Annotated in this window: 56 protein-coding genes (2 of these 56 running past the window's edge); 29 read left to right on the top strand and 27 right to left on the bottom strand. The window is 59.5% G+C overall.

Going from position 1 to position 56,688, the window contains the following annotated elements:
- The 9 genes from nuoH to AAGF34_RS23700 all read left to right on the top strand — a co-directional run.
- Nucleotides 1–144, top strand: the end of a protein-coding gene (nuoH, locus tag AAGF34_RS23740) for an NADH-quinone oxidoreductase subunit NuoH (protein ID WP_342618175.1). It extends 933 nt beyond the left edge of the window; 144 of the gene's 1,077 nt are visible here — the last part of the coding sequence; its start codon lies off the left edge, out of view; its stop codon occupies nt 142–144.
- 11 nt (nt 145–155) lie between these two features.
- Entirely contained in the window at nt 156–677 is a 522-nt protein-coding gene (gene nuoI / locus AAGF34_RS23735; protein ID WP_342618173.1) for an NADH-quinone oxidoreductase subunit NuoI, read from the top strand.
- A 26-nt stretch (nt 678–703) separates the two neighbouring features.
- Complete coding sequence (locus tag AAGF34_RS23730; protein ID WP_342618172.1) at nt 704–1,342, top strand: NADH-quinone oxidoreductase subunit J; 639 nt, start codon at nt 704–706, stop codon at nt 1,340–1,342.
- Nucleotides 1,339–1,647: an NADH-quinone oxidoreductase subunit NuoK gene (gene nuoK / locus AAGF34_RS23725; protein ID WP_342618171.1), complete on the top strand. Its 309-nt coding sequence runs from the start codon at nt 1,339–1,341 to the stop codon at nt 1,645–1,647. Before AAGF34_RS23730 ends, nuoK begins: the two co-directional genes overlap by 4 nt.
- 4 nt (nt 1,648–1,651) lie before the next feature.
- Entirely contained in the window at nt 1,652–3,670 is a 2,019-nt protein-coding gene (nuoL, locus tag AAGF34_RS23720) for an NADH-quinone oxidoreductase subunit L (RefSeq protein WP_342618170.1), read from the top strand.
- A 12-nt stretch (nt 3,671–3,682) separates the two neighbouring features.
- Nucleotides 3,683–5,167 (top strand): NADH-quinone oxidoreductase subunit M, encoded by a 1,485-nt coding sequence (locus AAGF34_RS23715; RefSeq protein ID WP_342618169.1) that lies wholly within the window; start codon nt 3,683–3,685, stop codon nt 5,165–5,167.
- 24 nt (nt 5,168–5,191) lie between these two features.
- Nucleotides 5,192–6,679, top strand: a complete 1,488-nt coding sequence (gene nuoN, locus AAGF34_RS23710; RefSeq protein ID WP_342618168.1) for an NADH-quinone oxidoreductase subunit NuoN — start codon at nt 5,192–5,194, stop codon at nt 6,677–6,679.
- A 76-nt stretch (nt 6,680–6,755) separates the two neighbouring features.
- A complete protein-coding gene (locus tag AAGF34_RS23705) occupies nt 6,756–7,355 on the top strand; it encodes an NUDIX hydrolase (RefSeq protein ID WP_342618167.1) in 600 nt (199 codons plus the stop codon).
- A gap of 22 nt (nt 7,356–7,377) precedes the next feature.
- The gene (locus AAGF34_RS23700) at nt 7,378–7,827 is read left to right on the top strand and encodes a DUF1178 family protein (protein WP_342618166.1); all 450 of its coding nucleotides are present in this window, start codon (nt 7,378–7,380) and stop codon (nt 7,825–7,827) included.
- Between the two features lie 41 nt (nt 7,828–7,868).
- Here AAGF34_RS23700 and AAGF34_RS23695 read toward each other — a convergent pair whose 3' ends face one another.
- The 13 genes from AAGF34_RS23695 to AAGF34_RS23635 form a co-directional block, all read right to left on the bottom strand.
- Nucleotides 7,869–9,197 carry a Glu/Leu/Phe/Val dehydrogenase gene (locus AAGF34_RS23695; RefSeq protein ID WP_342618165.1) on the bottom strand — a complete coding sequence of 443 codons (1,329 nt, stop codon included), beginning with the start codon at nt 9,195–9,197 and terminating at the stop codon, nt 7,869–7,871.
- 126 nt (nt 9,198–9,323) lie between these two features.
- The gene (locus AAGF34_RS23690; protein WP_342618164.1) at nt 9,324–9,728 is read right to left on the bottom strand and encodes a hypothetical protein; all 405 of its coding nucleotides are present in this window, start codon (nt 9,726–9,728) and stop codon (nt 9,324–9,326) included.
- A 29-nt stretch (nt 9,729–9,757) separates the two neighbouring features.
- The gene (locus AAGF34_RS23685) at nt 9,758–9,955 is read right to left on the bottom strand and encodes a hypothetical protein (protein WP_342618163.1); all 198 of its coding nucleotides are present in this window, start codon (nt 9,953–9,955) and stop codon (nt 9,758–9,760) included.
- A 98-nt stretch (nt 9,956–10,053) separates the two neighbouring features.
- Nucleotides 10,054–11,829, bottom strand: a complete 1,776-nt coding sequence (locus tag AAGF34_RS23680; RefSeq protein ID WP_342618162.1) for an ABC transporter transmembrane domain-containing protein — start codon at nt 11,827–11,829, stop codon at nt 10,054–10,056.
- A 66-nt stretch (nt 11,830–11,895) separates the two neighbouring features.
- On the bottom strand, nt 11,896–13,032 hold the full coding sequence (locus AAGF34_RS23675; protein WP_342618161.1) for a carotenoid 1,2-hydratase: 1,137 nt from the start codon (nt 13,030–13,032) through the stop codon (nt 11,896–11,898).
- A gap of 10 nt (nt 13,033–13,042) precedes the next feature.
- Nucleotides 13,043–14,023, bottom strand: coding sequence for a M48 family metalloprotease (locus AAGF34_RS23670; protein ID WP_342618160.1), 981 nt, complete (start codon nt 14,021–14,023; stop codon nt 13,043–13,045).
- A complete protein-coding gene (locus AAGF34_RS23665; RefSeq protein ID WP_342618159.1) occupies nt 14,023–14,604 on the bottom strand; it encodes an SH3 domain-containing protein in 582 nt (193 codons plus the stop codon). Before AAGF34_RS23665 ends, AAGF34_RS23670 begins: the two co-directional genes overlap by 1 nt.
- Nucleotides 14,605–14,726: 122 nt before the next feature.
- Nucleotides 14,727–17,339, bottom strand: a complete 2,613-nt coding sequence (locus AAGF34_RS23660) for an FtsX-like permease family protein (protein WP_342618158.1) — start codon at nt 17,337–17,339, stop codon at nt 14,727–14,729.
- A gap of 49 nt (nt 17,340–17,388) precedes the next feature.
- Nucleotides 17,389–17,730 carry a hypothetical protein gene (locus AAGF34_RS23655; protein WP_342618157.1) on the bottom strand — a complete coding sequence of 114 codons (342 nt, stop codon included), beginning with the start codon at nt 17,728–17,730 and terminating at the stop codon, nt 17,389–17,391.
- Between the two features lie 119 nt (nt 17,731–17,849).
- The gene (locus AAGF34_RS23650; protein WP_342618156.1) at nt 17,850–18,506 is read right to left on the bottom strand and encodes an ABC transporter ATP-binding protein; all 657 of its coding nucleotides are present in this window, start codon (nt 18,504–18,506) and stop codon (nt 17,850–17,852) included.
- Nucleotides 18,503–19,474 (bottom strand): tRNA (adenosine(37)-N6)-dimethylallyltransferase MiaA, encoded by a 972-nt coding sequence (gene miaA / locus AAGF34_RS23645; RefSeq protein WP_342618155.1) that lies wholly within the window; start codon nt 19,472–19,474, stop codon nt 18,503–18,505. The genes AAGF34_RS23650 and miaA overlap by 4 nt, the downstream gene beginning before the upstream one ends.
- The gene (locus AAGF34_RS23640) at nt 19,461–20,684 is read right to left on the bottom strand and encodes a multidrug effflux MFS transporter (protein ID WP_342618154.1); all 1,224 of its coding nucleotides are present in this window, start codon (nt 20,682–20,684) and stop codon (nt 19,461–19,463) included. The genes miaA and AAGF34_RS23640 overlap by 14 nt, the downstream gene beginning before the upstream one ends.
- A gap of 3 nt (nt 20,685–20,687) precedes the next feature.
- A complete protein-coding gene (locus AAGF34_RS23635; protein WP_342618153.1) occupies nt 20,688–22,106 on the bottom strand; it encodes an MATE family efflux transporter in 1,419 nt (472 codons plus the stop codon).
- Nucleotides 22,107–22,152: 46 nt separating this feature from the next.
- On the opposite strand from AAGF34_RS23635, the gene AAGF34_RS23630 reads away from it, so the two are divergent.
- From AAGF34_RS23630 to AAGF34_RS23600, 7 genes are all read left to right on the top strand, one after another.
- Nucleotides 22,153–22,482: an SMR family transporter gene (locus tag AAGF34_RS23630; RefSeq protein ID WP_342618152.1), complete on the top strand. Its 330-nt coding sequence runs from the start codon at nt 22,153–22,155 to the stop codon at nt 22,480–22,482.
- 327 nt (nt 22,483–22,809) lie between these two features.
- Nucleotides 22,810–23,988, top strand: coding sequence for an ABC transporter substrate-binding protein (locus AAGF34_RS23625; RefSeq protein WP_342621169.1), 1,179 nt, complete (start codon nt 22,810–22,812; stop codon nt 23,986–23,988).
- Nucleotides 23,989–24,101: 113 nt separating this feature from the next.
- A complete protein-coding gene (locus AAGF34_RS23620) occupies nt 24,102–24,977 on the top strand; it encodes a branched-chain amino acid ABC transporter permease (RefSeq protein ID WP_342618151.1) in 876 nt (291 codons plus the stop codon).
- Nucleotides 24,978–24,979: 2 nt separating this feature from the next.
- Nucleotides 24,980–26,908, top strand: a complete 1,929-nt coding sequence (locus AAGF34_RS23615; RefSeq protein WP_342618150.1) for a branched-chain amino acid ABC transporter ATP-binding protein/permease — start codon at nt 24,980–24,982, stop codon at nt 26,906–26,908.
- 15 nt (nt 26,909–26,923) lie between these two features.
- Nucleotides 26,924–27,646 carry an ABC transporter ATP-binding protein gene (locus tag AAGF34_RS23610; protein WP_342618149.1) on the top strand — a complete coding sequence of 241 codons (723 nt, stop codon included), beginning with the start codon at nt 26,924–26,926 and terminating at the stop codon, nt 27,644–27,646.
- Nucleotides 27,647–27,812: 166 nt separating this feature from the next.
- Nucleotides 27,813–28,025: a hypothetical protein gene (locus AAGF34_RS23605; RefSeq protein WP_342618148.1), complete on the top strand. Its 213-nt coding sequence runs from the start codon at nt 27,813–27,815 to the stop codon at nt 28,023–28,025.
- A 9-nt stretch (nt 28,026–28,034) separates the two neighbouring features.
- Nucleotides 28,035–29,246 carry a 6-phosphofructokinase gene (locus AAGF34_RS23600; RefSeq protein WP_342618147.1) on the top strand — a complete coding sequence of 404 codons (1,212 nt, stop codon included), beginning with the start codon at nt 28,035–28,037 and terminating at the stop codon, nt 29,244–29,246.
- A 12-nt stretch (nt 29,247–29,258) separates the two neighbouring features.
- On the opposite strand, the gene mutL is transcribed toward AAGF34_RS23600, so the two are convergent.
- On the bottom strand, nt 29,259–31,250 hold the full coding sequence (gene mutL / locus AAGF34_RS23595) for a DNA mismatch repair endonuclease MutL (RefSeq protein ID WP_342618146.1): 1,992 nt from the start codon (nt 31,248–31,250) through the stop codon (nt 29,259–29,261).
- Between the two features lie 67 nt (nt 31,251–31,317).
- Between mutL and AAGF34_RS23590 the strand changes: the two genes are divergently transcribed.
- Together AAGF34_RS23590 and AAGF34_RS23585 are read left to right on the top strand one after the other, a co-directional pair.
- A complete protein-coding gene (locus AAGF34_RS23590) occupies nt 31,318–31,962 on the top strand; it encodes a VTT domain-containing protein (RefSeq protein ID WP_342618145.1) in 645 nt (214 codons plus the stop codon).
- Entirely contained in the window at nt 31,932–33,155 is a 1,224-nt protein-coding gene (locus tag AAGF34_RS23585) for an MFS transporter (RefSeq protein ID WP_342618144.1), read from the top strand. Before AAGF34_RS23590 ends, AAGF34_RS23585 begins: the two co-directional genes overlap by 31 nt.
- A 25-nt stretch (nt 33,156–33,180) precedes the next feature.
- On the opposite strand, the gene AAGF34_RS23580 is transcribed toward AAGF34_RS23585, so the two are convergent.
- A complete protein-coding gene (locus AAGF34_RS23580; RefSeq protein WP_342618143.1) occupies nt 33,181–33,672 on the bottom strand; it encodes a MarR family winged helix-turn-helix transcriptional regulator in 492 nt (163 codons plus the stop codon).
- A 52-nt stretch (nt 33,673–33,724) separates the two neighbouring features.
- Here AAGF34_RS23580 and AAGF34_RS23575 point away from each other — a divergent pair, with 52 nt between their 5' ends.
- A complete protein-coding gene (locus tag AAGF34_RS23575) occupies nt 33,725–34,999 on the top strand; it encodes an MFS transporter (protein ID WP_342618142.1) in 1,275 nt (424 codons plus the stop codon).
- An 18-nt stretch (nt 35,000–35,017) separates the two neighbouring features.
- Here the strand turns inward: AAGF34_RS23575 and AAGF34_RS23570 are convergent, their stop codons facing one another.
- Nucleotides 35,018–35,863, bottom strand: coding sequence for a D-hexose-6-phosphate mutarotase (locus AAGF34_RS23570; RefSeq protein ID WP_342618141.1), 846 nt, complete (start codon nt 35,861–35,863; stop codon nt 35,018–35,020).
- The gene (locus tag AAGF34_RS23565) at nt 35,860–36,471 is read right to left on the bottom strand and encodes a DJ-1/PfpI family protein (RefSeq protein WP_342618140.1); all 612 of its coding nucleotides are present in this window, start codon (nt 36,469–36,471) and stop codon (nt 35,860–35,862) included. Before AAGF34_RS23565 ends, AAGF34_RS23570 begins: the two co-directional genes overlap by 4 nt.
- A gap of 110 nt (nt 36,472–36,581) precedes the next feature.
- Between AAGF34_RS23565 and AAGF34_RS23560 the strand changes: the two genes are divergently transcribed.
- Nucleotides 36,582–36,947, top strand: coding sequence for a DUF4406 domain-containing protein (locus AAGF34_RS23560; protein WP_342618139.1), 366 nt, complete (start codon nt 36,582–36,584; stop codon nt 36,945–36,947).
- Here the strand turns inward: AAGF34_RS23560 and AAGF34_RS23555 are convergent.
- The 8 genes from AAGF34_RS23555 to AAGF34_RS23520 all read right to left on the bottom strand — a co-directional run bounded on the left by AAGF34_RS23555 (nt 36,944) and on the right by AAGF34_RS23520 (nt 47,690).
- Nucleotides 36,944–40,306: an EAL domain-containing protein gene (locus tag AAGF34_RS23555; protein WP_342618138.1), complete on the bottom strand. Its 3,363-nt coding sequence runs from the start codon at nt 40,304–40,306 to the stop codon at nt 36,944–36,946. The two genes, AAGF34_RS23560 and AAGF34_RS23555, sit on opposite strands and share 4 nt — an antisense overlap.
- A gap of 150 nt (nt 40,307–40,456) precedes the next feature.
- Nucleotides 40,457–41,089 (bottom strand): response regulator transcription factor, encoded by a 633-nt coding sequence (locus AAGF34_RS23550; protein ID WP_342618137.1) that lies wholly within the window; start codon nt 41,087–41,089, stop codon nt 40,457–40,459.
- Entirely contained in the window at nt 41,086–42,528 is a 1,443-nt protein-coding gene (locus tag AAGF34_RS23545) for a response regulator (protein WP_342618136.1), read from the bottom strand. Before AAGF34_RS23545 ends, AAGF34_RS23550 begins: the two co-directional genes overlap by 4 nt.
- A 66-nt stretch (nt 42,529–42,594) precedes the next feature.
- Nucleotides 42,595–43,065, bottom strand: a complete 471-nt coding sequence (locus tag AAGF34_RS23540) for a hydrogenase maturation protease (protein WP_342618135.1) — start codon at nt 43,063–43,065, stop codon at nt 42,595–42,597.
- Nucleotides 43,062–44,579 (bottom strand): Ni/Fe hydrogenase subunit alpha, encoded by a 1,518-nt coding sequence (locus tag AAGF34_RS23535; RefSeq protein ID WP_342618134.1) that lies wholly within the window; start codon nt 44,577–44,579, stop codon nt 43,062–43,064. The genes AAGF34_RS23540 and AAGF34_RS23535 overlap by 4 nt, the downstream gene beginning before the upstream one ends.
- A gap of 11 nt (nt 44,580–44,590) precedes the next feature.
- Nucleotides 44,591–45,178, bottom strand: a complete 588-nt coding sequence (locus tag AAGF34_RS23530) for an NADP oxidoreductase (RefSeq protein WP_342618133.1) — start codon at nt 45,176–45,178, stop codon at nt 44,591–44,593.
- Entirely contained in the window at nt 45,175–45,903 is a 729-nt protein-coding gene (locus tag AAGF34_RS23525; protein ID WP_342618132.1) for a 2Fe-2S iron-sulfur cluster-binding protein, read from the bottom strand. The genes AAGF34_RS23530 and AAGF34_RS23525 overlap by 4 nt, the downstream gene beginning before the upstream one ends.
- A complete protein-coding gene (locus AAGF34_RS23520) occupies nt 45,900–47,690 on the bottom strand; it encodes an NAD(P)H-dependent oxidoreductase subunit E (protein WP_342618131.1) in 1,791 nt (596 codons plus the stop codon). Before AAGF34_RS23520 ends, AAGF34_RS23525 begins: the two co-directional genes overlap by 4 nt.
- Nucleotides 47,691–47,715: 25 nt before the next feature.
- On the opposite strand from AAGF34_RS23520, the gene AAGF34_RS23515 reads away from it, so the two are divergent.
- From AAGF34_RS23515 to AAGF34_RS23495, 5 genes are all read left to right on the top strand, one after another.
- On the top strand, nt 47,716–47,916 hold the full coding sequence (locus tag AAGF34_RS23515) for a hypothetical protein (protein WP_342618130.1): 201 nt from the start codon (nt 47,716–47,718) through the stop codon (nt 47,914–47,916).
- Nucleotides 47,917–48,254: 338 nt separating this feature from the next.
- Entirely contained in the window at nt 48,255–48,884 is a 630-nt protein-coding gene (locus AAGF34_RS23510) for a hypothetical protein (RefSeq protein ID WP_342618129.1), read from the top strand.
- 110 nt (nt 48,885–48,994) lie between these two features.
- Entirely contained in the window at nt 48,995–50,467 is a 1,473-nt protein-coding gene (locus AAGF34_RS23505) for a hypothetical protein (protein ID WP_342618128.1), read from the top strand.
- A complete protein-coding gene (locus AAGF34_RS23500) occupies nt 50,458–51,135 on the top strand; it encodes a hypothetical protein (RefSeq protein WP_342618127.1) in 678 nt (225 codons plus the stop codon). The genes AAGF34_RS23505 and AAGF34_RS23500 overlap by 10 nt, the downstream gene beginning before the upstream one ends.
- Nucleotides 51,099–52,595 (top strand): response regulator, encoded by a 1,497-nt coding sequence (locus tag AAGF34_RS23495; protein WP_342618126.1) that lies wholly within the window; start codon nt 51,099–51,101, stop codon nt 52,593–52,595. The genes AAGF34_RS23500 and AAGF34_RS23495 overlap by 37 nt, the downstream gene beginning before the upstream one ends.
- Before the next feature lie 61 nt (nt 52,596–52,656).
- On the opposite strand, the gene AAGF34_RS23490 is transcribed toward AAGF34_RS23495, so the two are convergent.
- Entirely contained in the window at nt 52,657–52,875 is a 219-nt protein-coding gene (locus AAGF34_RS23490; protein ID WP_342618125.1) for a hypothetical protein, read from the bottom strand.
- Between the two features lie 12 nt (nt 52,876–52,887).
- A complete protein-coding gene (locus AAGF34_RS23485) occupies nt 52,888–53,037 on the bottom strand; it encodes a lmo0937 family membrane protein (RefSeq protein ID WP_342618124.1) in 150 nt (49 codons plus the stop codon).
- Nucleotides 53,038–53,294: 257 nt separating this feature from the next.
- Between AAGF34_RS23485 and AAGF34_RS23480 the strand changes: the two genes are divergently transcribed.
- The 4 genes from AAGF34_RS23480 to AAGF34_RS23465 all read left to right on the top strand — a co-directional run.
- Nucleotides 53,295–54,545: an ABC transporter substrate-binding protein gene (locus AAGF34_RS23480; RefSeq protein ID WP_342618123.1), complete on the top strand. Its 1,251-nt coding sequence runs from the start codon at nt 53,295–53,297 to the stop codon at nt 54,543–54,545.
- Nucleotides 54,546–54,621: 76 nt separating this feature from the next.
- The gene (locus AAGF34_RS23475) at nt 54,622–55,500 is read left to right on the top strand and encodes a sugar ABC transporter permease (RefSeq protein ID WP_342618122.1); all 879 of its coding nucleotides are present in this window, start codon (nt 54,622–54,624) and stop codon (nt 55,498–55,500) included.
- A 2-nt stretch (nt 55,501–55,502) separates the two neighbouring features.
- Nucleotides 55,503–56,357, top strand: a complete 855-nt coding sequence (locus tag AAGF34_RS23470; RefSeq protein ID WP_342618121.1) for a carbohydrate ABC transporter permease — start codon at nt 55,503–55,505, stop codon at nt 56,355–56,357.
- Between the two features lie 5 nt (nt 56,358–56,362).
- Nucleotides 56,363–56,688 carry the 5' portion of an ABC transporter ATP-binding protein gene (locus AAGF34_RS23465; protein ID WP_342618120.1) on the top strand. 748 nt of this gene lie beyond the right edge of the window, so 326 of the gene's 1,074 nt are visible here — the first part of the coding sequence; its start codon is at nt 56,363–56,365; its stop codon lies beyond the right edge, outside the window.

Genomic DNA, 56,688 nt, shown 5'->3' with positions numbered 1-56,688 from the left:
TTCATCTGGGTGCGTGCGACGTTCCCACGGTTCCGCTATGACCAGGTCATGCGTCTGGGCTGGAAGGTGTTCATTCCTGTCACGCTGTTCTGGCTGACTGTGGTGGGCGTGTGGATGCAGACTTCCTTCAGCATCTGGAAGTGAAGGATTCAATCATGACAAGCAAAACTGTAAAGAGCATTCCTCTGCCCTTTTCCGTCAAGGATTTTCTCTACAGCTTCCTGTTGGTGGAGCTGTTCAAGGGACTGGCACTGACTGGTCGCTATCTGTTCCGTCGCAAGGTCACGGTGCAGTTTCCGGAAGAAAAAACGCCGCTGTCGCCGCGCTTCCGTGGCCTGCATGCGCTGCGTCGTTACGAAAACGGTGAAGAGCGCTGCATCGCCTGCAAATTGTGTGAAGCGGTTTGCCCAGCCATGGCCATCACCATTGAGTCTGATGTGCGTGCCGACGGCTCCCGCCGCACCACGCGCTACGACATCGATCTGACCAAATGCATCTTCTGCGGCTTTTGCGAAGAGAGTTGCCCGGTGGATTCGATTGTGGAGACGCAGATTTTCGAATACCACGGTGAAAAGCGTGGGGATCTGTACTTCACCAAGGACATGCTGCTGGCCGTGGGCGATCGCTATGAGAGCGAAATTGCTGCAAGCAAGGCCGCAGACGCCAAATACCGATAAGACCAATGACAGAAAGAATTTGAACCATGAGTGTCACGACAGGTCTTTTCTATATTTTTTCCACGGTCCTGCTGATTGCAGCGTTCCGCGTCATCACCGCGCGCAATCCGGTGCATGCCGTGTTGTTTCTGGTGCTGACATTTTTCCAGGCAGCCATGATTTGGATGTTGCTCAAGGCTGAGTTCCTGGCCATCGTGCTGGTACTGGTCTACGTGGGTGCTGTCATGGTGCTGTTCCTGTTCGTTGTGATGATGATGGACATCCATCTCGATACGTTGCGACAGGGTTTCTGGAAGCACTTTCCCTTTGCGGCCCTGATCGGTGTGGTCATCGCGCTGGAAATGTCTGCCGTTTTGATGGGGGGCTTCCGCGGTACGGATCTGGCGGCCGGAGCTGCTGGTGCTCCTTCCATATCCAACACCCAGGAGCTGGGCAAGGTTCTGTTCACGCAATACCTGTTCCCGCTTGAAGTGGCCGCTGCGATTCTGATGGTCGCCATGTTCGCTGCCATTGCGCTCACCTTGCGTGCACGCAAGGACAGCAAGCATGTGAGTGCTGGACATCAGGTTCGCGTGAAAGCCAAGGATCGTATGACAGTGGTGAAGATGACTGCTACGCAGGCAGCACCCGAGCCCGAGTCGCAAGCTGCGGAGGTAAAAGCATGACGCTCACACTGGGTCACTTTCTCACATTGGGCGCCATTCTGTTCGCCATGTCGGTAGTGGGTATTTTTCTGAATCGGCGCAACCTGATCGTGTTGCTGATGGCCATCGAACTGATGCTGCTGGCGGTCAATACCAACTTCGTGGCGTTTTCCTATTACTTGCATGACATGCATGGTCAGATCTTCGTGTTCTTCATCCTGACCGTCGCTGCCGCTGAGTCCGCCATCGGATTGGCGATTCTGGTCTTGCTGTTCCGTAACAAGTCCACCGTCAACGTGGATGAACTTCATTCGCTCAAGGGTTAATAAGATGAGTCAAACCCTTTCTGCTTCTACCCTGATCTGGGTTCCCTTGGCGCCATTGGCGGGCTCGGTGCTGGCCGGTGTGCTGGGTACCAAGTTCGGTGGCAATCGTATCGGGCGCGCTGGCAGCCACACGCTCACCATTTTGGGCGTGTTGATTGCCTTTGTACTGTCTGCCATGACGCTGATGAGCGTGGTGCAAGACGGTGCCCATTTCAATGAGACCCTGTACACCTGGATGTCCGTCGGTGGTCTCAAGATGGAAGTTGGCTTCCTGGTGGATGGCCTGACCGCCATGATGATGTGTGTGGTGACCTTTGTGTCCCTGATGGTCCACCTCTACACCATCGGTTACATGCATGAGGACGAGGGCTACAACCGCTTCTTCGCCTACATCTCCTTGTTCACCTTCTCCATGTTGATGCTGGTGATGAGCAACAACCTGCTGCAACTGTTCTTCGGTTGGGAAGCGGTGGGTCTGGTGTCGTACCTGCTGATCGGTTTCTGGTTCAACAAGCCCACGGCCATCTTCGCCAACATGAAGGCTTTCCTGGTGAACCGCGTGGGTGACTTTGGCTTCATTCTGGGCATCGGGTTGATCGTTGCCTTTGCCGGCACCCTGAACTACACCGAAGTATTCAGCAAGTCCGAAGAACTGGCCAAACTGACCTTTCCGGGTACGGACTGGATGCTGATCACCGTGACTTGCATCTGCCTGTTCATCGGCGCCATGGGCAAGTCGGCCCAGTTCCCGTTGCACGTGTGGCTGCCCGACTCCATGGAAGGCCCTACACCCATCTCCGCGTTGATCCACGCGGCAACCATGGTGACCGCCGGCATCTTCATGGTGGCACGTATGTCGCCACTGTTTGAGCTGAGCGACACGGCGCTGAATTTCATCATGGTGATCGGCTCCATCACTGCCTTGTTCATGGGCTTCCTGGGCATCATCCAGAACGACATCAAGCGCGTGGTAGCGTATTCCACGCTGTCGCAACTGGGCTACATGACGGTGGCTCTGGGCGCATCGGCCTACTCGGTCGCCGTGTTCCACCTGATGACGCACGCGTTTTTCAAGGCGCTGCTGTTTCTTGGTGCTGGTTCGGTCATCATGGGCTGCCACCACAACCAGGACATCCGCTGGATGGGTGGTCTGCGCAAGTACATGCCCATCACCTGGATAACCTCCTTGCTGGGTTCGTTGGCGTTGATCGGTACGCCGTTCTTCGCAGGTTTCTATTCCAAGGACAGCATCATTGAGGTGGTATCCGAGAGCCATCTGCCGGGCGCAGGCTTTGCATCCTTCGCCGTATTGGCTGGTGTATTCGTCACGGCGTTCTACTCCTTCCGCATGTATTTCCTGGTGTTCCATGGAAAAGAGCGCTTTGACCAGAATCCGGACGCACACCACCATGGCCATGACGACCATGGTCACCATGGCGATCACCATCCGCATGAGTCGCCCTGGGTGGTGTGGGTACCTCTGGTCTTGCTGGCTATTCCCTCGGTCATCATTGGTTTCCTGACCATTGACCCCATGCTGTTTGGCGATTTCTTCAAGGGCGCGATATTCATCGATGCCGAGAAGCATCCTGGTATGGAAGAGCTGGCCCATGCATTCCACGGCCCCGTTGCCATGGCCCTGCACGCGCTGACCAGTGCACCTTTGTGGCTGGCGCTGGCGGGTGTGGCCTTGTCCTATTACATGTATATGGTGAACCCAGCACTGCCCGCTGCCATCAAGCGCGCCGTGTCGCCTATCTACACCCTGCTGGAAAACAAGTACTACATGGACTGGTTCAATGAAAATGTGCTGGCACGCGGTGCGCGCGGCCTGGGTACCGGTCTGTGGAAGGGCGGCGATCAGATGCTGATTGATGGTGCCGTGGTCAACGGTTCCTGGAAGCTGGTGGGATGGGTGTCGGGAGGTATTCGCAGAATCCAGACCGGCTATCTGTACCACTACGCGCTGGCCATGATTCTGGGCATCTTTGTCCTGATGACGTATTTCGTTTGGCTCAAGTAGGAGAAAGAAAAAATGGGATTGTTGAGCCTTGCGATCTGGACGCCTATCGCGTTTGGTGTTGTTCTTCTGGCCCTGGGGCGTGATGACCAGGCAAAAACCGTACGTTGGGTGGCGCTGATTGGCGCAGTGGTCAGCCTGCTGGTGACCTTGCCCTTGTATGGGCAATTCGACAACCACTCTGCGGCCATGCAGTTTGTGGAAAACACGCCCTGGATTGAGCGTTTCAATGTCAGCTACCACCTGGGCCTGGACGGCATTTCCTTCTGGTTCGTGTTGCTGACCGCCTTCATCAACGTCGTCGTGGTGATTGCGGGCTGGGAAGTGATTACCTCCCGTGTCAACCAGTACATGGGGGCCTTCCTGATCCTGAGTGGATTAATGATTGGCGTGTTTTGCGCACTGGACGGCATGCTGTTCTATGTGTTCTTCGAAGCGACGCTGATCCCGATGTACCTGATCATCGGTATCTGGGGCGGTCCGAACAAGATCTACGCAGCGTTCAAGTTCTTCCTCTACACCTTGATGGGTTCCTTGCTGCTGCTGATCGCCCTGATTTATCTGTACACCCAGTCGGGTGGCAGCTTTGATCTGTCGGTTTGGTACGCTTTGCCGCTGGGACGCACGGCACAGACATTCATCTTCTTTGCCTTCTTTGCAGCCTTTGCTGTCAAGGTGCCGATGTGGCCGGTGCACACCTGGTTGCCCGATGTGCACGTGGAAGCGCCTACCGGTGGTTCTGCCGTTCTGGCCGCCATCATGCTGAAGCTGGGTGCCTATGGTTTCCTGCGCTTTTCCCTGCCCATCGCTCCGGACGCTGCCCATGAGTGGGCTGGCTTCATGATCACGTTGTCGCTGATTGCTGTGGTCTATGTGGGGTTGGTGGCAATGGTCCAGCAGGACATGAAGAAGCTGGTGGCTTACTCTTCCGTGGCACACATGGGTTTCGTGACCTTGGGCTTCTTCATCTTCAACGATCTCGGCATTTCCGGTGGCATTGTTCAGATGATTGCGCATGGCTTTGTGTCGGGTGCCATGTTCCTTTCGATCGGCGTCTTGTACGACCGCGTGCACTCCCGTGAGATTGCAGCCTACGGTGGCGTGGTTAACACCATGCCCAAGTTTGCCGCTTTTGCGTTGCTGTTCTCCATGGCCAATTGCGGCTTGCCGGGAACCGCTGGTTTCGTGGGTGAGTGGATGGTGATCTTGGGGGCGGTGAAGTTCAACTTCTGGATCGGCTTTGTTGCAGCCAGCGCACTGATTTTTGGTGCAGCCTATACGCTGTGGATGTTCAAGCGTGTGTACCTGGGTGCCATTGGCAACGACCATGTACGTGACCTGCTGGATATCAATGCACGCGAGTTCCTGATGTTGGCTTTGCTGGCCGCAGCAGTGCTGTACATGGGTATTTATCCCAAACCCTTCACCGACGTGATGGATGCATCGGTTGCGCAACTGCTCAAGCAGATTGCGGTTTCCAAATTGCCCATTTTGAATTGATCACACTGAATTGAGAGATACAAGATGATTGACAACATCAGTTTGATCGCGGTTCTGCCCGAGCTTGTTTTGTTTTTGATGGCGTGCTTCATCGCCATATTTGACCTGGGCGTCAAGACGCCGTTGCGTGGTGCAACCTACGTTCTGACCCTTCTGACGCTGGCCGTGGTCGCCTATCTGGAATTGACGACTGCCTCCAGCGGTGAGACGGTCTATGCGTTTGGCAACATGGTGGTCAGTGACTCCATGGGAAACTGGCTCAAGTGTTTTGCCACGGTTGCGGTCATGGTCACCTTGGTCTATGGTCGTCCCTATGCCGGTCAGCGTGACATGCTGCGCGGTGGAGAGTTGTTCACACTCAGCCTGTTTTCGCTGCTGGGCATGTTCGTCATGATTTCCGGCAACAACTTCCTGGTGATCTACCTGGGATTGGAGCTGCTGACGCTGTCGAGCTACGCGCTGGTCGCATTGCGTCGTGACCATGTGGTGGCTACAGAAGCTGCGATCAAGTATTTTGTGCTCGGTGCCATGGCCTCCGGTTTCCTTCTGTATGGCATGTCCATGCTGTATGGAGCTACTGGCTCGCTGGATATCACTGCGGTGTTCAAGGCAATCGCTTCCGGTCATGTTACCCACCAGGTGCTGGTCTTCGGTGTGGTGTTCATTGTGGCGGGTCTGGCGTTCAAGCTCGGCGTGGTTCCCTTCCATATGTGGATTCCCGACGTTTACCAGGGTGCTCCCACAGCCGTTACCCTGATGATTGGCGGCGCCCCCAAGCTGGCGGCGTTCGGCATGACCATTCGCCTGCTGGTGGAAGGTATGCTGCCGCTGGCAGTGGACTGGCAGCAGATGCTGATGGTTCTGGCGATCGGTTCGTTGCTGCTGGGAAATCTGGCCGCCATCATGCAGACCAACGTCAAGCGGATGTTGGCTTTCTCCACCATTTCGCAAATGGGCTTTGTGTTGCTGGGCTTCATTGCTGGTGTTGCCAACGGCAAGACCGAGTTGGCGGCAAACGCCTACAGCTCGTCCATGTTCTATGTCATCACCTATGTGCTGACGACTTTGGCCAGCTTCGGCGTGTTGCTGCTGCTGTCGCGCGAAGGATTTGAGAGCGAAGAGATTGCAGACTTCGCCGGTCTGAACCAGCGCAGTCCGCTGTATGCCGGCATCATGGCCGTGGCGATGTTCTCACTGGCAGGTATTCCGCCTCTGGCAGGTTTCTACGCCAAACTGTCGGTGCTGCAGGCGCTGATTGCAACAGGCAGTTCTCTGTACCTGTACTTGGCCGTGTTCTCGGTTCTGATGTCGCTGATCGGCGCCTTCTACTACCTGCGACTCGTCAAGGTCATGTACTTTGATGCCCCCATTACCGCCAGCACGGTGGTTGCGGGTGCAGATGTGCGCGTGGTCTTGTGCCTCAATGGTGTCCTGATTGTTGTTCTGGGTCTGTTGCCTGGTGGCTTGATGGCCCTGTGTGCCAAGTCAGTGCTGCAGATGCTGGGAACCTGAGTCCGGTTTCTGTTCTTTTACCTAAGCGGGCTGCAGTCAATATGCAGCCCGTTTTCATTGGCAATAGGGGAATTGATTGAGCAAGCCTGAATACAAGCATCTGGTGGAAACCAGAAAGTCGTCACAAGAGCTGTTCAAGGGCAGCTTTCTGCATGCATTCCGGGATGAGGTGTTTTTGCCGGACGGTGCAGTGGCCACCCGTGAATACGTCGTGCATCCCGGCGCGGTGATGGTGGTACCTCTTTTGCAAGATGCAGATGGCACTTGGAAAGTGGTGCTAGAGCGTCAGTTCCGCTATCCCCTTGGCCAGACCATGATCGAGTTCCCGGCAGGCAAGCTGGACCCGGGGGAGGCGAGTGCTGCGTGTGCCCAGCGTGAATTGCTGGAAGAGACTGGTTATACCGCCACCGAATGGGCCCGCGCCGGCGTGCTGCATCCGGCGATCGCCTATTCGTCGGAATTCATTGATGTCTGGTTTGCGCGCGGACTGGTTGCAGGCGCGCAGCATCTGGATGCAGGAGAGTTTCTGGACGTGTTCACTGCCACGCCTGCCGAGCTGCTGCAATGGTGCATGCAAGGTCAGGTCACTGATGCCAAGACCCTGGCCGCGGCTCTGTGGTTGCAGAATGTGCTTTCCGGCGGCTGGACATTGGACTGGCAGCCGACACAGGGTTGAGCCCATAGGTGAAAATACCCGCATGAAAGTTCTGGATCTGCAATGCTCACACGGCCATACCTTTGAAGGTTGGTTCGCGTCCGAGGACGACTATCTGTCCCAATCCCAGCGCGGCATGGTGCAATGTCCCTTGTGTGGCGACGCATCGGTGCAAAAGAAGCTGAGCGCGCCGCGACTGAACCTTTCGACCCAGCGCCTGGAAAAGACCACCGAGGTGGAGATGGTGAATGGCGCCCAGCCGAATCAGGCGCTGATGGAAGCCTGGCTGGAGCTGTCCCGCAAACTCATCGCTCAAACGCAGGATGTGGGTGACCAGTTTGCCGAGGAAGCACGCAAGATGCACTATGGCGAAAAGGAAGAGCGTGCCATTCGCGGCAAGACCACGCTGGACGAGGCGCGCGCCTTGCTGGACGAGGGCATAGACGTGCTCCCCATGCTCCTGTCACCTGCGGTCAAAGAGACGCTGCAGTAAGCCGGGCAGGGCAGACCGGCTGGCCCGCCCCCGGGCCGGGATCAGGGATACAGGCCGCGCAGCTCACGCGCACGCAACATGCGTGTGCAGGCCACAATGAAGGTGGCGGTGCGCAAGCTGACCTTCTTCTCCTGCGCCACATGCCAGACGCCGGCAAAGGCTTCCTTCATGATGCGCACCAGACGGGCGTTGATCTCGTCTTCGGTCCAGAAGAAGCTGGAAAAGTCCTGCACCCATTCAAAGTAGCTTACCGTCACGCCACCTGCGTTGGCAATCACATCGGGCAGCACCAGGATATTGCGTTCATGCAGGATGTCATCTGCCTCGGGCGTGGTAGGACCATTGGCCCCTTCAATGACCATGCGCGCCTTGATGCGCCCGGCATTCTTGCTGGTGATCTGCTGCTCCAAGGCCGCGGGAATCAGGATGTCGCAGTCTACGTCCCAAAATGTATCGGGTTCAATGGATTCTGCCTGTGCGAACCCGGCTACGCTACCTTGCGTGGCCACATGGGCCAGCAATGCCGGAACGTCCAGCCCCGCCTCACGGTAGATGGTTCCGCCATGGTCCTGCACTGCGACGATGCGAGCGCCTGCCTGGGCAAACAACTTGCCTGCGATGCCACCCACATTGCCAAAACCTTGCACGGCAACGCGGGCCTTGGAGATATCCATGCCCAGGTGGTGTGCTGCCTCTGCACCCACGGTATAGACGCCTCGACCCGTGGCCTCCCTACGACCCAGGGAACCGCCGAGATCAATCGGCTTGCCCGTCACCACGCCGGTGGCCGTGGCGCCTTCGTTCATGGAGTAGGTATCCATCATCCAGGCCATGATCTGTTCATTGGTATTGACGTCGGGTGCCGGGATATCTTTGGTGGGGCCGATGATGATGCCGATCTCGCTGGTGTAGCGGCGCGTCATGCGCTCCAGTTCACCGCGCGACAGCGTCTTGGGATCGACTCGGATGCCGCCCTTGGCGCCACCGTAGGGCACATTGACCGCAGCATTTTTGACTGACATCCAAGCGGATAGGGCCATGACTTCAGACAGCGTGACGTCCTGGTGAAAACGCACGCCACCCTTGCCGGGGCCGCGCGAGGTGTTGTGCTGGACCCGGTAGCCCTCGAAGTGGGCGATGGTTCCGTTGTCCAGTTCAATGGGGACGTCCACGATCAGGGCCCGCTTGGGGCGCTTGAGGGTTTCGGCCCAGCGCGCCAGATGGCCCAGATAGGGGATGACACGATCCACCTGTTGCAGATACACGCCCCAAGGCCCCAGATTGTCCGCCTGCAGATAGGAGGGCAGCGAGTGACCGTAGGGATTGGGAATCTGATTGATGGGTGCCAGATTAGGGGTGTTTGCGTTCATGTTGCTCCAGTGAGTGCTCTTGTGATGCCCGCACTGTATGCCCCTGCCGACCAACTGTCTAAGGCCGGAATAATCTCAAACTATGCAAAAAAATTATGACCTAGCCTGAGGGCACGTGGCGCCGCATCAGGCCGTCTGATCGACAAATCTGCCGCTTGTCGGGTTCTGGCTGAGCGAAGCCCAAGGGTTGCTGCTCGTCTGCAGCGGATTGCTGGGAAAGGAAAAACTGTTGTCTGCGGCCGCGACCACTGGCGCCAGAAAGTCCTGCACCTTCTTGGATTCGGACACTGCGACCTTCTTGCGCAACTGCGAAGCGTAAGTGCTGTCTGCCTGGGCCAACTGGTTACTCAGAGTGTTCACTTTGGCCTGGCTCTTTTGTGCATCCTGCTCGGCCTGGTCTGCCTCGGTACGCAACTGCTTGGCTTCGGACTCCGCCTCGTCGGCTTCACGGCGCGCCTGTTCCAGCTTGGCACGGCCCTGCCACGCCTGGGCAGAAGGCGTGGCGTAGGTGGTGGCGGTAATGGCGACCATGGTGCGCTTTGCCGTTTTGGGTGTGAAACTCAGGCGACCGCGTTCAGATGCTGCCCCAGCTTTTCGCCGCGCGTGTTGGTGGTGGGTTTGGGCTGGGCGTCGGCAGACTTCTTCGCCGCATTGGCGTCTGGTTGCACTTCAGTGCGGTCCTTTTGTGCGGACTGCTTGGGTTTGCTGCTTTCGGTCGCCTGCACCGGGACCGTGGACTTTGCCTTGACTGGATCCATTGCGCGCTCCTGAAGTGGATAGGGTTACACCGCCAAGTGTACGAGCGCAGAGGCACCAATTCAAGCGCGCAGAGCCCCTTCCACCGGGGCCCGGTGCCTCAGGCGTTGAATTGCAGGGCGGCCAAGCCAGCGTATACACCGCCCAGCGCAACCAGTTGCGCATGGGTGCCTTGCTCCACCAGGCGACCGTGGTCCAGCACCACAATCAGATCGGCCTTTTGCACGGTGGCCAGGCGGTGCGCAATGACCAGCGTCGTACGGTTTTGCATGGCGGACTCCAGTGCTTCCTGCACGACACGTTCACTCTCCGCGTCCAGCGCGCTGGTGGCTTCGTCCAGCAGCAGCAGAGGCGGGTTCTTGAGCATGGCACGCGCGATGGCGATGCGCTGGCGCTGTCCCCCTGAAAGGCGTACGCCGCGTTCACCCAGAAAGGTGTCATATCCCTCCGGCAGGTTGGCGATGAAGGTGTCGGCAAAGGCCGCCTTGGCTGCTGCCCGCACCTCGTCGTCGCTGGCACCCGGTTTGCCGTAGCGGATGTTTTCCATGGCCGTGGTGGAGAAGATGACAGCATCCTGCGGAACAATGCCCACACGCTGGCGCAAGGCGTGCAGCGACATCTTTCGGGTATCGACTCCGTCGAGCACAATGCGGCCGCTTTGCGGGTCATAAAAGCGCAGCAGCAGCTGGAACACCGTGCTCTTGCCCGCGCCGCTGGGACCGACGATGGCCACGGTCTGCCCCGGTTGAATGACCAGCGAAAAATCGCTCAACGCCGCCTGACCCGGCCTGGATGGGTAGTGAAAGCCCAGTGCCTCAAAGGCAATGGCGCTGCCGCTGACGGGCATGGGCGCCTCAGTCGGACTGGCTGGCGAGGTCACGGGCGATTGCGTATGGAGCAATTCCATCAGGCGTTCGGTGGCACCCGCAGCCCGCAGCAAATCCCCGTACACCTCGCCCAGCACTGCAAATGCCCCCGCCAGAATGATCACGTACACCACGGTCTGACCCAGATGCCCCGCGGTGATACGCCCGGCAACCACGGCCTGCGTGCCCTGGTACAGGCCCCATAGCAGCGCTGCAGAAGTGGCAATGATGATGAAGGCCACCAGCACCGAGCGTGCACGTGTGCGGCGCAGGGCGGTGTCAAATGCCTGGCCGGTGGATTGGGTGAAGCGGTCGGATTCACGGTGTTCGGCGGTATAGCTTTGCACCACCGGAATGGCGTTAAGCACCTCAGCCGCAATGGCACTGGAATCGGCCACGCGGTCCTGGCTGGCGCGGGAGAGCTTGCGCACGCGGCGCCCGAACCACAGGCTGGGCAGCACGATGAGCACCAGCACCAGCGCCACTTGCAGCATGACGACCGGGTTGGTCCATATCAGGATGCCCAGTGCGCCCACTCCCATCACGAGGTTGCGCAGGCCCATGCTGAGTGAGGAACCCACCACGGTCTGCACCAGCGTGGTGTCGGCCGACAGGCGCGAGAGCACTTCACCGGTCTGCGTGGTTTCAAAAAATTCGGGACTTTGATGCAGCACATGCCGGTACACCGCATTGCGCAAATCCGCAGTGACCCGTTCACCCAGCCAGCTCACCATGTAAAAGCGTGCAGCAGACGTCAACCCCAGCGCCACCGCGACCGCGAACAGCACCGCGAAATGCTCCCGCAAAGCCATGACCTGTTCACCCTTGTTGGCCTGTACCAGGCCTCCGTCGATCAGGCTGCGCAGTGCCAGGGGAAACGCCAGCGTCGCCATGGCTGCCAGAACCAGAAACACCAGAGCCAGGCCAATGCGGCCACGGTAGGGCCTGAGAAACGGCAGAAGACCGGAAAGGGATTTGGGATTGCTGGCTTTGGGGCGTTCTTTGGTCATGGCAGCGAAGGTGGGGGCGATTGCTGCAATAGCAACCGCCAATTTTCAGGGATTGGCAAGCGGGGATCAGCCCTGGAGTCTGAGCGCCGAAGCATATCCGGTCATTTCCAGGTATCCACGGCCGACCCGGTGATTGTTGCTGTCCCACACTTCGCACAGACCTTCCCAGTAGATCGCGCCCGTGGAGTTACGGCTATCGAGTTCCTGGTTGTCCACCACGGCCTTGACCGTATAGAAATCAGCGGGCGTGCGCACCACCCATTCCACCGGGTAGCGGGCCTGGCTCAGCGGACTTTGCCAAAAGCGTACCGGTTTGAAGATCACCTCGCCCTGGCTGAAGGTGTACTGGGTGACGCCGGAGCGGAACGAGCCGCCATCCCAGATGGCGTTGCCACGGTTGTCGCGCAGACGAAAGGCTGTGAGGGCGCTGCCGTCAAACAGGTTGATGCCCATCCAGTCCCACCCCACGGCGCCACCGGCCAGCATTTCCTCGCTCCACTCATGGTCCAGCCACGCAGTGCCCGTATCCGCCTTGGCGGGCGTGCCTTGCAGCGTCAGTACACCGCTGGCCTTGAGCTGCGGCAGGCTGTAGTAATAGCTGGACTGGCGCGTATCCGGCCCTTTGCGCGAGAGGCCTTGCTGACCCTGCAGAAGCACTGCCTGGGTGGTGCCAAAGCGCAGGTCCATGGAGAAGTCCTCGGCCGTCACGCGGGCCCGCAGATCGCTTCCCTCACGCAGCAGGGACCAGTCGTGCAGGACGACCCCCGTGTCCAACACGCTGGCCGAAGCATTGTCGGCAGGGTTTTGTCCGGGTGTTTCACCAGACCAGCGGGCGATGCGCTGGTCGTGCCACATGCGCTTGCCCTGTACATCGGTGATGGCCGCATGGGCGAACAGCAGTTGTCGCGCTGCCAGGCGTGATTGCATGCCCTGTGTGCCGTCCACACGGCTGCGAAAGAAGGTGATCTGAAAGCCATGGCTGGCTTCCGGTTGGCCCAGCCAGCCGGTGATGTACCACCACTCTGTCTTGAACTCCGGGTGGGCGCCGGCATCCCGCGGAAACACCAGATGACGCGGCCTGACTTCGGCCACCGACGTTGCTGCTGGCGCGGCACGCAGATCGGTAGCGCCCAAGCCAGACCGGGCTGCCAAGGCACCCAGCAAGCCCTTGCCCAACAGGCGTCGACGGCTTGCGTTGGTCATTCAGGAAGCGCTATTTGCTATTCCCCAGCTTGGCCAGTCGGGGTGCCAAGGGCATGGGCGGCGTTCCAGAGAATTGGTCCAGGCGCTGCCCCATGGCGACTTCCAGTTGATCCAGGCGGACTTGGGCCGGAGGATGGGTGCTCATCTGCAAGGTGAACATGGGGTTGTCGGGCGCAGCCGTGCGCAGTTGCGTCAGGACGGCCACCAGACCATAGGGGTCGAAGCCGGCGCGTGTTGCCAAGGCCACGCCATTGCGGTCTGCTTCCAGTTCGTCGCTCTGGTCCAGACCCTTGGAGTAAAGGTCCCGCCCGATATTGAGCAATTGCTCGGACAGGCCGGCTGGCACGTTCTTGCTGAGTTGGCTGGCCACCAGCTTGGTCAACAGACCGGTCTGCGCCGATTTGCGGATCGCCTTGAGATGGTGCTTGGAAATCACGTGGTTGATTTCGTGCGCTAGCACACCGGCAAGTTCGGACTCGTCCTTGAGCGAATCAATCAGCCCCTTGGTCACAAAGATGTAGCCACCGGGGGCGGCAAAGGCGTTGTAGCCGTTGTCATCCAACACGGTAAACGTCCAGGGTAGGTCCGGACGCGAGGATTGCAGGCTGATCCAGCGTCCCAGCCGGTTGACGTAGCGCTGCAGCGCCATGTTGGGATGCATGGGTTTGGCACCCAGCAACACCGCGGCCAGGTTGCGTCCGATTTCGATTTCCTTGGGCTCGTCGATCTGGTCCAGTGACTGCGTCAGCAGGCCAACCAGATCTTGCCCTTCGGACTTGGCGTTGTTGGTCGGCGCAGCATTGTTGCTGCCGTTGAGGTTGAGCAGCTTGCCCAGACCTTCGGAATTGCTGCTGTTGGAATTGTTGCCGGACTTGCCCAGGTTTTGCAGCAATCCCCCCAGGGCCGATCCCAGATCCTGAGCTTGTGCACCGCTCAGCAGGGCACAGCTCAATCCCAGCGCGAGTGTGAGAGTTGGTATGGCGCGTTTCATCAGTTTCTCCGTTTGCCGGTGCCAAATACGTCATCCCCAGCCGGGGCCGCCGCCGGAGGTTGCGGCGCAGGAAGTGGGTCCACCGCCCTTGCCGTCAATTGTTCGTCGCTGGCAAAGCGTTTGGCTTGTGCCGCGTCCACACGCAGGCCTTCGGCCTGCTTCAAGGTCTGCATATTGGGTTGCGAATTGGCAATGTCCTCGGCGCCCAGGCCGCGTATGCCCACGGTGGATGTGGCAGTAGTGGTGGTCTTGGCGCCGTTGTTGACAAAGAAGTTGGTCAGCCCGCGCAAGGCACCGCTGGCGCCGCCGCCTGAACTGGCGGTGGACGCTGCCGAACCCACGTCGAACATATGGATCCAGCCGACCTGTCCGGCATCGGTCTTGACGTGCATCCACGGGCCCTGACGTTCAGGCAGGCGCGTGATCTGTGTTTGTGCTGGCAGGGAGATCACCGTCGGTGTGGTTTCTGAAGGGCCTTGCCGCAATTCGGCGGCGCGTTTGACCATCAGGGTCTCGGTTTGAGCATGTGCCCCCCACGCCACCAGAGCGGCGCAGGCAAGGGCAATCGACTTCCATCGCATGTTGCGTTTCCTTCCCGGAGAGTACAGGGCGCGGCAAAGCCATCAGCCCGTCGTTTATATGGCTGCCATTGTCGGCCATGGCGAGGCCCCAGGCAACCTGAGCCAACCTTCAATCCGACGCATTACCAGTCTTCCTTGACGGCCATCAGCGAGTCGCGACCGGCGGCCGATCGCCCGGACACCCAGGCGGTGATGGTGCCTGCCGCAATAACGGCCACAGAAAGCGTTAGCAGACGCAACCACGGAATGGTGAGCTCCATGGTCCAGTGAAAGCTTTGCGGATTGACCACGTGCACCAGCACCACGGATACGGCCAGGCCGAGCAGCACACCTGCCAGTGCGCCCAACGCGGTCCATGTCGCGCCCTCCATGGCAACCACGCGCAGAATCTGCCGCCGAGTCAGCCCCAGATGGGCGAGCAACCCGAACTCCTTGCGCCGTGCCAATACCTGTGCACTGAAGCTTGCCGCCACGCCAAACAGGCCTATACCCACTGCCACCGCCTGTAGCCAGTAGGTGACGGCAAAGCTGCGATCAAAAATCTTCAGCGTGATGGCACGTATTTGCGCTGCCGAGCCGAATTCCAGCAACTGACCCGCATGGCCGCCGCCCGCGGGGTCCAGTCGGTCGGCCAGATCGCGCAGGGTTTGTTCCACGCCATCCACGCTGGCTTCGGGTGTGAGCCAGAACGCAATGTCGTTGACCCGGGTGTCATCGCTGAGCCGGGCAAAGTCAGCCCGGTCCAGTGCAATGCTGCCGAACTGGCGGGCGTAGTCACGCCATACACCGGCCACGAAAAACACCGGCGCGGCAGCGGAGCCTGGGTGAGGGTCTGCGGCAAATATCTTCTCCAGGGGCGTGAATCGGGTGCCCGTCCGCGCGCCGTACAAATCCACCATGGCTTCGCTCACATAGATGCCAATCTGTCCTGCGGGCACCGGCAACGCTTCTCCCACCAGCGGCAGGCCCAGCACACCGCTTGCAGGGTCGCGCAGGCTGCGCACCATGAGGGCAACCGCAGGGCGCGAATCGTCCAGGTTCAAAGGCACGTTGCGCTGCACGCTGACGCGCTCCACGCCTGGCACATGCGATGCGGCCTGCACGAAGGCGGCATCGAAGTAGCTCAGCTCATTGGCGCTGCCATGCACGGCGCTGCGCACGTAGAGGGATGCAGGTAGCACGGTGTCCAGCCAGCTGGTCACGGAAAGCCGGAAGCTGCTCACCATGACGGTCAACGCCACGGCCAGACTGAGGGAGGCAACCACGCCGCTGACGGCCACGGCCGCACTCTCCCGCACGCGGCGCGCGCGCTCCACGGCGAGCATGGGCAAGGCCTTGTGGGCCACCCAAGGCGCCAGCCGATCCAGTACCACGCCCACCAGCCAGGGTAGGGCGACGATGCCGCCCATCAGCAACAGGCCCACGCTGACGTAGGCCGCCAAGGGCACTCCAGCCATGGGCGGCATCAAGGCCAGCAAGACGCCCGTCAACAGCACCAGCGGTCCGACCCAGGCACGCTGGTGCCGCGCCAGCGAGGCACCCAGCCCCTTGAGTGTTTGCGCCGGGGGCAGCGCCTGAGCCAGTCGGGCAGGCCACCAGGCTCCCAGGAGGGCCGTGGCCACACCCAGGGTGGCGAAGACCATGGCAGCGACATAGCTCCACTGCAATGCTGGCGCAGCGCCGGGAAAATAACCGCCGCCCAAATCGCCGCCCAGCAGTCGCAACGCTGTGGCGGCCAGCCCGGTCCCCAGCGCGATACCCAGTGCACTGCCCAAAAGCCCCAGCACGGCGGCCTCGAGCAGGACCAGCTGCAGCCGTTGGCGCCCGGTCAGGCCTAGCACGCCCAGCAAGGCGAACTGCTGGGCCCTGCGCGACACACTCAAGGCCAATACGGAAAACACCAGAAAGCCGCCAGTGAACAGGGCGATCAATGCCAGCACCGTGAGGTTGACACGGTATGCGCGCGAGAGGTTGCCGACGCGCTCGGCCGCATCACCGGGTGGGGATAGCACGACATCCTTGCTCCAGCCGGGTGTGGACTGCACGGCGCGCACGAAAGCGTCCCGGTCGGTGCCGGGCTTGAGGCGTATGTCCACGCGGCTGAGCCGCCCTTGTCTGCCAAAAAAGTCCTGCGCTGCCCCAATGTCCATCACCGCCAGCGGACTGCCACCGGCATGCACGCTGCCGGCTACCCGCGCAGACTTCAGTTGCATACCCTGCTGCAGGTTCACTTGGGTGCTGCCCAGACGCAGGCTGGCCATTGCATTCAGGAATACCGTGTCGGGAGCAAACAGGGCCATGCGACCGTCATTGCCCGACGGAAGTGGCATGAGGTCAGGCGCCAGCAGGCCCATCTGCAAGGCGTCCACGGCGACGATGCGCAGCAGCTGACGTTGTGGCGGTTTGCCGCCGGTGCCGTCGAGTAGGGCGTAGGTGCTGAGCTCCAGCACCGGTGCTGCAATGGAAACCTCAGGGCGTTGCAGCAAGGTGGACAGGATCGCTTCACTGAATTCGGCATTGACCGATGTACTGCGCAACTCCAGATCTGCCTTTCCATCCACGGAACGCACCGCCTGCGAGAACTCGTCCAGTGCGGACTCGTTGATCAGGTGGACGGCAAATGCCAGTGCCACACCCAACATGACAGACACCACGGCGGCCACATTGCGCCAAGGGTGGTGCAAAAGCTCCTGCAGGGAAAACGTTTTGAGCAGTGGCCACAAAGGGGAAAACATCCCCGCATTGTGCGGGTTTGCGGGCGCGCCCGTGGTGCCACGCCCAAACCTAGTTTCTGCGTTGGCTGCTGGCGAACTGGGCAGCGGGCACGTGGCCGCGAAACAGCTCGGTAATGGCTTGAATCTTTCGGGTGGCCAAGGTCTCACCGCAATAGTCACACAGCAGGTGCATGACTTCGCTACGCAGATACCACAGCGACTGTATGTCGGGCGCATTCATGACTTTGCGCCATACCGGGCGCTGCGTGCAATGGCGGTCCAGGTAATCGGCCATGCAATCCATCATGCGTGCGCGTATCAGTTCGGTCTGGGAAGGAGCTTGCGTTTCGACATCCGCATCACGCAGGAGCCCCAGCAGGCTCGATGAAAAGCGTGAAATTTTCCAGCTCATGGGTCGGGTTTCCTCCAGTCCCGCCGAGCTTAATTGCTGCCCGCGGGAAATGGCCTGCCCAAGGTGTAACAGTCTGTGAGAATCCGCGGCAATTGCAACCGGCGCCCAGGCCGCATGCCCTAGCCAGCAAGCGGCTGCAGACCGTCGGCACGCAGTTGCAGAACACGGTCCGCCTGTTCCGTAGCGGCTACCGAATGGGTGACCAGGACCAGGGAGGCGCCGTGGGCCCGGCATTGGTCCACCAGCGCGCGCATGACCAAGGTTGCCGTGGTCGGATCCAGATTGCCGGTGGGCTCGTCTGCCAGCAACAGGCGCGGCTTGTGCACCAGTGCACGGGCGATGGCCACCCGCTGTAACTGACCGCCACTGAGCTGCTGCGGCAGCCTCCGACCCAGCATGCCCATACCCATGGCATCGAGCATGGCCTGCACCCGTGCGTCGTCGGGCCGGTTGAGCAGCAGCAAGGGCAGGGCAATGTTCTGTGCCACGTCCAGATGCGGCAGCACGTGGAAAGCCTGGAAGACAAAGCCCACCTTTTCACGGCGCAGCAGCGCACGTGCGTCTTCGTCCAGCGTGGCCAGGTCCGTGCCTTGGAGTTGCACGCTGCCGCTGTCCCAATGGTCCAGGCCAGCCATGCAATTGAGCAAGGTGGACTTGCCCACGCCCGATTCCCCCACGATGGCTACAAACTCGCCTGGCACCACGTCCAAGGTGACATGGGCAAACACCGGCGCGTCGCCATAGCGTTTGCTCAAGTTTTGAATGTGCAGGGTCATGGTGTGGGGTGGTGCGCCCGGCAGGCCAAATCCACTTGGTGCAGTACGTGGCTCAGTGCATCTTGCTGATCGCAGGCCACGATGTGACGCTGCGGCATGGAGCGCAGCCAGGTGATCTGGCGTTTGGCCAATTGGCGCGTGGCAAAAATGCCCTTGTCGCGCAGCTCGGCCATGGGCCACAGGCCGTCCAGCGCCTCCCAGGCCTGACGGTATCCCACGCAGCGCATGGAGGGCAGATCGATATGCAGGTCACCGCGCGCACGCAGTGCCACGACCTCTTTCAGGAAACCTGCCGCCAGCATGGCGTCAAAACGCTGCGCAATGCGTGCGTGCAGCCAAGCGCGGTCGGTGGGCTCCAGGGAAATCAGGGCGCCGGTGTGCACGTTCGCGTCGCCTTCGGATTGCCGCGCATGAAAATGCGACAGCGGTTGCCCGCTGACGCGAAACACTTCCAGCGCACGCTGGATGCGCTGGCTGTCCGCCGGCGCCAGGCGCTGTGCGGTAACGGGGTCCACCAACGCCAGTTGGGCATGCATGGCGGGCCAGCCTTTTTCCAGGGCTTCCTGCGAGAGGGCCTCACGTACGGCTGCATCGGCCGGTGGCATGTCGTCCAGTCCGTCAAACAAGGCCTTGAAGTACAGCATGGTGCCGCCCACCAGCAAGGGCAGTTTGCCGCGCGCCTGGATGTCCCGCATCAGTGCGCGGGCATCACGCACAAATTCGGCCGCGCTATAGGCCTGCAAAGGGTCACGGATGTCGATCAGATGGTGGACTACGGCGGCACGCTCCTCAGCGCTCGGCTTGGCGGTGCCTATGTCCATGCCGCGGTAGACCAGCGCAGAGTCCACGCTAATGATTTCCACGTCCCAGCGCCTGGCAATTTCCAGCGCGGCTGCGGTCTTGCCTGAAGCGGTTGGCCCTGCCAGCGCGATGTGAAAGGGCAGGGGTGCGGACTCAGTTCTCGCCATAGCGTTGCACCAGGGTCCAGGCGCTCAGGACCAGTAGCACACTCCAAAAGCCCATGCCCCAGGCCAGTGGCAACACGCTTCCATCCATATGCGTGCCCAACCATTGCCCGGTGAAAAAAGCTGCCAGCATCATCAGAAAGCCATTCATGGCAGAAGCTGCGCCAGCCGCTTGCGGGAAGGGGCCTACCGCACCACTTTGCCCACAGGGCTGGTGTATGCCATGACCGAAGATGAAGGCGCTCATGGGCAACATGATGGCCCAACCCGCGCGAAAGCCCAACCAAGCCAGCAAGGGCATGCCGACGCCGCAGGCCAGCGAAGCCAATCCCGCCCAAGCCACCGTGCGTCGTACGCCCAGATGACGCACCATGCGGCGGCATGCAAATGTGCCGACCAGGTAGATGAAGGAGTTCAGGAACATGGTCAGACCATATTGCGTGGTGGTGAAGCCCAGTACCTTGATGTAGACGAAGGACGATGCTGCCAGAAAGGTGAAGAGTCCGCCGTAGGAGCACAGTGAGAGTGCCGAGAAGGCAACGAATTCCGGGTTGCGCAGAATGTGCAGCCAGGTGCGCAACAAGGTTCGCCACTCCAGTGCGCGCGGATTTTTTTGGGGCACGGTCTCTTCAAAGCGCAAGGCGATCAAGACCAGAGCCAGCGCGCCAAACGCGGCCAGCGCCGACAGGGCCGCGTGCCAACCCCACAGCGCGGTCAGCACGCCCCCCAGCGGCGCTGCAATGCAGGCCAGAACGCCCAGGCCGCTCAAGCCCTTGGACATGGCGGTGGCGCCTTGTGCCGGCGCATACAGGTCACGCACGATGGCGCGTGCGCACATCACGGCAGCACCCATGGCAATGCCTTGCAGCGTGCGCCAGTAGATCAGTTGCTCCATCGTGGACACCAGCGCACAGGCGATGGACGCTACCAAGTAGGCCAGCAGGCCAACCAGCAGAACCGGCCTGCGCCCGAAGCGGTCAGACACCGGGCCCCACACCAGCTGCGAAGCGCCAAAAGCCAGTAGCAGGGCAGAGAGCGTGAGCTGGGCCTGCGCCATGCTGGCCCCCAGGTCCTGTGTGAGACCGGGCAGGGCAGGCAGATAGAGATCGGTGGTGATGGGTTGCAGGCCCAGCAGCATGGAAAGCGTCAAGACCACCATGGCGGTGGACATGCGGTTGTGGGCGGGAGTGTCGGTCATGGCTATAGGCTGCATGGGTCAGCTCGCAAGAATGCGTTTGCGCGTTACGTTGTGCAGCATGAACGCCAGGCCGGTGGCAGCGACGGTCAGGCCGACTACCAGCGCAATCCAGAATCCCTGCGCTTGCATGGGCTGCGCTGGCGCAAAAGGCAGCCACTGCGGCGCCAACCCCAACACCACGCCCAGGGGTAGTGAAAAACCCCAGAAGGCCGCCAGATGCAGCACCATGGGCGAGCGCGTGACCTTGTAGCCGCGGATGGCACAACTCAGGACCACTTGTGTGCAGTCGGATATCTGGAACAGGGCGGCAAAGAGCAGCAGGTGCGCGGCCACTGTCGCAACGGTGGCGTCACTGGTATAGGCAGACGCAATGCCATGACGCATCAGTGCCATGCCGGCCGCCGACAGGATGGCAAAGGCCAGCGACACGCCCACACCGACCCAGGCGCGAAAGCGCGCGGTCACCGCGTCCTGAGCGCCCAGGCTCTGACCCACGCGGGTCAGCAGGGCCAGCCCCAGACTGAGCGGCACCATGAAAGTCAGCGAGGTGAAGTTCAATGCAATGGCGTGCGCTGCCACTTGGGCACTGCCAAACTTGGCAACCATGAGCGCGATCAGGCTGAAGGCGCTGGTTTCGGCAAAGTAGGTCACGCCTATGGGTAATCCCAGGCGGAACAGGCTGCGCAGCTTGGCTGCATTGGGTCCTTCAAAGTGGGTGAACGGCCAGGTTCGGCGGTAGGCGGGGCTTAGCCGCATCCACAGCAACATGGCACTCAGGTTGAACCACACGCACAGCATGGTGGACCAGGCGCAGCCCACGCCGCCCAGGGCAGGAAAGCCCCCGTTGCCAAAGACCAGCAACCAGTTGATGCAGCCATTGAGCAGCAATGCCACCAGGGCAATCACCATCATGGGCTTGGTCTGGTTGATGCTGGTGCTGTATCCGTACAGCACGCGGTAGCAGGAGAAGGCCGGCAGGCCGAAGCTGGCGACGTGCACAAAGTCTTTGGCTACGGCGCGCACCTTGGGCTCCAGGTTCATGACATCAAATACCTGGGCCGCCAGATTGGCGATTCCGAAGGCCAGCAACCCCACTGCCAGAGCCTTCCACAAACCTTGGCGCACCAGATGGGGAATGGCATGATGCTCTTCAGCACCCACGTGGTGGGCCACTAGCGGATTGATGGACATCAACAAGCCCATCAAGGTGAGCATGGTCATGTTCCAGATGGACACGCCCAGTGACACGCCGGCCAAGTCCTGCGCGGACGCGTGCCCCGCCATGGCCACGTCGGTAACAGACATGCCAACCGTGGCCAGTTGCCCGATCAGAATGGGCCAGGCCAGGTGCCACAAGGAGCGTATTTCTGTCAGAACGCGTCGGTTGCGAGGAAGGCGCGCGGCATGCGTAGTTGTAGAGTCGGGAGGGAGGGTCATCAGCCGGATGATTCTAGTGGGCCGTTGCATCAAGGCGGGATAAAGCATGAACTGGTTGTATCTGGCAGTTGCCATCGTTTTGGAAGTCATAGCCACTTCGGCGCTGAAGGCGTCCGATGGCTTTACCAAATTGCTGCCCTCCGTGCTGGTGGTGTTGGGCTATGCCGCCGCCTTCTACACTTTGTCGCTGACCCTGCGCACCATGCCTGTGGGCGTGGTCTATGCGGTGTGGTCGGGCGTGGGTGTGGTGCTGATCACGCTGGTGGGCTGGCTGCTGTTCAATCAGGAGCTGGATGTACCCGCGTTCATCGGCATTGGATTGATCTCTTCAGGCGTCATCGTTCTCAACTTTTTTTCTCGGGTAGTGCCGCACTAAATCTGTGCGAGTCTCCCCGGCGACAGGGGTTAACCCTTAAGTATTTTGACGATTAATTTTTTTGGGCTTGCCACTGAAAATTTCTCAAGGCAAATAAGTGCCTTTTGCTATCGGCAAGCAAAAAGAACGACGGCGAAGTTTGATAAATTCGTTTAGATTACTGCATCGACCCGAACATCAGATTTGGGCGTTGACGGCAACAGTCAGCAAGCTGGTTGGCAAGCACGTCGCAGGATTTATTTTCAATATGGAGACAACATGACATTTCAATTCGCCAAGCGCGCCTCCCTTATCGCCATTTCCACTGCCATCCTCGGTTTTGCCGGCATGGCACAGGCTGCAGACCCCATCAAGATCGGCGTATCTGGCCCCTTTACCGGTGGTTCTTCTTCCATGGGGGTGAGCATGCGTGACGGCGTCAAGCTGGCCGTGGATGAAATCAACAAGGCTGGCGGTGTGCTGGGTCGGCAATTGCAAGTCGTCGAGCGTGACGACGAGGCCAAGAACGAGCGTGGCGTGCAAATCGCGCAAGAACTGATCAACAAGGAAAAGGTCACCGCTACCGTGGGCTTCATCAACACCGGTGTGGCCCTGGCTTCGCAACGCTTCTACCAGGAAGCCAAGATTCCCGTCATGAACAACGTGGCCACCGGCTCCGTCATCACCCACCAGTTTGATGACCAGCCCGAAAACTACATCTTCCGCAATGCGGCGCACGACAGCATCCAGGCCCCCATGATCGTGGAAGAGGCCATTGCCAAGCGTGGCTTCAAGAAGGTCGCCATCCTGGCTGACAGTACCAACTACGGACAGCTCGGTCGCGCCGACCTGGAGGCCGCGCTCAAGCTCAAGGGTATTTCGCCAGTGGCTGTAGAGAAGTTCAACATCAAGGATGTGGACATGACGGCACAGCTGCTCAAGGCCAAGGAAGCCGGTGCAGAAGCCATCCTGACCTACGGCATCGGACCTGAGCTGGCACAGATTGCCAACGGCATGACCAAGCTGGGCTGGAAAGTTCCCATGGTCGGCAGCTGGACCCTGTCTATGGCCAACTACATCGACAACGCCGGCCCCGGTGGAGAAGGTGCACGCATGCCGCAAACCTTTATTCAAGAACCTACAACGCCCAAGCGTCAATCCTTCATCATCAACTACCTGAAGACCTTCAACCCCAAGAATGCCCGCATCGACTCGCCTGTGTCGGCAGCGCAGGGTTATGACTCCATCTACCTGCTGGCCGCGGCCATCAAGCAGGCCAATTCCACCGAAGGCCCGAAGATCAAGGCCGCACTGGAAGACCTGAAGGCTCCGGTTGAAGGCGTGGTGACCACTTACAACAAGCCCTTCACCGCCAAGGACCACGAAGCCATTACCGCCAACATTCCGGTGTTCGGTGAAGTCAAGGGCCAGCGCGTGGTGTATGCCTATGAAGCCGACTTCAAGAAGGCTTCCGAAGTGCGTGTGAAGGACGTGAACGCCAAGGGCGCTCTGGTCATCAAAAAATAAGCCTCGCATTGCTGGCAATGCTCCGGGCATCGCCCCAGTCCACAAGGCTGGCGCGGTGCCTTTTTTCAGCCGGAGCGCAGTTCATTCACTGATTTTTTGCAAGAGACCCACTTATGGAAATCCTGTTACAACTTGTCTATAGCGGTATTGCGCTGGGCATGATTTACGCGGTCATTGCCTTTGGCTACCAACTGACCTTCCAGACCTCCGACACCCTGAACTTCGGTCAGGGTGATGCGCTCATGCTGGGTGCCATGGTGGGGCTGACACTGGTCAACAAGGGTATGAACTACTGGGCCATGCTGCCGGTGGTGATTGTGTTTGGTCTGGTACAAGGTGCGGTGGTAGAGCGCATCGGTGTGGCTCCCGCCATCAAGATCAAGAGCGAGTTCGGCTGGATCATGTCCACCATCGCGCTGGGCATCATCTTCAAGAACGTGGCTGAGAACATCTGGGGGCGTGACGACCTGAAGTTCCCTTCGCCCCTGCCGGAATCTCCCATGAAGTTCCTGGGCGCCAACGTGCTGCCCATGGAGGTGCTGGTGGTGGTGGGTGCGGTGCTGATGATGCTGGCGGTGGAGTTCTTCAACCGCAAGACCATTTACGGCAAGGCCGTGGTTGCCACCTTCAATGACCGTGACGCGGCCAAGCTCATGGGTATCAATACCGGGCTGGTGATCACCTTCTCCTACGCGCTGTCGTCCGCCACAGCGGCATTTGCCGGCGCATTGATTGCGCCCCTCACATTGACCGGTGCCACCATGGGGGCGGTGCTCGGTCTCAAGGCGTTTGCGGTGGCCATCATCGGCGGCCTGACCAGCGGTATGGGCATCATCGTGGGTGGCATCATCCTGGGTGTGGCCGAGACCACCACCGGCTTCTACCTGTCCACCGGCTACAAGGACGTTCCCGGTCTGGTGCTGCTGCTCTTGGTACTGGCACTCAAACCTTCCGGCTTGTTCGGCAAAACCGCGATCAAGAAAGTCTGAACATGAACAGCAAGTCTCTAATTTCCGGCATCGTTGGTATTGCCGTCCTCGCGGCTGCGCCGCTCTACACCAGCAACCCGTATTACATCCACATGATCGGAACGATCATGATTTACGCCATCCTGCTGTTCGGTCTGGACATTGTGGTGGGGTACACAGGCCAGGTCTCTCTGGGACACGCAGGTCTGTTCGGTGTGGGCTCCTACACGGCTGGCGTGTTCTTCATGAAACTGGGTGCGCCGCTGTGGGTGATCATCCCGGCCAGCATAGGCGTGACGGCAGGCTTCGGAGCGCTGTTGGCCCTGCCGGCCTTGCGCGTAACTGGCCCTTACCTGGCCATGGTGACATTGGCCTTTGGCACCATCATCCAGATCCTGATCAATGAGATGGACTTCCTCACCGAAGGACCTCTGGGCATCAAGATCCCCAAGCCCAGCATTGCGGGAATGCAGCTCAATGAAAACGGTTTCTACTGGACCGTGCTGGCCTTGATGGTGATCTCGCTGGTGGTGGTGGACCGCATTCTCAAGTCCCAGTTGGGGCGCGCCTTCGAAGCCCTGCGTGGCAGCCCGGTCGCGTCGGACTGCATGGGCGTGTCGGTGTATCGCTACAAGGTGTATGCCTTTGTGATCAGTGCCGGCTTTGCCGGTCTGGCCGGCTGCCTGTATTCCTATTCCGAGCAATACATTTCGCCCAATACCTATAACTTTGAGTTGACGGTGCTGTTCCTGCTGGCGGTGATCATGGGCGGACGCAAGTCACGCGTGGGTTCGCTCCTGGGGGCGGCCATCATCGTGATATTGCCCAAGCTGCTGGATGATCTGGACTTGTTCCGTCAGGTGGCCTCTACGCTGGCCGTGCTGATGCTGGTGGGAGGAGCCATTGCCATTGCTCGCAAGATGACCACACCCAAGGCCATGGTACTGCCAGTGGTGGGCACGATGGCGCTGGCGGGCTTTTCCTTCTGGCTGCAGTCGATTACCGATTGGCGCCTGTCCATCTTCGGTTTGATGATCCTGTTCGTGGTGTATTACCTGCAGGACGGCATCGTCGGCTTTGTGCGTACCCTGTTTGTACGCAAGGGTCCGCGCGCCGGCCGTGCCGTGGTGCTGTCCGCTGGCGCCCACAAGGACGCCATCATGAACGCCTCGGCCACGGACGCTGGCAAGGACTTGCTGGTGGCCAAGGGCGTGCTGATGCAGTTTGGCGGTCTCAAGGCCATCAACCAGGTCGACATCTCGGTCAAGCGCGGCACCATCCACGGACTGATTGGCCCCAACGGCTCCGGCAAGAGCACGATGATGAACGTGCTGACCGGTATTTACGTGCCCACAGCCGGCGCCATCGAGTTCGCTGGCCGCTCCGTCGTCGGCCGCACATCCTCCGACATCGCTTTGTCAGGCATTGCACGTACCTTCCAGAACGTGCAGCTATTCGGTGAAATGACGGCGTTGCAAAACGTGCAGGTCGGCTTGCACCACACCTTCCGCAGCAACATCGTGGACGTTGCCCTGCACAGCCCGCGCTACAACCGGGAAGAAGCATCTTCCATTGAGCGTGGCTTGGGATTGATCGAGTTTGTCGGTCTGGCCGATCTGGCCAACGAGGAAGCGCGCAATCTGCCCTATGGCAAGCAGCGCCTGCTGGAAATTGCCCGCGCGCTGGCGTTGGACCCTCAATTGCTGCTGCTCGATGAGCCAGCTGCAGGCCTGACCGCGCCCGACATCAAGGAATTGATCGCCATCATCCGCAAGATCCGTGACCACGGCATCACCGTGATCCTGATCGAGCACCACATGGACGTGGTGATGGGCGTGTGCGACAACGTGTCGGTGCTGGACTTTGGCCAGAAGATTGCCGAGGGCAAGCCCGCTGAAGTGCAGGCCAATGAAAAAGTGATCGAGGCTTACCTCGGTGGCACCGCTGCATAAGAACAGGATTTCACCATGTTGAGTATCAAAAATCTGGCAGCCGGCTACGGCAAGGTGCAAGTGCTGCACGGCATCTCCATTGAAGTGCCCAAGGGCAAAGTGGTTACGCTGATTGGCTCCAACGGTGCGGGCAAGACCACCACCATGCGCGCGGTCTCCGGCATGATCAAGCCCACTGCGGGCGAAATCAGCCTGCATGGCAAGCGTGTGGATGGACTGGAGTCCTACACCATTGCCAAGCTGGGGCTGGCCCATTCGCCTGAAGGTCGGCGCGTATTCGCCACCATGAGCGTGACCGACAACCTGATCCTGGGCGCTTTCCCGCGCCTGACCGGAAGCCGCCCCAAAGGGGATGTGCAAGGGGATCTGGAAAAGGCCATGGAGCTGTTTCCCCGCCTGAAAGAGCGTCGCAACCAGTTGGCCGGCACGCTGTCCGGTGGTGAGCAGCAGATGCTGGCCATGGCCCGCGCCGTCATGCTCAACCCCGAGATCGTGCTGCTGGACGAACCCTCCATGGGCCTGGCGCCGATTCTGGTGGAGGAGGTGTTTCGCATCATCGAGGACCTGAAATCCCGTGGCGTAACCATGTTGCTGGTGGAGCAGTTCGCTGCTGCGGCGCTCAAGGTGGCGGACTATGGCTATGTGCTGGAAAACGGCCGTATTTCGGTGCATGGCGAAGCTGCCAAGCTGCGCGACGACCCGGCCGTGAAGGCGGCCTACCTGGGCGGCGGGCACTGATGCTCCCGATGGGGAATGGGTAGGGAAGGGTTTGCTGGAAATCGCTTGAAAAACCGCTGTCAGTCGTTAAACTGCAATTTCTTTCAAATTTTGCGGTCCTTGTGGGCCTGCAGGGTTGAAGGCAAAGGTGGCTCCAAGCCAAATCAAAAATACCCAGTGAATCCACGTGAGTTCCCGCAAGTCCCCCCCACCTGCCTCCGAAGCAGCCCCGGCCAAGGTTGGCCGGGTCCCCGAAAAATCCAAAGCCATGGATCTGGGGCTTGTCGAGCGTAGACGCACTGTCAGACCATTGCCAGTGCCCGATGCGGTGGAGAGCAATGGCGATACCGATTGGGCGACCTTTCAGGCGCTCAGCACCGATCAGCCCGACAAAACCTAACGTACCCCTATGTCCTCTGGAAAAATCCTGGTAGCCCAAGGCGGTGGTCCCACTGCAGTCATCAACCAGTCGCTTGTGGGGGTTGCCTTGGAAGCCAGACGCTTCCAGCAAGTGGCGCACATCTACGGCGCCATGCATGGCGTACGTGGCATCATCAACGAGGACTTTCTGGACCTGACCCAGGAGACCAGCCACAACCTGGAGCTGGTGGCCAACACGCCTTCGAGTGCGCTGGGCTCCACCCGCGACAAGCCCGATGTGCCGTATTGCAAAGAGATCTTCAAGGTGCTGCGGGCGCACCAAATCGGTCACTTCTTCTACATCGGTGGCAACGACTCCAGCGACACCGTGCGCATCGTCAGCGAAGAGGCGCGCAAGGCCGGCTACCCGCTGCGCGCCATCCATATTCCCAAGACCATTGACAACGACCTCGTGGGCAACGACCACACGCCCGGCTTCCCATCCGCCGCACGCTTTGTGGCGCAGGCCTTTGCCGGGGCTAACCTGGACAATGCCGCGCTCCCCGGTGTGTATGTGGGCGTTGTGATGGGGCGCCATGCCGGATTTCTGACAGCCGCATCCGCACTGGGAAAGAAATTCCCTGACGACGGTCCGCATCTGATCTATCTGCCGGAGCGCACTTTTGTGCTGGAACAGTTCCTGGCCGACGTGAAGGCAACCTACGAGCGCTACGGCCGCTGTGTCATTGCAGTTTCCGAAGGCATTCACGACGCCAGCGGTGCGCCCATTGCTACCTTGCTGGCTAAGGATTTGGAGCACGATGCCCATGGCAATGTGCAGTTGTCCGGCAATGGGGCGCTGGCAGATCTGCTGTGCGAGGAGATCAAGAGCAAGCTCAAGATCAAGCGGGTACGTGGTGATACCTTCGGTTACCTGCAGCGTTCCTTCATCGGCTGCGTGTCCGATGTGGACCAGCGCGAGGCGCGCGAGGTCGGCGAAAAGGCCGTGCAGTTTGCCATGTGGGGTGGCAAGGATGGCTCTGTTTCCATCAAGCGCACCGGCTTCTATTCCGTGGACTATGAGCTGCTGCCGCTGGACGCAGTGGCAGGCAAGACCCGCACCATGGAAGACGAGTTCATCGATTCCTCCGGTACCGGGGTGACGGACGCATTCAGGCTCTACCTGCGCCCTTTGCTGGGTTCGGGTATGCCGGATGCCTTCCGGCTGCGCAACAACCGCGTGCCCAAGGTACTTTCCTGATAGGGAAGGGGCCTAGCGGCCGCGCAGGAACAGCGCATCCAGATCGCGCAGGCTGATCTGGCGCCAGGTTGGGCGGCCGTGGTTGCACTGGTCGCTGCGCTCCGTGGCTTCCATGTCGCGTAGCAGGCCGTTCATTTCTTCAATCGTCAGCTTGCGGTTGGCCCTGACGGCACCATGGCAGGCCATGGTGGCCAGCAACTCGTTTTGGGCACGTTGAATGACCGTGCTGGCGTCGTGCTGGCTGAGTTCTGCCAATACGCTACGTGCCAGCTCCACGGCATCTCCTTGCGCCAGCGCGCTGGGCACGGCGCGTACGGCCAGTGTCTTGGGAGAGAACGGAGAAATTTCCAGACCCAGTGTGTGCAGCGTATCGGCATGCGCTTCTGCCGTTGCCACCTCGGTCGGTGTGGCGGCAAAGGTCACGGGAATCAGCAGCGGCTGGCTGGACAGACCTTGCAGCAAGCCGTCCGCTGTGCTGGCCGAGCCCAACTGGTTCTTGAGCCGCTCATAGACGATGCGCTCATGGGCCGCATGCATATCCACCACGATCAGGCCTTGTGCATTCTCGGCCAGGATATAGACGCCTTGCAGCTGTGCCAGGGCACGTCCCAAAGGCCAGTCTTCGCTGGAAGGCGCGGGGGCAGATGCAGCACCCGTTGCAGGCGTGGAAGGTGCGAGGGTGGGCGCGGGGCTCTTGGACCACAGGGCGCCCAACTCGCTGACGCGGTGCCCGCCCTGGGGTTGTGTGCCAAAGGACATGCTGGGCTGTGCCGAGTACATCGGCGTGCTGCTCGCCCGGTTCGGCTCCGGGGCAAATGCCGTCGAACCCAAAGCAGATGGAGTCCACGTAGGAGCAGGCGCTGCTTGCGCGCTTGCGTCTGCTGCGCCTTGCGCCGCTGCTTGCGCGCGCGGTACGGCCAGAGTGTCTTCCACCGCGTGGCGAACAGCCTGATGCACTTCGCGACTGTCTCTGAAACGCACCTCGATCTTGGTGGGGTGTACGTTCACATCCACCCGGGTCGGGTCCATGGCCAGGTAGAGCGCATAGATGGGTTGGCGGTTGCCGTGCAGCACATCCTCATACGCACTGCGCGCTGCATGGGTGATGACCTTGTCGCGCACAAAGCGGCCATTGACGTAGGCAAACTGCTGGTCTGCGCGCGAGCGGGCCGCATCGGGGATGCCGGCACGGCCCCAGACACGCAACGCAGGTTGTGCGTCGGGACGTGGCAGTTGCGACGGGTTGCGGCTGACCCATTGGATGCGGATGCTTTGCGCTACAAAGTCGGCACCCAGCACGTCGTGCAGACGCTGGTCCAGCGCGTCCAATGCTTCGCCCGTGTCGACAACTAGACCGGTGCCCGCATCGAATGCCGCACAGCGGCGCCATTGCTCAATCAGCTTGCCCTCGTGCCAGATGGCAAAGCCCACGTCGGGGCGCGCCAGGGCATGGCGGCGCACGGATTCGATGCAGTGCGCCAGCTCGGTTGCGTCGGTCTTGAGGAACTTGCGTCGTGCGGGAGTGCTGTAAAACAGCTCCTTTACTTCCACGGTAGTGCCGGTGCTGCGTGCCACTGGCCGCAATTCACCGGTGCGTCCATCCAGCAGGAACGCTTCTGACGTACCCGCAACCCGGGAAAGAATGGCGCAGTCTGCAATCGCATTGATGGCCGCCAACGCTTCACCGCGAAAGCCCATGGTTGCTACCGATTCCAGCTCCAGCAGGCTGCCGATCTTGCTGGTGGCATGGCGCCTGAAGGCAATGGGCAATTCCTCGCGCACGATGCCCATGCCATCGTCCTCGACGCTGATCAGGCGCACGCCGCCAGCCAGCAGGCGCACGGTGATTTGCGTGGCGCCGGCGTCCAATGCGTTGTCCACCAATTCGCGCACGACGGAAGCGGGGCGCTCCACCACTTCACCGGCGGCAATCTGGCTGATGAGTTCGTCGGGCAGCTCGCGGATGGGGCGACGGGGGGAGGGGGATGAGAGGACGGCGTTCACCCAGCCATTTTAGGGCGATGGCCGGGTGTCACAGGAGCGGCAAACAAGCCAGAGATAATCGAAGGTTATGGACATTCTTCCCCAACTCCTTGATTTCATTCTGCATGTCGACAAGCATCTGGAGCTTTTTATCCAAAACTACGGCTTGTGGGTGTATGCGTTGCTGTTCCTGATTATTTTTGTGGAGACCGGGGTGGTGGTCATGCCCTTCCTGCCGGGCGATTCGCTGCTGTTCGTGGTGGGTGCCATGTGCGGTGCGGGGCTGATGCACTACGGCTACTCGGTGGCCTTGCTGCTGGCCGCGGCCATTCTGGGCAACCAGTCCAACTACACCATTGGCCGTTTCATTGGACCCAAGGTTTTTCATTGGGAAGATTCGCGCTTCTTCAACAAGAAGGCCTTCAACCAGGCGCATGCGTTCTATGAAAAGTACGGTGGCATCACACTCGTTGCGGCGCGTTTCATGCCTTTCCTGCGCACCTTTGCGCCTTTTGTGGCCGGCGTGGCGCAGATGACCCGTTCACGTTTCATGGTGTTTGATGTTCTGGGCGGCACCTTGTGGGTGGTGGGCATCATCAGTGTGGGTTACTTCTTCGGCAACATTCCCTGGGTCAAACTGCATCTGGACAAAATCATCTGGGCCATGATCCTGATCCCGGGTCTGGTCATCCTGGCAGGCGCATGGAAATCACGGCGCAAGACGGCGGCATGACAGTAGACCGCTCGCTGATGTGGCGCCTGGGTGTGGACATGCCGCAGCACCGCAGGGTGTTTGCATGTTTCTTCCTGTATTCGTTCTGCATGGGCGGTTTCTTTCCGCGACTTGCCGAAATCCAGCACGCCATGGGCGTAGGGGAAGGCCCTTTCGGATTGGCACTGATTGGCGTTGCCGCCGGAACCCTGATTTCGCTTACCTTTGGTGCCAACGTGATCGAACGGCTGGGGCACAGGCGCACCCTGCTCTGGCTACTGCCGTGCCTGCCCATCTTCTACGTACTGGCCTCGCTGGCGACTTCGCCGCTGATCATGTTTTGCTGCCTGTTTCCTGCCGGGCTGTTGATTGGCTCGGTGGAAGTGGTGGTGAATCTGGAGGCCGATCGCGCCGAGCACCAGAGCGGGCGTCGCCTGATGAATCGCTCGCATGCGTTCTGGAGCATTGGTTTTTTCACTGCAGCGGCTCTGGGCGCCCTGATGGCCTATCTGGGCGTGACTCCGCTGCAGCATCTCAGCGGTGTGGTGGTGCTGGCACTGCTGGGTACCGCCTTGTTGCTGGGCAAGTTTGAAGCGGCGCCTTTGCGCGAAGCCGATCACAACCATGCGCAGGCTGAGCCACAGCGTTTTGCCTTGCCAACCGCTGCCATTCTGGTATTGGTGGTGGTCACTCTGCCTGCCATGGTGCTGGAAGGCGCCGGTTTTGACTGGTCTGCCATCTACATGCGAAACGTGTTTGGCACCAACGCATTCTGGGGAGGGGTGGCGGTGGCCACCGGTGCCGCCGCGCAGGCCCTCACGCGCTATTTCGCCGACGGCTTTGTGGAGCGCCACAGTCCGGTCACGGTGGCGCGCATTCTGGTCAGCGTATTGGCAGTGGGCGATGTGCTGGTGTTCGTGTCACCGGTGCCCTGGCTATCCTTGCTGGGCTTTGCCTTGCTGGGTGTGGGCAGCAGTGCCATCTTCCCCCTGGCCATGTCAGCTGCGGCACAGCGCACCGATCGGCCTTCCACGGTGAACGTGGCCTCGCTGGCGCAAACTGCGTTCGTGATCTTTCTACTTGCGCCGCCACTTCTGGGCTATGTGGCGCAGAGCTTTGGCATCCGCTGGTCCTTTGGCATTGCGCTGCCTTTGGTGGTGGCGAGTCTGTGGCTGAGCCGCGCCATGGGGGCTTCGGGCGTGCGACGCTCCTGATAATGGCCGTGCCTAAGGCACGCCCTCAAGCAGCCTCAGCCGATTCTGTTTCCGGTTCCTCATTCATGCGTTCCAGGCACTCGTCAATGACGGCGTGCAGACGGCTCACCAGATCCTCACCCACCCGCTCATTGAAGGCCAGTTGAGCGCGTTTCCACTCCCGTTGGGACAGTGCACGCTTTTCACGGCCCTGTGCCGTGATGCTGACCAAGCGGCTGCGTCCGTCTTCACCGGGGCCGACCGATACCCATCCTTGTGCCACCAGCGGTTGCAAATTGCGGGTTAGAGTGGATGCGTCCATTTCCATGGCATGGGCCAGGTCACCCGGGCGAATCGGCCCCAGCGTCTGGGTCTGGGACAGCAGCGAATACTGCGTGGTCTTCAGCCCGGCGTGGGCAACGATGGCATCAAAGTGCTGGCTCACCCGGCGCGAAAGTTGACGCAGCTTCTTGGCGCTGCAGCCGCTGGGGGCGGTATGCGGGCTGCTTGCCTTCACAGAACTTGACTTGGTTTTCATGGCATTTGATTGTATCTACAATATTTGCATATGCAACTGTAATGGAATGCCGATGATTGCCCAATTCACCACTTCTATGCTTCAGCGCCGTGGCGTCCACTACGCCTGGGTGATTGCCATCGTCACCTTTCTGGCGATGCTCACCACCTCGGCTGCGCTAGGACTTCCCGGCGCCATGCTGCAACCGTTGAGTCGTGAGTTCGGCTGGACCACTGACCAGCTTTCATCGGTTTTTGCGGTGCGCTTTGCACTGTTTGGCCTGTTGGGGCCGTTTTCTGCCATCTTCATTGCGCGGTTCGGCCTGCGCCGCATCATGGTGGTGGCCGCCTGCTGTATTGCCGTGGCAATGGCCTTGGCCACTGGCGTGACGCAGCTGTGGCAACTGTTTTTGCTATGGGGTGTGGTGCTGGGTTGCGGTACCGGCCTCACGGCGCTGGTTCTGGGAGCCATGGTGGCCAACCGGTGGTTCACCACCAATCGCGGGCTGGTTGTCGGTCTGTTTGCGGCCAGCACCGCCACTGGCCAGCTGCTGTTTCTCCCGGCGGCGGCCTGGATTATCGAGCACATGGGCTGGCGATACGCGGTGCTGCCCGTGGTCATTGCGTGCGGTGTAGTGGGTGTGCTGGCTACGCTCTTCATGCGTGACCATCCGCAAGAGATAGGCCTGCGCCCCTTTGGTGAACCCGAAGGCAAGCCCCATGAAGCGGCTCCAGCGCCTCTGCCCATGAACTTTTTGGGGCCGTTCACGATTCTGGCGGAAGTGGCAAGCAACAAGGTCTTCTGGATTCTGGCCGCCAGCTTCTTCATCTGCGGCCTGAGTACCAACGGTTTGCTGCAGACCCATTTTATTTCGCTGTGTGGCGACAACGGCCTGAGTGCAGTTCCAGCCGCATCGGTACTGGCCATGATGGGTGCCTTTGACCTGGTGGGAACCACGCTGTCGGGCTATCTGTCGGACCGCTTTGACAACCGCAAGCTGCTGTTCTGGTACTACGGTTTGCGCGGCCTGTCGTTGTTCTGGCTGCCGTTTTCGACCTTCACGCTGTATGGACTCTCGCTGTTTGCCATGTTTTACGGACTGGACTGGATTGCCACGGTGCCGCCCACGGTCAAGCTGGCGGCGCAAACCTTTGGCAAGGAGCGGGCGGGTCCGGTATTCGGCTGGGTGTTTGCTGCGCACCAACTGGGCGCGGCCACTGCGGCCTACGGTGCCGGTCTGACCCGCACGCTGCTGCTGACCTATAACCCCGCATTGTTCGCCGCAGGCGCAGCCTGTTTGCTGGCCGCCGTGCTGGTGATGCGCATACGACGGGCAGTGCCCATCTAGTCCTTTGGTTGTGCGGCGTTAGCGGGCCGCGCGAATGCGTTGAGTACCGGTCCACACCTGGGCCGCACCCAGCGCCACGGGGCGCCCGATCTGGGCAGCTTCCACGCACAGAAAGTGCTGGTAGCCATCTGCAGGGAGGTCCGGGGGAGGGGGGGCCTTGCTGCCAGGGTTCCATACCACCACATCGCAAAAGCCCGATTGCTGCAAGTCCATTCGCCCTGAAGCGGACTGCAGCTGCAACTGATTGGGCGCGTCATAGTAAATACGGTCTATGGCTTCCAGGGGTTTCAACGCCACATGGCGCTTCATCACCATGGGTTGCGCCTCGGTGGTATCTTCAAAATCGGATCCGTCCAGACCCGTGAGGTTGACACTCTGAATGGAGCCCACCGCTAGGTAGGTATGTAGCGCCGCCTGGAAGCTGAAGGTTTCGCTTCCGTCATTGCGAACCGTCAGCGTCATGGCCAGGCTGTCGTCCTGCAACGCAATATGGAGTTCGCAGCCAAAGGCATAGGGCCAAAGGGACTTGATGACCTTGTTGCCAGGCAGCGAAAGTGTGGCACTGACTTGGTTGTCCAGTGGCTGCGTCTCAAGCAGATTCCAGGGGCTGGTGCGGGCGAAGCCATGGCGCGGCAGCACGCCGCGCGTGTTGAACTGCGGGAACACCACCGGCACGCCGCCCCGAATGGCCTGGCCTGGCTCGAAGCGTGTGTTGGGACTGAGATAAAGCTGCTCCACGCCCGTGGGACTGGTCCACGATACGACGTGGGCACCATGGAGTGTGACTGTGGCAGTTGCGCCGTTGCTGGCGCAGATGCGTACTGCGGGCAGGCCATGAAAGAGGCAGTGTTCGAGACGGTTCATGGGGCTGTTACAGGCAGGTAGGGGGTGATGTTTGCCATGGCGCGGTCCACATAAAGCTCTTTTTCGCCGACCGGTGCCACATAGTGCATGGCTGATTTCGCTGCGTCCAGATCTTCCAGGCGGGCAATCACCCAGGCGGCCAGATACTGGGATGACAGGCATCCGCCCGCGGTCGCCACGTTGCCGGCTGCATAAAACGGCTGGTTCAGCACGTCCACGCCGGCCTCCTGCACCCAGGGTTTGGTGAGCAGATCGGTGCAGGCAGGAATCTTGTTCAATAATCCGAGCTTGGCCAGCATCAGGGTGCCGGAGCACTGCGCGCCTATAAGCTGCCTGGCAGGGTCCAGCTTGAGCTGCGCCATGATGTGCGCGTCGTTGGCGATGTCACGGGTCTTCATGCCGCTGCCGAACAAAACGGCATCTGCATCACTTGCCTGTGCCAGGCTGGACTGCGCGTGCAGAGTGACACCATTCATGGAGGTGACCGTCTCGGTGGGGCAGGACAGGCTGACCCGCCAGTCCGGTTTTTTCACCCGGTTCAAAATGCCCAGGGCAATCAACGAGTCAAGCTCGTTGAATCCGTCAAAAGTGAGTATGGCGATATGCATGCCGCCACTGTAACCGGCACGGAAGAAATTTTTTTAACCTAGACTCGGCCGGTTCAGAATCTGCGGTCGGTTCGATCTTCAAGAAAGCGGGGTTGGCGGTGGCGAAACGTATGTTGATATTGATTTCCGGTCCTTACCTGACGGGCACGGATGGCGACCCGGCCAAGGTGGCGAAGAATCTGGCCGCCATGGAGCAGATGGCCCTCCCGATCTTTGAGCGGGGTCACCTCGCATTGGTAGGTGAGTGGCTGGCCTGGCCCGTCATCCGCGCTGCGGGTGGCCTTAGTCATAACGATGCCGTATTCAAGACCTACCAGTACCCGGTTGCGCACCGACTGTTGGGCCGATGTGATGCGGTCTATCGCATCCCGGGTGCCTCCAATGGTGCAGACATTGAGGTGGCCAAGGCCAGGGAGATGGGTTTGCCTGTCTACACCAGTCTGGACGAAGTGCCCTACGTTTCCGAAGGCGACTAGGCCCCTATGTTCTCTGGCGCGCGGTAGCTTGCAAGCCACGCCTGGAAGGTCTCTGAGGGCATCGGCCTGGCGATGAAATAGCCTTGTGCGATGTCGCATCCTAGGGCAGAGAGCATGTTCCAGTGCTCCTGCGTCTCCACACCTTCGGCCACGGTCCTGTGGCCCAGGTCATGTACCAGATCGATGGTGGATCGCACGATCATGGCCGAATCGCGGTTGTTTCGCATGGCGGCTACGAAGGACTGGTCGATCTTGATGTAGTCCACCGGTAATTTTTGCAAGTAGCTGAGTGACGAGTATCCCGTTCCGAAATCGTCCACATAGAGTGGCACGCCTTCGTCGCGCAGGGCGTGCAACACCCGCAGGGCGTATTCGGCATCGTCCATCACGGTGCTCTCGGTGATTTCGGCTTCCAGCAGTCCGCGAGCCACACCGCGCTCGGATTGCCAGAGGCGGAACTTGTCGAACAGCTGTTCGTCACGGAAATTGCGGGCGGAGAGGTTGACGGCAATGGGCAGGGCGCAATCTTGTGTCTGCCAGGCCTGCAAGAGGTCGAGCGTGGTGATGACTAGCCACTCGGTCAGTGGTTTGATCAACCCGGTCTTTTCCGCCAAGCCAATGAAGACACCCGGCGCCACCAGGCCGAGCCGAGGATGCTGCCAACGTACCAGGGCCTCGGCACCGCACACCTTTCCACTGGAAAATTCCACCTTGGGTTGCAGGTAGAGTCGCATCTGGCCACTTTCGATGGCGCGTCGAAGCTCGCCGGCCATGCTCAGCCGTTCGATCTGGTCCTGTTGCTGGCCCGGGTCAAACACGCAGCGGCTCACACCCCTGGATCTGGCCTGGAACAGTGCCTTGCCCATGCCGCGCATCAGATCCTGGGCGGTAGAGCCATGGTCAGGGTACAGCGCGATGCCAGCCTTGGCCGTCACATCCAGCTCAATGTCAGCGATGGCAAATGGGGTCGACAGGCTGGCCTCCAGGGTCTCGGCCAGTGCCAAGGCCGCCGCCGCATCGCAGGCTGCGGTCAGGACGGCGAACTCGTCGCCACGCAGGCGCGCAACGATGGCCGTCTCTGGTACGCTGTCGCGTAGGCGCCGGCCAAAGTCCCGCAGCACCTGATCGCCGTGGTTGAAGCCCAACACTTCATTGATTTCACCCAGGCGTTCAATATTGAATTGCAGGATTGCCACGGGTTCCTTGGCAGAAGCGACGCGGCCCACGGCTGTTTCCACTGCTTCGGTGAATTCAATAGCGTTGGGAAGGCCGGTAAGCGTGTCGTGTCGCAACATGTGATGCATTGCGGCCTGCACACGGGCCTGCCCATCGCGGGCGCGCAGGGTGGCGATGCCAAAAGCCAGGTCGTCAGCCAGCTCGGTCAGCAACGTGATTTCGTCGTCGTCAAAAGTGTCGGGCTCCGGGTCGTAAATGGTCAGCGCGCCTATGACGTCTCCGTCCACCCGCAAGGGGCAGGACAGTCCCGACTTCAACCCTTCGAGCCGCGTGGCCCAGGGCGCGTGATTCAGGTCCGACTGCATGTTGCGTACCTTTTTCACCACGCCTTCGCGTATCGCGGCAGAGGTCACGCTGTTGCCCAGCGTGCTGCTGTGCGGGCTGAGGCCGAAGGTCTGCAGCATCTCCATGCCGCCGGGGTAGCCGCATTCCGCGATCGGTCGCAAAGCGGCCTGCGGATCGCTGCCCTTGAACCAGACCACGGCCATACCGTAGCCACCCGAAGTGACTACGGCGCGACACATGTTCTGCAACAGATCTTCTTCGTTGTAGGCACGCAGCATGGTGCGGTTGCCACTGCTGAGCGTGCGCAGTGCGCGGCTGACGTGCTCCAGATCCCGGACTCTTTGTGCCAGCTCGCCATTGAGCGATTGAATGCGGTTCTCGAAGAGTTTGCGCTCGGTGACATCGGTGCCCAGCACGTAATAGCCTGTCACCTCGCCATTGTCATCCTGTCTGGGGATGTAACGAATGGTTTGCCAGGAGTTGGTCGTTGGTTGCCAGTCGTAACTTTGGGGCTGTCCTTCCAGAACCTTGTCGACCAACGGGCCGGCGACTGCATAGCGCGCTTCGCCAAGAATCTCCCGCACCGTGCAACCGGAAAGGTCATCGCGCTCGGGCGCAAAGTGTTCCCGGTATTGGTTGTTGACATAGACGTAGCGGCGCTCGGTATTCACATAGGCGATGAGGACCGGCACTGCCCGCATGATGCTGCGCAAATGGGTCTCGCTCTCGTGCAGCCGCGCGGTGCGGTCACGCACATGCGAAGCGAGAAGGGCGTTTTGATCCCGGATGATTTTTTCTGCCATGTGCTCGGCTGTCACGTCCCGAAAGATCAGGACAACGCCACGTATGGCGCCGTCGGTTCCCTTGATGGGGGCGGCGCTATCGGCAATGGGATGCTCGGAGCCATCGCGTGCAATCAAGGCCGTATGGTTCGCAAGGAGCTGTGGTTCCCCCGTGGTCAGCACCTTGGCGATAGGCACTTCAGCCGGTGCTCGCGTGCCCTCGTGAATGATGTGGAACACTTGCTCCACAGGGCGCCCCATCGCCAGTTCCATTGACCATCCGGTGAGTTGCTCGGCCACCGGATTCATGCGTGTGATGTTTCCACGGACGTCGGTTGTCATCACGCCATCGCCAATGGACTGCAGCGTGGTTGATAGGTTGTCCTCGCTGTCCGCCAACGCGCGTTGGCTGGCTTCCGTTTCGTGCAGTTGCCGGCGTATTAGCAGATAGGTGGCCAGCAGCAGAGCTGCCAGTGCAACTGCCACCAAGGCACCGGCGCGCACTTGGGTCTGGCGTGCATGGTCATGTGCCGCTATGCGTTCAGCCAATCGTGCCCGTTCCTCTGCATCCATTTCCTTGAGCAGCTCATAGGTGCGCGCGCGCGTGGCACGCAGCGGTGCCGTGGCAACATAGGCACTGGCAGCCGCTTGACCTTGGGTCTTGCGCAGCTCCTCAATCCGTTTGGAGAATGCCAGACGCTGGTCCAGCAGCCGGCGCAGCTCAGTCCAGTGTTGCAGCAGCTGGGCATTGTCACCAATGGATTGGCGTACGCGTTCCAGCGCACGTTCACGTGCCGCTGACGCTTCATCACGTTCTACAAGGCTTTGCGGGTCGCCGGTCAAGCGAAAGCTCTGTGTGGTTAGCTCGGCCTGCAACGTAAAGGCCCTTATGTTGGTCAGGTCGTTGATGATTTCATGGGTGTGGGTCACCAGGCGGGCCGCCACTGTGGCGTCATCTGCCACTTTCCAGGTCGAAGCCGCCAGTACTGCAACCACCACCATGGCCGTACCGAATGCGGTCACCACCTTGGTTTCGAAGCGGTTTGAGAGGGTCACGGTCTTTCCTTGCATATGCGTTGCCTCAGCAGTACCTGAAGCATGGAATGCATCATGCGTTCAAGCAGGAAAGACTGCTATCGGAAAGGTCGTTATTGCGGGCGGAATATTCCGCCGTGTATCGGAATTTTCCGAATGCCGAGGCCAGACTCAATCCCTCAGGCCATGTTCGACCGCATACAGCACAAGGTCAGCCAGGCTGCTCACCTCTAGTTTTTCCAAGATGCGCGTCTTGTGGGAACTGACAGTTTTGTTGCTGACGCACAGGGCAGAGGCAATTTCGTTGTTGCTCTGGCCCTTGACCAGCAGACGCAAGACCTCCAGTTCCCGGTCCGAAAGTCCCTCATGCGCGGCCTTTTGCTCGGAACGCGCGGAATCGAACACCATTTGCTGGGCCATTTCGGGTGCCACAAACCGGCCACCCTGGGCCACCTTGCGGATGGCCGCAATCAGTATTTCGGGTTCGCTTCCTTTGGTGACATAGCCGCGTGCGCCGGCCTTGAGCGCTCTGGAGACGGCCTGCACCGTGTTGTGCATGCTCAGCACAATGATGGGTTTGTCCGGGAAATGCGCGTGGATGCGTGCTATCAGATCTGGCCCGCTCAGTCCGGGCATGTTCAGGTCGGTCAGCAAGACGTCAAACTCCAGCGACCTGAGCATCTGCTGCAGCTCGGCGCCGTCCACGGCTTCACCGACCACTTCGATTCCTTGCGCCAACGCCAGTATCTGTTTGACACCGTTGCGCACAATGGCATGGTCTTCCGCAATGACAACCTTGATCATGGTGCTGTCTCCTGTGCTTGCAGGCCGGTGGGAATGCTCAGATAAATTTGTGTGCCCATGCCCACCTCGCTGGAGATTTTGAGAGACCCGTTCAATGAAATGGCACGCTCCTGCATGCCAAGAATGCCGAAGGTCTTCTTGCCGCTTCGGCTTTGCACATCGAAACCGCTGCCATCATCGCTGATTGCCATGGAGACCAGCCCTTCTTTGCACTGGAGCAGGACATCGACGCGCTTGGCCTTTGCGTATTTGGTGATGTTGGTCAGCGATTCCTGAAAGATGCGGTAGACCACCATGGAGCGGGCTTCGTCCAGAACCAGATCCCGGTCCTTGATGATGAGAAAGCAGGGCACCTTGGTTTGGCGCACAAACTCATCGCGCAACCATTCGATGGAGGGCACCAGGCCCATGTCCATGGCCGTGGGGCGCAGATGTGTCGCAATGCTGCGTACTTCGTTGATGGCTCGGTCCGTCATGGATGTCATGCTTTCGATCTTGGTGTCCAGATCGGCAAACCGGTTTCCAAATTGCATGCGCACCAGGGACAGTTCCATGCGCAGTCCGGTGAGCACTTGGCCGAACTCGTCATGCACTTCCCGCGCAATCGACTTGCGTTCGTCTTCGCGGGCCATTTCAATTTTGACGGCATAGTCGCGTAGCGTCTGGCGCGACTCCTCAATGTCAGCGAGCATGCGCTTGCGGTCTGTGTTGTCCTGCACGACGATCACAAACAAGCCGCCATTGACGGTTTTCAGGTGTCCGAACGTCACATCTGCAGTGAATGCAACCCCATCACCGCGCCTGCAATTCAGCTCCACAATGCCCAAGGGGACTTCGGGCGCGTCTACCGTGTCGCTGGGTGTATAGGCTTGTACATGGTGCGAACCTTGCGGGATGAACTCTTGCAAGGGCTTGCCCTGCATCGCGGCGCGCGGCAGATTAAACAGCTGCATGGCAAGCGCATTGACCTGGACGATATGAAGGGACGGGTCCGCAATCAGGAAGGCAATAGGGGAGAACTCTATGACGTCCCTGAAATTGCCTTCAAGACTGCGCCGTTGGCGGTACATGGCAATGTGCACCTTGACCCGGGCAAGCAGCGCATGGGCCTTGATGGGTTTGGCGATGAAGTCCGCGCCGCCACCCGCGTAGGCCTGGATTTCCGCCTCAACGTCGTTTTCCGCCGTCAGGAAAATGACCGGTATGTGCCGCGTGAGTTCCGACGCCTTGAGCCGATTGCACACCTCAAAGCCATCCATGTCGGGCATGCGCACATCCAGCAGGATTAGATGCGGCGCATCCAGTGCCGTAATGGCCAGCGCGGTCTGGCCGTCTTCGGCGGTTTCGACCCGATAGCCTGCCTTCTCCAGAATGGCAACCGCCAGCCTGCGGATGATGGCGGAGTCGTCCACGACCAGGACAGTACTCTGACTTTGCATCTGCCTCCCGGTGTTCGCTAGAGTGGTGTACGACGCCATTCTGGCAGCTTTTGGAAGCCTTGTTGGCTATTTGAGCAGTGCCTGCGTCCAGTCCATTGCCCACTGCGCGGCAGCTTCCAGATGCTGCTCAGCGACCGCCGTCATGGGTTCACCCAGCTCGAAGGATGAAGCGCGTATGGCCAAGACCGTTGCGAGCGGCGGGGCCTGGCTCTGCACCGTCACAAAGACCTGCAACAGCGCCTCGGGTGAAAGGGCGTGGCTGCTGATGCTGCTGTCCTTGCGGGGCTGCGCCTGGCGCACTTCAAACGGCGCAACACAGTCCACGCTCGCGTCGATGAAAAGCACGTGCTTGCGGCCCACCAGATCCAGCGCGAATTCCACCTGCAGCTGGTAGTCTTCCAGGAACTCCACCCTGTGCATCAGGTGTGGTGGCAGCGCCTCACGCAAGGCTGTCAGGCAGCGCGGCCCCAGTGCATCGTCGCCGCGGCTCAGGTTACCCCAACCCAGCACCAACAGTTCAGGTGGGGCTGGATTCATGCCTGCAGGCCGACCGGGCTGCAGATATCGGTGCGATTCAGATGGCCGTCGCTGCCTTTTTGTACCCGGTCCAATACCTGGCCTTGAGGGCCCAGCAGTGTGACGTCCAGCGGCATCTGCCCCAGAGCATGGGTAGCGCAGGACAGGCAGGGGTCATAGGCGCGTATGGCCACCTCAATATGGTTGAGCAGTCCCTCGGTCAGCTCGTGGCCGCTCAGATAGTCGCGGGCGACCGCGCGCACCGCCTCGTTCATGGCCTGGTTGTTGTGCGTGGTGGAAACGATCAGGTTGCAGCGGGTGACGAGCTCATCGTCACCCACGTCGTAGTCGTGGATCAACGTGCCACGCGGAGCTTCAATCATGCCCACGCCGCTGCGCTGTCGCGTGCCGGTGGTCACCAGATCGCCGCTGAGCAGGGCAGGGTCCAGTAGCAGCTCGGCGATCACTTCCGCCGCGTGCAGCATCTCAATCATGCGTGCCCAGTGGTAGGCCAAGGTGGCATGCACCACATCGCCTTGCCCCCAGGCCACAAAGGCCTGCCGCTCGGCTTCAGCGCGCGGCGTGGGGATGAAGTCGCAGTTCTGCACACGCGCCAAGGGTCCGACACGGTACCAACCCTGCTCGCGGCCCAGGCTGCGCAAGTGCGGGAACTTCATGTAACTCCAGGAGCGCACTTCTTCCTCGATCAGCGAGAGGTAATTCTGGTCGCTCACACCGTCAAACAGGATAGCGCCCTTGTCGTCGCGTACACGCAGCACGCCGTCATACAGCTCCATGGCGCCATCGGCCCGCACCAGCGACATCATGTTGGAACGGAAGCTGGCAAAGTTGCTGTAGAGGTTGCGGTGGTTTGCATGCAGCTGTTTGGCAATGTCCACTGCGTCCTGTGCCCAGGCAAGCATCTGCGGCATATCGCGCAACAGGGCGTCTCGCTCTTCGACCGTCACCAGTTTGTTGATGCCACCTGGCACAGCGCCCGTGCCATGCACTCGCTTGCCGGACGTGATGCGAATGACCTCCTGCCCGAATTTGCGCAGCAGGATGCCTTTCTTGGCGACCTCCGGGTAGGCTTGGGCCACACCCACGATGTTGCGCTGGGCTACATCCGATTCAAAACCGAACAGCAGGTCGGGCGACGACAGATGAAAGAAGTGCAGGGCGTGGGATTGCAGCATCTGTCCGTAATGCATCAGGCGACGGACACGGTCGGCGCTGGCAGTCACCGGCACCGCACCCACGATGTGGTCAAAGGCCTTGGCTGCTGCCAGGTGGTGCGACACCGGGCAGATACCGCACAGCCGCTGCACCATGACCGGCACTTCCCAATAGGGGCGACCCTCTATGAACTTTTCGAATCCGCGGAACTCCACAATGTGCAACCGTGCCTGCTGCACCACGTTGTGCTCATCCAGCAGAAGCGTTACCTTGCCGTGGCCCTCTACCCTGGACACCGGGTCTATGGCCACGCGTCGCAGGCCTTGCGGGTTGGCGGCAGTTTCCATTGCAAAACTCATGGCGCTCATTCCTAGTCGTAATGGATCAAGCCGTGGCCCAGCGTGGGCGTGCGTCCGGCGATCAGGTCGTTCAGAAAACTCCAGATTGCGTCGCCGGAAGGCGGGCAGCCTGGCAGAAAGTAATCGATATGCACGACTTCGTGAATGGGGTGCACATGGTTGAGCGGTAGCGGCAGCTCGGGATCGTTGGGAATCTGGTTGCCCACGCTGCCCCCAGTTTGATTGCAATACACGTCACGCAGCATCTGGCCTACGTCGCGCTGGTTGCGCTGGGCCGGCAGGCCGCCATTGATGGCGCAAGCACCCATGGCTACCAGCACCTTGCAGTGCGCGCGGAATTCACGCAGCACTTCCACATTCTCTGCATTGCACAGACCGCCTTCGATCAAGCCGATATCGCAGCGCCCAATGTGCTTGATATCTGTGAGCGGGGAGCGGTCAAATTCCACCAGCTCCAGCAGCGGCAGAATGCGCTCGTCGATATCCAGCAGTGACATGTGGCAGCCAAAGCAGCCCGCCAGCGACACGGTGGCCAATTTCAGCTTGCGCGGCGCATGCAGTGGCTGTTGCGCTGCCGTGTCGTTCAATGCGGCGCTCATGTCTGGCCTCCTTCCACCTGCTCTGAAATGGGTTTGGCATCGAACCGGCGCTGCCCAATGGGCACCTGGAAGCCGCGACGTTTGTGCAGTATGACGCCGGTAGGGCAGATGTCGGCGGCACGGTCGGTTTCGGCAAATGTGCTGTCGCCTAATCTGCCGCTGCTGCTGTTGACCAGCAAATGTGTCTGGATGCCGTGGCCGCCAATGGCGAACACATTCTTGTGGTCTGCCTCGTGGCTGGCGCGCACGCACAGTCCGCACAGGATGCAGCGGTTCAGGTCCAGCATCATCTCCGGGTGGCTCGCATCTACAGGCCTGTCCGGGTAGAGCTCTTCAAAATGCGGCCCTTCCATTCCCATGGCGTAGGCGGTGGCTTGCAGGCTGCAATTGCCGCTTTTTTCGCACGAGGGGCAGAAGTGGTTGCCTTCCACAAACAGCATCTGCAGCATGGTCTTGCGCTGGCTGTTGAGTTCATCCGTGTTGCTTTCCACTTCCTGGCCCGATGCCGCCTGCACGGTGCAAGCCGCTCCCGTGCGGCCGTTGACCTTGACTGTGCAGATGCGGCAACTGCCGGTGGCTCCAAATTCCGGGTGCCAGCATAGGTGCGGGATGTAATGCCCTGTGCGCGTGGCCGCCTGCAAGATGGACTCGCCATGGCCAAATTCCACCTCCTCACCATCCAGCATGAAGGTGCCGGGTGTCAATGCATCAATGCGATTGCTCATGCCAGTGTCTCCAGGTGTGCACCAGGGTCGTCGCGACCTGTCGCCAGGCGCGCTTGCGAAAGCTCCGCGTCCATGTCGAAACCTGGTGCAAAGTGCAGCGATTGCAAACGCCGCTCATACGCGGGGCGGAACTTGCCAATGGTGTCTCGTAACGGGTTACAGGCAGCGGCCCCCAATCCGCAGTGGGTAGCGCCGTGCATGAGCTTGTCTAATTCATACAGTACCTGGATGTCTTCGGCCGAGCCGTAGCCGCGTGCCAGCTTGTCCATGCGCCGCACAACCAGTTCCGTGCCCACGCGGCAGGGCGTGCAGAAGCCGCAGCTTTCGTGTGCGAAGAATTGGGCAAAGTTGCGTGCCACTTCAAACATGTCGCGGCTGCGGTCAAAGACCATGAATGCGCCTGCGGTGGGCACGTCCTCAAAGCCGATGTGGCGGTTGAACTCCAATGCTGACAGGCACACTCCCGACGGACCACCAACTTGCACGGCCTGCGTGTCGCGCGCACCGCAGTCTTCCAGAATGCGGCCGATGCGCGTGCCCATCGGGTACTCATACAAGCCTGGGCGTTCACAGTCGCCGCTCACCGAATGGATTTTGGTGCCTGTGCTTTGCGGCGTTCCAATCTTGCTCCACCACTCACCGCCAAAGACGGCAATGTGCGTAACCGCACAAAACGTCTCCACATTGTTGACCGTAGTGGGTTGCCCCAGATAGCCCGCCTCGACAGGGAAGGGCGGGCGTATACGTGGCGTGCCACGCTTGCCCTCCAGCGATTCAATCAGCGCTGACTCCTCGCCGCACACATAGGCACCCGCACCCACATGAATCTCAATATCAAAATCAAATCCGTCAACGCCCTGAATAGCCGGCCCCAGCAAACCTTGTTCGCGCCTGCGCTGCAGAACCGATTGCAAGTACTCCAACATGTAGCGGTATTCGCCGCGCAAGTAGACAAGGCCCTTCGCCGCACCCACTACCAGCGCCGCAATGGTCATGCCTTCAAACACCGTATCCGCATAGCTCGACAGCAGCACGCGGTCCTTGAACGTTCCCGGCTCACCTTCATCAGCATTGCACACCACGTAGTGCGTCTGCCCTTTGGAATTGCGGCACAACTGCCACTTGGTAGCGGTGGAAAATCCCGCGCCGCCACGCCCGCGCAATTTGGACTTCTTGATGTCATCCAACATGCTTTGCGGGCCTTTGGCAATGGCCGCAGCGATGCCCGCCCCGAGTGCTGGTTGCTTTCCCAATTTGACATTAGTCAAGCGTATTTGGTCTTCCACACGAAACCACTCCGCAGGCCACTGCGCAAGCGGTACCTGCGCTTCAACCAATGCAGCCATGTCCTCTACGCGTTGCGGCGTCAGACGCGTCACAACTTGATGGTGGTTGATGATTGCGGCAGGCCCCTGGTCACACATCCCAGTACATGAAGTGGTTGCCACGCTTACACGCCCATCGCTGCGTACACTGCCTGGCGCAACGCCCAGCAATTTGCAGAGCTGCTGCATCAAAGTCCCACTACCCAACATGCGGTCGGTAATGTTGTCACTCAACAGAATGCGGTACTGTCCAACGGGTTGAATATGAAAAAAGCGGTAGAAACCGGCGACACCCTCCACATGGGCCAAGGGCAAATGCAGCCTATCAGCAACTGATTGAAGCAATCGACGCGAAAGCCAATGTGTGCGCTCCTGAATTTCACGCAAAACCTGCACCAGCATATGTGGCGCGTAGTCGTAGCGCGTTAAAAGCGCGTCCATTTCCTCAGCTGAATAGCGCATATCGTCGAACTCCCTGTCGTGCTGTATGAATGATCTGGTCGCCTGCATTTTTACCATAGCCCGCAGCGATTGGGAGCAACACGGTAGGCATGTCGGGCGAAACATTGCCTACCTCATATTTGATGCATTCATGCATCAGTTAGGTGATATTTACATATTTTTCTCGACGCTTGAGGTCGCGTATCAAGAAGTTTTTAACTATTTGAAGCTGAATGTCTCAGGGTGAACATTTCACACAACGCTGTCTCAAACACCTTCCTATTATCGCGCCCAAGTTTTCCCCAGAGGTGAAAAAAATGGGTTCTATCTCTCTCGTTGGCATGGTTCTGATATGGGTCGCAGTTTCGATTCCAGTCAGTTTTGTCGTCGGTCACTGCATCGCAAACGGCGCTCTCCCTGAGTAGCTTTCTTTGTTTGTAATTTTTTCTTTACGGAAATATGCGTCCGCTCCGGTGTTCGAAAGAATCCGCCCCAACCAGTGCTTCACCGGTCTATTGCGCCCATGCATTCAGCCTTTGGAACTTGCTGGTATTCGCCAAACATCAGACATGGAAAAGGTTCTTTATGACTAATACCGCATCTAAAGGTTTCAACAATTGGTTTGCCCGTATCGCAGTCCCGGCGGTCATCTGCTTCAGTGCTTCATTTGGCACCTGGGTTCATGCGCAGGCAATTACAGAGGCGCCAGCCGCCAAGGTTGGTAAAGCTGCGGAAAAGCCTCAAGTGGCGGTGCGTCTTGAGCAATTCAAGGTTCAGCGCAATGAAAAGGGTGAAGAACAATTTCAATCGGCTGATTTTGTGAAACCAGGCGATGTCATCGAATACCGTTTGACCTATCACAACAAAGGTCAGACCGCAGCCAAAGACCTCTCCATTAATTTGCCTGTGCCTGATGGTGCCGTGTACATGGCACGGTCCGCCTCTCCCCAGGGCGTGCAAGCTGCCACCAAAGACGGCAGGTTTGACGCAGAGCCGCTCAAGCGTGTTGTCGTGGCTGCGGACGGCAAGTCCAAGGTCGAGCCAGTTCCATATGGGGAATATCGCGCCATTCGCTGGAAAGTTGCCGAACTGCCAGCCGGCAAAGAGGCAACCGCCAAAGCCCGAATCCAGATCGAGTCACTCAAGTCGGCAGAAGAAATTTCAAAGGAGGCATTGCGTAATTCTGCCCTCGTTACTCCTTCACCCAAACAGTAAAGGAGAAATAGATCGAGTTACCGACCCTTCCCATCGTCTCGCAATACAAGCATCTCCCTCCAAGCGAGTTGCCCCCGGCATCGCACATTCTAATTATTCGGAGAATTCAAGTGAAAAATTTTCTAAAAACTAGAGGCTTTGGCTTGCATGGCCAAACCAAAGCCAGGTTATTCGGATTACTGGTGAGTATGAGCTTAGCAGCCACTTTCTCCAGTGTCGCGCAAGCTGCCACTCCGGCCGCAGGCACTACCATTGGCAACCAGGCTTCTGTGACCTATACGGATTCCAGCAGTCTCCAACAGGTCGCTACGTCCAACCTCGTGCAAACGACGGTTGCACAAGTGGGCTCGCTGGCATTGACCAACGGCAACTCCAAGACGGTTGCAGCAGGTCAGACAGCGTATATGCCCCATACCTTGACCAACACAGGTAACGGAACCGACAGCTTCACGATTCAGGCCACCGGTACCGCATTCACCAAGGTGGAAATATTCGCCGACGCAGACGGTGATGGACTCCCTGACAACACGACTCCGCTGTGCTCGTCATCTGGTGCACCTCTCTGTACTGCAGGGTTTTCTACATCGGTGGCAGGTGGCGGCACATTCAAGTATGTGGTTGCTCTCACGGTTTCCGGCAGTGCACCTGCGGGCCTGATCACGCCGAGTGCCACAACGACGGCCACGGCGGGAACCCCGGCGCTGTACCTGACGTCCACGGCAAGCAATACCGACGCGGTCACCGTGACCAGTGCTGCTGCATTCCAGGTCAACAAATCCATTGCCGCCCCAGCAGCTGCCACAGGTATTACCCCTCTAACGGGAGTGACATCGTGGCCTGCTGCTGTGAGCAGTACGTTGCCTTCAGGCAGCACATGTTTGGTCACTTTGGCAGGGGCCAATGCGCCAGCATTAGGGTGCGTGTACACCACCTACACCTTGCGGTATCAAAACAATGGCGGTTCGCCCGGCAACATCTATTTGAAGGATGTCATTGGTACAGGAAGCACTAGCGGCCTGACCTATGTTCCTGGCTCTGCCAAGTGGAGTTCTGGCAATGCGGCACTGACAGATGCAGCGGGTTCCGAAACAGCCTCCGGAATCGACTTTCAGGCAGTGTCTGGAACTATTGAAGCCGTTGTATCGAGCGTCGGACCTAACGTGTCCGGCTCCATCAGCTTTATCGTATTGGTCAACAGCAATGCCGCTCTGGGCACTGGCACGACATCCAATGCAGCAGCCTATTCCGACACGGGTTGCGCTTCGACGACGGTGGCTGGATGCAGCGCCAGCTCAACGGTTAATTCCAACAGCACGGTCATTACCATTCTGCAATCCTTCGGCGTTGTCGCCAATACCGTCACCGGTTCTGCAAGCACGGCTGCAGTGGACAAGATCAAGAAGATTGCTTCCGCTGCTCCTGGCACGCAAGTGAGCTTCCCCAACGTGATATGGAACACCGGCAGTGGTACGGACACGTTCAATCTGTCAACCAGCGCTCTCACCATCAATGGCATTGCCGTAACACCTACGCTCTTTGCAGCAGACGGTGCAACACCGTTGCGCTTGCATGTGTGCTGTTGACTGCAACTACAGACGCCACTGCAATTTCTGCCACAAACCAGGATCAAATCGCCACGACCACCGACGCCGTCCTGACGCTCACCAAATCCGCAGATCGCGGCAATGGTGTGGCAGCAGGCGACAACGTGCGCTACACCATGGTCGCCCACAATATTGGCGCAAGCCCAGCCCTGCCCGGTAGCACCCTGACCGATGGCTCCAATGTACGGGTAGATGGCGTAAGCACTGCAATGGTGCTGTTTCGGGATGTGTTGCCCGCTGGAACCGAATACGTTGAAGCCTCCTTGGGGACAACCACTCTGGGAGGAATCAAACTCTATCGCTGGTCCGGTGATCCTGCATATAGCTATCGCACCAACGGTGACGACCGCAGCCGCGTCATTGAAGTGGCCGTCGGATTTGCGCAGCCGATTGCGCCCAACGTGTCCATCCAGTGGGGTTTTGCTGTTAAGGTAAAGCCCAACCCTCCGATATCCATCCTCAACAATGCTGAAGTTGAGTACAGCAACGGCACGTTGGCAAGCAAAGAGGTATCCAATCCGGTACCTTCTGGTTCACTGCCCGCCTTGGCCTTGTGGCGACTACGGGCCGGAGCCTGGACTCCATTGCTGTTGATTTGCATGGCAAGCGTGTGCTGGTCGTCGACGATAACGAGGACGCAACATTGATATTGTGCGAAATGCTGGATGCGATGCGCTTTGTGGTGCAGCATGCCAATAGTGGAGAGCGCGCATTGCAGATGATCCAGGCGGCCCATGATCAGAACTCTCCATTTGATTTTGTGCTGATGGACCGGCTCATGCCAGGTATGGATGGCCTGGAAACCATACGGGCGATCAAGGCGATGCCACACAAGGTGGTGCCATTTGTTCAGATGGTTACTGCACACAGGCGCCAGGAACTGGTGCGCAGTGCCGAGCTGCTGGGCGTGGAGCACGTTTTGGCCAAGCCCGTGAGCAGCTCTCTGTTGCTCAACACCATGATGGAGGTCGCAGGGAAAGCGCCGCCGCCGCCCATGTCTCTACAACCCGTGCCTCAGAGTGCGCGGGACAAGCTCGATGCCAAGCTGCAGCAGCTCAGGGGGGCACGCATTCTGCTGGTAGAGGACAACGTCCTCAATCAGCAGGTGGCTTATGAACTGTTGACCGATGCCGGCTTTGAGGTGGACATCGCGGAAGATGGACAGAAGGCGGTGAACAACGTGGAAGCACGCGCACTGGAGCACCTTCCCTACGATCTCATTCTCATGGACATGCAAATGCCGGTAATGGATGGCGTTACTGCTACACGTTTGCTGCGGCAAAACCATGGCGCCAAGGAACTTCCCATTTTGGCCATGACCGCCAACGCCATGCAGGCAGACCGGGATCGCTGCTTGGAGGCGGGGATGAATGACTTCATTTCCAAACCCATTGCGCCTGCCCAGTTGTGGGGATCCTTATTGCGATGGATTACGCCACGTGATGGGTTGGGTCAGAAGGCCGACTTGGGCAAAGTGCAACAGGTAGATGTGCCGCACGGCTCCAAACTACAGGTCCGGTTGCCGGCCCACATTGACGGTCTGAATATGGAAAGTGGGCTTGCACTCATGGGCCATAACGAGGGTCTGTACCTCAGAACGTTGCAGTCCTTTGTTGCCACCCAACAAGGGGCCATAGAGGATATGCGGCGATCGCTGCAAACCGCGCAGGTGGCGTTGGCGGAACGGCAGGCGCACACGCTCAAGGGACAAGCGGCTTATCTGGGGGCGACTGGTCTGCAGCACTCTGCAGCCGAGTTGGAGGACATGCTCAGAGACGAGGCAAGAGATGCTGCCGGAATTGAGCGCACACTGCAGACTGCGGCGCAGCAACTGCACGCCTTATTGACATCTGTGCGTAGGGCATTGCCCAATCTGCAATCTGACGGACCTGAGCCGGTGGATGCGGCCGTCGTGACGCACGGGCAACTTGACGCGCTGATGCTTGAAATGCAGCGTCTGATTCAAGGCAACGATCCCTATGCACTCGATGTTCTGGAGCACAACAAAGGTGTATTGCAGCGCCATCTGGGTGACCGATTTACCGAACTGGAGCAGGCCTTGCAGGGTTTTGATTTCGAGACTGCCGCCAAGTCTCTGAATAAATAAAGTGTTTGCGGCGCAATATGAGCCCCTGATCTTCGGGAGGTGGAGCCTGTTCAGGCTGGAGTCAAGTTTTGCGTGAAGTTGCCACCAAAAGGACACCGACACCCAGTGCGCCCAGACCCATCCAAAGCGGAATGTTGACGCGTTCCTGCTCAGTCATTTGCAAATGGATAGGGCCGATGGTGGCGGCATGGGTTTGCTTGGTATAGCTGAACCCGCCGTAGGCTGCTGCCAGCCCACCTGCGATGATGAGAAGAATGCCGATTAGCCTTGCTGTGTTCATGGTTCTTTGCTGCTAAAGAGGGCTGTTTCCGCGGATCACGCGAATCAATACAACCACGACTGCAATGACCAGCAGTATGTGGATGAAGCCACCCATGGTGTAGGCCGTGACCATGCCCAGTGCCCAGAGCACGAGCAGAATGATTGCAATTGTTTCAAGCATCGGGATTTCCTTTTAGATGAGGTGCCATCGATGCAGTTTGCCGTGACCGGCCGGTCCTGTCCGTGTGCTGGCACACTTTGAAACTAAATGCGGCTCAGATACCATTACATTGATCGGAATCAATATATCGGTCTGTAGCTGGGGGACACTTGCTGTGTCTCCGCATTCATTACCCGCTATGGGTAGGGTGTTCTGATCGACGCAAGAATGCTCCTGAACGTGTTCAGGCTTGGAGACATAACTTTAGAGGAGTGAACATGCTGAAACTTTCGAAACTCGCCACGGCTGCGGCGTTGATGGTGGCTGGTACTGCCGTGATGGCTGGCGAAGTGGAGGTGCTGCACTGGTGGACTTCCGGTGGCGAAGCCAAATCGGTCGCGGAACTCAAGAAGATCATGCAGGAGAAGGGGAACACCTGGAAGGACTTTGCGGTCGCTGGTGGCGGTGGTGACAACGCCATGACCGTGCTCAAGAGCCGTGTGGTTTCGGGCAACCCGCCTGCCGCTGCCCAGATCAAGGGCCCGGCTCTGCAGGAGTGGGCTGCCGAAGGTGTTCTGGCCAACCTCGATCCGGTGGCCAAGGCAGAGAACTGGGATGCATTGCTGCCCAAAGTCGTCGCCGACATCATGAAATACAAAGGCAACTACATTGCAGCGCCGGTCAACGTGCACCGCGTGAACTGGATGTGGGCCAACTCCGCTGTGCTGAAGAAGGCCGGCGTCACTGCGGCACCCAAGACCTGGCCTGAATTCTTTGCCGCTGCAGACAAGGTCAAGAAGGCAGGCTTCATTGCCGTCGCACACGGTGGACAGAACTGGCAAGACTTCACCACGTTTGAATCCGTGGTTCTGGGCATTGGCGGCGCCAAGTTCTACAACGATGCACTGGTCAAGCTGGACCAGAAGGCACTGACCAGCCCGACCATGTCCAAGGCGCTGGAAACCTATCGCAAGGTACATAGCTATGTGGACCCCGCTTCGCCCGGACGTGACTGGAATCTGGCCACGGCCATGGTGATCCAGGAAAAGGCGGCCTTCCAGTTCATGGGTGACTGGGCCAAGGGTGAGTTCAGTACCGCAGGCAAGGTGCCCGGCAAGGACTACATCTGCGCCGCAGCTCCGGGAACTGACAACGCCTACACTTTCAACGTGGATTCTTTTGCCATGTTCAAGCTCAAAGATGCTGCGGCGCAAAAGGCGCAAGCCGACCTGGCCTCCAGCATCATGGGTGTGCAGTTCCAGGAAATATTCAACCTGAACAAGGGCTCCATACCGGTCCGCCTGAACATGGACATGTCCAAGTTTGACGACTGCGCCAAGCTCTCGGCCAAGGACTTCGTGAGCACCGCCAAGGCTGGTTCGCTGGAACCTTCCATTGCCCACGGCATGGCAGTGTCACCCGCTGCTGCAGGCGCCATCCAGGACGCTGTGAGCCAGTTCTGGAACGATGACAAGATCTCGGTTGCCGACGGTGTGAAGAACATCGCCAAGGCCGCCAAGACCCAGTAATCGTGTTGTAGCAAGGGGCCGCATCGCAAGGTGCGGCCCCTTGTCTGCCTGTTAAGCTCCCTCTTTTGGATTGCTCATGAAAAAGCTGGAAGACCTGTTGCCCAAACTGGTGGTGGCACCCGGATTTGTATTCGGCTTTGCCTTCATTTATGGCTTCATGATCTGGAACGGCATTCTTTCCGTTTCCAACTCGCACATGCTGCCCAATTACAGCGAGTTCGTAGGGCTGGATCAATACGCCAGACTCTGGGACATGGACCGCTGGTATGTCGCCCTCAAGAACCTGGGCATCTTCAGCAGCCTGTATGTCGGTGGCTCACTGATTCTGGGCATGGTGCTGGCAATCTTTCTGGACCAGAAGGTGCGCGCAGAAGGCTTCTTGCGCACCATCTATCTCTATCCCATGGCCTTGTCCTTCATCGTGACGGGAACGGCCTGGAAATGGATTCTCAACCCCAGCCTCGGGCTGGAAAAACTGATGCACGATTTTGGCTGGTCCAGCTTCAGCTTCGACTGGCTGGTGCAAAGCGAAACGGCTATCTACTGCGTCGTCATCGCCGGTGTCTGGCAGTCCGCAGGATTTGCCATGGCGCTATTTCTGGCGGGTCTGCGTGGCATTGACGACAACATCATTCGGGCGGCCCAGATTGACGGCGCTTCGTTGCCCCGCATCTACTGGCGCATCATCCTGCCCATCATGCGACCGGTGATGTTCTCCATCATCCTGGTGCTCTCGCACCTGTCGATCAAGAGTTTCGATCTGGTCATGGCGCTCACGGCGGGCGGCCCCGGCTACTCCAGCGATGTGCCGGCGACCTTCATGTTCACCATGAGCTTCAACCGTGGTCAACTGGGTCTGGGGGCGGCGAGCGCCACCATGATGCTGGTGACCGTGGCCGCCATCGTGGTGCCCTATCTGTATAGCGAACTCCGCTCCAAACCCCACGAGCGCTAAGCATGAAAACCCAATCCTTTCATCGTCTGGTGGTCTACAGCTTCCTGGTCGTTGCGGCCCTGCTGTTTCTGGCCCCGATGTACGTGATGCTGGTGACGTCCTTTAAGGATGCGGACCAGATCCGCGCCGGCAACTTGATGAGCCTGCCCACGAGCATGAACTGGTCTTCCTGGCAGCTGGCTTGGGAGCAGGCTTGCACCGGCGTGGACTGCCGCGGACTGCGCCCTTATTTCTGGAATTCGGTCAGCATGGCGGTGCCGGCAGTACTTATCTCCACAGCCTGGGGTGCCATCAACGGCTATGTGTTGAGCATGTGGAAGTTCAAGGGCAGTGACGTTCTGTTTGGCTTCTTGCTGTTTGGCGTGTTCATGCCGTTCCAGGTGGTTCTGCTGCCCATGAGCCAGGTGCTTGGCTATCTGCACCTGTCGAGTTCAGTGGGTGGGTTGGTGCTTGTCCACTGCCTGGCGGGTATCGCCAGCACGACGCTGTTCTTTCGCAACTACTACACGGCCATTCCAGGTGAACTGGTGAATGCTGCGCGTCTGGACGGTGCCGGGTTCTGGCGCATCTTCTGGCGCATCGTCATCCCCATGTCCACGCCCATCATGATGGTGACCCTGATCTGGCAGTTCACCAATATCTGGAACGACTTCTTGTTCGGCGTGGCATTCAGCGGAGCCGACAGCAAACCCATTACCGTGGGCTTGAACAACATGGCCAACACCACCAGCAGCGTGAAGAACTACAACGTGGACATGGCCGCTGCCGTCATCGCCGGCTTGCCCACCATGCTGGTCTACATTCTGGCCGGTCAGTATTTTGTAAAAGGACTCACGGCCGGCGCCGTGAAAGGATAAGAACAATGGCTTCCTCTCTTGAAATCGCAGGCATCCGCAAGGTCTTTGGCAAAGGCGCTGCCGCCGTGGAAGTGCTCAAGAAAATCGACATCACGGTACCACCCGGTGAGTTCCTGATTCTTGTGGGCCCCTCGGGTTGCGGAAAGTCCACCTTGCTCAACATCATTGCCGGGCTGGAGGAGCCGACCGAAGGCTCCTTGCGTATTGGCGGACGCGACGTGATCGGTGTGGCTCCGGCCCAGCGCGACATTGCCATGGTGTTTCAGAGCTATGCGCTGTATCCGACCATGAGCGTGGAAGACAACATCGGTTTTGCGCTGGAGATGCGCAA

The organism is Rhodoferax sp. GW822-FHT02A01, assembly GCF_038784515.1.
In the GTDB taxonomy this organism is placed as follows: domain Bacteria; phylum Pseudomonadota; class Gammaproteobacteria; order Burkholderiales; family Burkholderiaceae_C; genus Allorhodoferax.
This window is presented reverse-complemented; position numbering and strand designations above follow the sequence as displayed.

Coding starts and splice junctions, on each gene's coding strand:
- AAGF34_RS23475 (WP_342618122.1), top strand. CDS start 54,622: ATGAAAAAGCTGGAAGACCTGTTGCCCAAACTGGTGGTGGCACCCGGA.
- AAGF34_RS23550 (WP_342618137.1), bottom strand. CDS start 41,089: ATGATCAAGGTTGTCATTGCGGAAGACCATGCCATTGTGCGCAACGGT.
- AAGF34_RS23665 (WP_342618159.1), bottom strand. CDS start 14,604: ATGCGATGGAAGTCGATTGCCCTTGCCTGCGCCGCTCTGGTGGCGTGG.
- nuoI (WP_342618173.1), top strand. CDS start 156: ATGACAAGCAAAACTGTAAAGAGCATTCCTCTGCCCTTTTCCGTCAAG.
- AAGF34_RS23600 (WP_342618147.1), top strand. CDS start 28,035: ATGTCCTCTGGAAAAATCCTGGTAGCCCAAGGCGGTGGTCCCACTGCA.
- AAGF34_RS23470 (WP_342618121.1), top strand. CDS start 55,503: ATGAAAACCCAATCCTTTCATCGTCTGGTGGTCTACAGCTTCCTGGTC.
- AAGF34_RS23690 (WP_342618164.1), bottom strand. CDS start 9,728: ATGGTCGCCATTACCGCCACCACCTACGCCACGCCTTCTGCCCAGGCG.
- AAGF34_RS23680 (WP_342618162.1), bottom strand. CDS start 11,829: ATGACCAAAGAACGCCCCAAAGCCAGCAATCCCAAATCCCTTTCCGGT.
- AAGF34_RS23615 (WP_342618150.1), top strand. CDS start 24,980: ATGAACAGCAAGTCTCTAATTTCCGGCATCGTTGGTATTGCCGTCCTC.
- AAGF34_RS23565 (WP_342618140.1), bottom strand. CDS start 36,471: ATGCATATCGCCATACTCACTTTTGACGGATTCAACGAGCTTGACTCG.
- AAGF34_RS23670 (WP_342618160.1), bottom strand. CDS start 14,023: ATGAAACGCGCCATACCAACTCTCACACTCGCGCTGGGATTGAGCTGT.
- AAGF34_RS23485 (WP_342618124.1), bottom strand. CDS start 53,037: ATGCTTGAAACAATTGCAATCATTCTGCTCGTGCTCTGGGCACTGGGC.
- AAGF34_RS23620 (WP_342618151.1), top strand. CDS start 24,102: ATGGAAATCCTGTTACAACTTGTCTATAGCGGTATTGCGCTGGGCATG.
- AAGF34_RS23580 (WP_342618143.1), bottom strand. CDS start 33,672: ATGAAAACCAAGTCAAGTTCTGTGAAGGCAAGCAGCCCGCATACCGCC.
- AAGF34_RS23730 (WP_342618172.1), top strand. CDS start 704: ATGAGTGTCACGACAGGTCTTTTCTATATTTTTTCCACGGTCCTGCTG.
- AAGF34_RS23570 (WP_342618141.1), bottom strand. CDS start 35,863: ATGAACCGTCTCGAACACTGCCTCTTTCATGGCCTGCCCGCAGTACGC.
- nuoN (WP_342618168.1), top strand. CDS start 5,192: ATGATTGACAACATCAGTTTGATCGCGGTTCTGCCCGAGCTTGTTTTG.
- AAGF34_RS23625 (WP_342621169.1), top strand. CDS start 22,810: ATGGCACAGGCTGCAGACCCCATCAAGATCGGCGTATCTGGCCCCTTT.
- AAGF34_RS23650 (WP_342618156.1), bottom strand. CDS start 18,506: ATGACCCTGCACATTCAAAACTTGAGCAAACGCTATGGCGACGCGCCG.
- AAGF34_RS23525 (WP_342618132.1), bottom strand. CDS start 45,903: ATGAGCAATCGCATTGATGCATTGACACCCGGCACCTTCATGCTGGAT.
- AAGF34_RS23660 (WP_342618158.1), bottom strand. CDS start 17,339: ATGTTTTCCCCTTTGTGGCCACTGCTCAAAACGTTTTCCCTGCAGGAG.
- AAGF34_RS23535 (WP_342618134.1), bottom strand. CDS start 44,579: ATGAGTTTTGCAATGGAAACTGCCGCCAACCCGCAAGGCCTGCGACGC.
- AAGF34_RS23630 (WP_342618152.1), top strand. CDS start 22,153: ATGAACTGGTTGTATCTGGCAGTTGCCATCGTTTTGGAAGTCATAGCC.
- nuoL (WP_342618170.1), top strand. CDS start 1,652: ATGAGTCAAACCCTTTCTGCTTCTACCCTGATCTGGGTTCCCTTGGCG.
- AAGF34_RS23490 (WP_342618125.1), bottom strand. CDS start 52,875: ATGAACACAGCAAGGCTAATCGGCATTCTTCTCATCATCGCAGGTGGG.
- AAGF34_RS23520 (WP_342618131.1), bottom strand. CDS start 47,690: ATGCGCTATTCAGCTGAGGAAATGGACGCGCTTTTAACGCGCTACGAC.
- nuoK (WP_342618171.1), top strand. CDS start 1,339: ATGACGCTCACACTGGGTCACTTTCTCACATTGGGCGCCATTCTGTTC.
- AAGF34_RS23515 (WP_342618130.1), top strand. CDS start 47,716: ATGAATGATCTGGTCGCCTGCATTTTTACCATAGCCCGCAGCGATTGG.
- AAGF34_RS23635 (WP_342618153.1), bottom strand. CDS start 22,106: ATGACCCTCCCTCCCGACTCTACAACTACGCATGCCGCGCGCCTTCCT.
- AAGF34_RS23545 (WP_342618136.1), bottom strand. CDS start 42,528: ATGCAAAGTCAGAGTACTGTCCTGGTCGTGGACGACTCCGCCATCATC.
- AAGF34_RS23530 (WP_342618133.1), bottom strand. CDS start 45,178: ATGAGCGCCGCATTGAACGACACGGCAGCGCAACAGCCACTGCATGCG.
- AAGF34_RS23510 (WP_342618129.1), top strand. CDS start 48,255: ATGACTAATACCGCATCTAAAGGTTTCAACAATTGGTTTGCCCGTATC.
- AAGF34_RS23540 (WP_342618135.1), bottom strand. CDS start 43,065: ATGAATCCAGCCCCACCTGAACTGTTGGTGCTGGGTTGGGGTAACCTG.
- AAGF34_RS23655 (WP_342618157.1), bottom strand. CDS start 17,730: ATGAGCTGGAAAATTTCACGCTTTTCATCGAGCCTGCTGGGGCTCCTG.
- miaA (WP_342618155.1), bottom strand. CDS start 19,474: ATGGCGAGAACTGAGTCCGCACCCCTGCCCTTTCACATCGCGCTGGCA.
- AAGF34_RS23610 (WP_342618149.1), top strand. CDS start 26,924: ATGTTGAGTATCAAAAATCTGGCAGCCGGCTACGGCAAGGTGCAAGTG.
- AAGF34_RS23640 (WP_342618154.1), bottom strand. CDS start 20,684: ATGCAGCCTATAGCCATGACCGACACTCCCGCCCACAACCGCATGTCC.
- AAGF34_RS23675 (WP_342618161.1), bottom strand. CDS start 13,032: ATGACCAACGCAAGCCGTCGACGCCTGTTGGGCAAGGGCTTGCTGGGT.
- AAGF34_RS23700 (WP_342618166.1), top strand. CDS start 7,378: ATGAAAGTTCTGGATCTGCAATGCTCACACGGCCATACCTTTGAAGGT.
- AAGF34_RS23560 (WP_342618139.1), top strand. CDS start 36,582: ATGTTGATATTGATTTCCGGTCCTTACCTGACGGGCACGGATGGCGAC.
- AAGF34_RS23590 (WP_342618145.1), top strand. CDS start 31,318: ATGGACATTCTTCCCCAACTCCTTGATTTCATTCTGCATGTCGACAAG.
- AAGF34_RS23715 (WP_342618169.1), top strand. CDS start 3,683: ATGGGATTGTTGAGCCTTGCGATCTGGACGCCTATCGCGTTTGGTGTT.
- AAGF34_RS23695 (WP_342618165.1), bottom strand. CDS start 9,197: ATGAACGCAAACACCCCTAATCTGGCACCCATCAATCAGATTCCCAAT.
- AAGF34_RS23685 (WP_342618163.1), bottom strand. CDS start 9,955: ATGGATCCAGTCAAGGCAAAGTCCACGGTCCCGGTGCAGGCGACCGAA.
- AAGF34_RS23480 (WP_342618123.1), top strand. CDS start 53,295: ATGCTGAAACTTTCGAAACTCGCCACGGCTGCGGCGTTGATGGTGGCT.
- AAGF34_RS23575 (WP_342618142.1), top strand. CDS start 33,725: ATGATTGCCCAATTCACCACTTCTATGCTTCAGCGCCGTGGCGTCCAC.
- AAGF34_RS23585 (WP_342618144.1), top strand. CDS start 31,932: ATGGAAATCACGGCGCAAGACGGCGGCATGACAGTAGACCGCTCGCTG.